This is a genomic window from Nocardia sp. NPDC003183, from assembly GCF_053590715.1.
Genome location: NZ_JBSFTG010000015.1, coordinates 114,031 through 155,452, shown reverse-complemented (window position 1 = coordinate 155,452; position 41,422 = coordinate 114,031). Strand labels below are relative to the sequence as shown.

Below are 41,422 nucleotides of genomic sequence, written 5' to 3'. Positions count from 1 at the left end.
GCCCTGCAGACCCGCCAGCGCATCGCCGGGGTCGTGGCGACGAAGGAGCAAGCAACGGTGCCTGATCGACGGGACACACGGGGCCGCGAACTCGAGCGCGCCAGCGCTCCAAGAACTCAGCGCAGCATTTCCGCGACCAGGAACGACAGTTCCAGGGATTGCTGGGTGTTCAGGCGGGGATCGCAGGCCGTTTCGTAGCGGCCGCCCAGGTCGAGATCGGAGATGTCCTGGGCGCCGCCGAGGCACTCGGTGACGTTCTCGCCGGTCAGCTCGATGTGCAGGCCGCCGGGGTGGGTGCCGAGGGCGTGGTGCACCTCGAAGAAGCCCTGGACCTCGTCGACGATGCGGTCGAAGTGGCGGGTCTTGAAACCGGTGGACGACTCATGGGTGTTGCCGTGCATGGGGTCGCACTGCCAGATGACCTGGTGGCCGGTGGCCTGCACCTTCTCGATGATCGGGGGCAGCACATCACGCACCTTGCCGTTGCCCATGCGGGCGACCAGGGTGAGCCGGCCGGGCTCGTTGTTCGGGTCGAGCCGCTCGACGTATTCCACGGCCAGTTCCGGCGTGGTGGTGGGCCCGATCTTGAGCCCGATCGGGTTCGCGAGGAGTTCGGCCAGCGCGATGTGGGCGCCGTCGAGCTGACGGGTGCGCTCGCCGATCCACAGGAAGTGCGCGGACAGGTCGTAGAGCAGCGGTTCGCCGGTCTCGGACTCGCTCAGCCGCAGCATCGCGCGCTCGTAGTCGAGGACGAGCGCCTCGTGCGAGGCGTAGATACGCGCGGTCTTCAGGCTCGGGTCGTTGACCTGACAGGCGGCCATGAAGCGCAGACCGCGGTCGATCTCCTCGGCGAGGGTCTCGTAGCGCGCGCCCGCGGGCGACTGGGCGACGAAGTCACGGTTCCAGTCGTGCAGGCGGTGCAGGTCGGCGGTGCCCGCGCTGGTCAGGGCGCGAACCAGGTTCATCGCGGCGCTGGCGTTGGCGTAGGCACGGACCAGACGCGACGGGTCGTGACGACGCAGGGCCTCGTCGGCGACGAGCGAGTTCACCATGTCGCCGCGGTAGGACTTCAGACCCAGCGCGTCGGTGTCGGACGAACGCGGCTTGGCGTACTGGCCCGCGATCCGTGCCACCTTCACCACCGGCATACTCGCGCCGTAGGTGAGTACCACGGCCATCTGCAGCAGCGTGCGGATATTGCCGCGGATGTGGGGCTCGGTGTTGTCGGCGAAGGTCTCCGCGCAGTCACCGCCCTGCATGAGGAACGCCTCACCGCGCGCGACAGCGGCCAGCTGCGCCTTGAGGTCCTCCACCTCGGCGGGCAGGCAGATCGGTGGCACGCTCTCCAGCACGGTGCGCATGGTGGCGGCCTCGTCGGCGTCCCAGGACGGCTGCTGCAGAGCGGGCCGGGCCAGCGCGGCATCGAGGCGACCACGCAGCTCTTCGGGCAGCGGCGGCAGTTCCGGCAAACGGTCAATGGGTACGTCGACGGTCCAGGTCACCAGATCAGAATACGACCCGCGCGCACGGGCGACTATCCGGCGTACCCGCGAAGCCACCGCCGACCCGTGCGAAACACGCACAGGGCGCCCACATAGGGTTTCGTCGACCCGTCGTGGGGTCCATCGCCCGGCGCGCCGGAGCCCCACGAGCAACCCACCGGCACGAAGAGGCGATCTCCCTGCGATATTTCTACGATTCGGAATTCATCGAGGATGGGGTGACGATCGACCTGATCTCGATCGGCGTCGTCTGTGAGGACGGGCGCGAGTACTACGCGGTCTCCACCGAATTCGATGCGAAGCGGGCCGGGCCGTGGGTGCGCAAGCATGTGCTGCCGAAGCTGCCTGTCGCCGGGTCGCCGCTGTATCGCACCAGGGAACAGATCCGCGACGACCTGTTCAAGTTCTTCCTGCCGCGCCCGAGCGTGCAGCCGGAGCTGTGGGCGTGGGTGTCCGCCTACGACCATGTGGCGCTGTGCCAGCTGTGGGGTGACATGACGGCGCTGCCCAAGGGCATGCCCCGCTACACCAACGAACTGCGCCAGCACTGGGCCGCGCACGGCAGCCCCGACCTGCCGCCGATCCCGGACGACGCGCACGACGCACTCGCCGACGCCCGCCACAACCTGGCCAAGTTCGAGGCCATCGAGACACATCGGCGCACCCCGCGCCTGTAGAACACAGCGCCGGTAGGACAAAAGCGAAGGCCCCGAGTCGAATTCGACTCGGGGCCTTCGTTGTTCGCGATGTTCGATCAGTGACCGAACGGCTCGCTGTTGTTCGCGATCGCCTGCTGTTCGGCGAGAACGGTGAGCATCCGGTGCTCCTCGTTCTCCTCGATCTCCGCCCAGGACTCGCCCTCGGCCTTGGGATCGGCCTTGAGGAAGCTACCGGTGCCGGGCTTGCCCGCCGAACCGAGCTTGTTCATCTTCTTGGGCACCGGGGCGCCCTGGTATTCCAGCGGGATGGCGTGGCCGTGTGCGTCGACCCCGCCCAGCGGCTGGTGCACCTCGATGTACTCGCCGTGCGGCAGACGCTTGATCACACCGGTCTCGATACCGTGCTCGAGCACCGCCCGGTCACTGCGCTGCAGACCGATGCAGAACCGGTAGGTCACGAAGTACGCGATCGGCGGCAGCAGCAGCACGCCGATACGACCGATCCAGGTGGTCGCGTTCAGCGAGATGTCGAACTTCAGCGCGATGATGTCGTTGACACACGAGAGCGTGAGCACCACGTAGAACGCGATCGCCATGGCACCGATCGCGGTACGCACCGGCACGTCGCGCGGACGCTGGAGCAGGTTGTGATGCGCCGAGTGGTCGTTGGTGAGGCGCTTCTCGATCCACGGGTAGGCGATCAGCAGCGTGAACACCAGGCCCATGATGAGCGCGACCCAGACCACGGCCGGGACCGTGTAGCGACCGAGGTAGAGCTCCCACGGCGGCATCAGACGCGCCAAACCGTCGGTCCACATCATGTAGAAGTCGGGCTGTGAACCCGCCGAGACCTGAGAGGGGTTGTACGGGCCCAGGTTCCAGATCGGGTTGATCTGCAGGACACCGCCCATGATGCCGACGATGCCGAGGGTGAACGCGAAGAACGCACCCTGGTCGGCGGCGAACACCGGGATGATGCGCGCGCCGACGACGTTGTGCTCGGTGCGGGCCGGTCCGGGGAACTGGGTGTGCTTCTGGTACCAGACCAGCGCGACGTGCGCGCCGATCAACGCCAGGATGATGCCGGGCAGCAGCAGCACGTGCGCGATGTAGAGGCGCGGGATGATGATGTCGCCGGGGAAGTCGCCGCCGAACATCAGCCAGTGCATCCAGGTACCGATGACCGGCAGGCTCATGGTGATACCGCCGAATGCGGCACGCAGGCCGGTGCCCGAGAGCAGATCGTCGGGCAGCGAGTAGCCGAAGAAGCCCTCGAACATCGCCAGGATCAGCAGCAGCGAGCCGATCACCCAGTTCGCCTCACGCGGCTTGCGGAACGCGCCGGTGAAGAAGATGCGGAACAGGTGGATGATGATCGACGCCGCGAACAGCAGGGCCGCCCAGTGGTGGATCTGCCGGACGAACAGACCGCCGCGCACCTCGAAGGAGATGTTCAGCGCGGTCTCGTAGGCCCGCGACATGCCGACGCCGCGCAGCGGCTGGTAGGCGCCGTCGTAGACCACGTGGGTCATCGACGGGTCGAAGAACAGCGTCAGGTACACACCCGACAGCAGCAGGATGATGAACGCGTAGAGCGCGATCTCACCCAGCAGGAACGACCAGTGGGTCGGGAAGACCTTGTTGATCGAACGCTTCATGAACGCGGCGGCGCGGTACCGCTCGTCCATCTCATTTGCCTGATTGGCCACAACGCTCATGAACGACGCTCCCAGAAGGCCGGGCCGAGCGGCTCGATGAAGTCGCCCGCGGCGACCAAATAGCCCTCGGAGTTGACGGTGATCGGCAGCTGAGGCAGTGCGCGGGCGGCAGGACCGAAGACCGGCTTTGCCCACTCGGTCGCGAGGAACTGCGACTGGTGGCAGGGGCACAGGATCCGGTTGGTCTGCTGCTCGAACAGCGAGGTGGGGCAGCCGAGGTGGGTGCAGATCTTCGAGTAGGCGAAGTAGTCGCCGAAGTTGAAGCTCTCCTGGCCCTTGCGCTTGATCGCCTTCTCGGCGTCTTCGGTGCGCAAGCGGATCATCATGACCGCGTTGCGGATACCGCGCAGCGACTCGAGCGTGGCGTGCTCATCGCCGCGCCACTTCTCTTTCCACGGGAACACGGTTTCCATCGAGCCGGCGTCCAGGTCTTCGGGACGCACCAGCACGATGTCGCCGGGGCGACCGGTGTCGCGGCGGATGTAGACGGTCTCGCCCGGGTAGTCCGGGGTCCAGCCCGAGACCCACAGCGGCGACTTGTCGCCCTTGGCCCACGGGTTCTTCACCATGCCGCCGACGAACACCAGCAGTGCGCCGATACCGAGCACACCGACACCGGCGCCCGCGGTACCGAGCATCATCTTGCGACGACCGAGGGTGGAGGTGTCGAGCGCGTCCTGCAGCTCGGCCGCCAGGGTGCGCCGCTCGACCTCGTCGGAGGGGCCGTCGTGGCGCTGCTGGATCGAGATCTCGGCGGGGATGAACCGCTTGCGGATCAGTACCACGGCGACACCGATGACCAGCACCGAGATGCCGAAGGTCAGGCCGACGAGCGGGGTGAACAGCGAGTAGGCGCTGTGGCCCTCGTCGCCGTAGCCCTTCCACTCCCACGGCCAGAACAGGAAGACACCGATGAGCGCGGCGGCGGCGAGGCCGGAGATGGCGAACCAGAACGTGACCGCACGTTCGGCGCGCTTCTCGGCCTTGGTGCCCGGCACCGGCCACCGCTCGTTGCGGTAGACGACATCGACGTCGTCGCGATTGGTGCCGAGCTCGACCAGCTCGTCACGCGACATCGCGTCCAGTTCGTCTTCGGTGGGTTCGCGACCCATGTCGCTGTGCTCCTGTCCACTCATGGCTGCATCCAATTCGTCATGCTCGGGCACGCTGCGTGGTTACGCTGCGCTGCCGCCTCCGCGCACTGACCGATCATGACCGCGATCCGATCCACATCGCGGCGCCGACCACGGCGGTGATGCCGATGACCCAGATCGCCAAACCTTCGGTCGCCGGACCGAACCCGCCGAGATCCCAGCCGCCGGGCGACTTCTCCTCGGCGGAGTTCTTGACGTAGGCGACGATGTCGCGCTTCTCCTCCGACGTCAGCTGCCGGTCGGAGAACTTGGGCATGTTCTGCGGGCCGGTGACCATCGCCTGGTAGATCTGCTGCTCACTGGCCTCGGCCAGCGGCGGCGCGAACTTACCGCCGGAGAGCGCGCCACCGCGACCGGTGAAGTTGTGGCAGGAGGCGCAGTTCATGCGGAACAGCTCCGAGCCACGGGCGATGTCGTCGCCGCGCAGCGACTCCTGGGCGATCTCACCGTTGGCGTCGCGGATCACCGAGGGGCCACCGCCGTTGGCGGCGACGTACGCGCCGAGCGCGTCGGTCTGGTGCGCGTCGAACTTCTCCGGCTTGCGCAGCGCCTGGGCGCCGTTGGCGGCCATCGGCATGCGGCCGGAGGAGACCTGGAAGTAGACCGCGGCCTCGCCGACGCCGATCAGGCTCGGACCACGGTCGGCGACACCCTGCAGGTTCGCGCCGTGGCACGTGATGCAGGAGGTGTCGTAGAGCTGCTTGCCCTCGCGGATGAGCGCGGACTGGTCCTCGTGCGCGGTCGCGACCTGCGCCTGCGGGGTGAGCGCGGTCGCCAGGAAGCCGGCTCCGACCAAGCCGATCATCAGCGCGAGAGCACCCGCGATACGACGACGGGCGCGGCGCTGCTTACGCGCCTTGGCGGCCTGTGCGTCCTGCCCGGCGCCGGGGCCGGCGGGCTCTGGGGCCGACGGGGGAGATGAACTCATCTGTGTCCCTTTGGAGTAGACGGAACCGACTTGTGCAAATGCTGTGCGCGCCGCGCGCTATCGGACGAAGTAGATCGTGGCGAACAGCCCGATCCAGACGATGTCGACGAAGTGCCAGTAGTAGGACACCACGATCGCGGCGGTGGCCTGGGCGGGGGTGAACTTGCTCAGCGTGGTGCGGACGAGCAGGAACACGAACGCGATCAGACCGCCGATCACGTGCAGACCGTGGAAGCCGGTGGTGATGTAGAAAACCGAGCCGTACGAGCTGCCGGCGATCGAAGTTCCCTCCTCCACCAGGTGGTAGTACTCGTAGCCCTGCCCGGCGACGAAGAACGCGCCCATCAGCAGGGTGATGCTGTACCAGCGACGAAGGCCGAACACGTCGCCCTTCTCCGCCGCGAACACACCCATCTGGCAGGTGAACGAGGACGCGATCAGCACGGCCGTCACCGGAATCGCGAGCTTCATGTTCAGCTCGGTCGGCTCCGGGGGCCAGTTCCCGTGCGCCTGCGCGCGAGCAACGAAGTACATGGCGAACAGTCCGGCGAAGAACATCAGCTCGCTCGACAGCCAGATGATGGTTCCGACGCTGACCATGTTGGGCCGGTTCAGCGAATGCACACGCTGAGTAATGGCCGATCCTGGGGTGCCTACTGCGGTCGTCACGGGGTAAGTATGACTCTTCGTAGTACGACACATGTACCCGGGTACGAAAGTTTGTGGCGCCAGTCGGAAAACCCACGCACAGAGGGGGTCTACGACTTCCGTCGGCGTGTTGGCGACGACCGCGCGACAACTCATTGTGACAGCGTTGGATGTGGATAGGCTGAGACGAGGAGGCGGCGATGGTCGTGGTGCGGATGTGGCGGCGGCTGTTCGGTGGGTCGGCGCGGGAGTTGGACCCGGGGCGCGACGATCTTGTCGTGGTCGCGTCGAGTTTCGACGATGTCGAGGCTTGTTCGACCGCGCTGGATCGGGCGAGCGAGCTGGATCGGGAGGCCGATGCGGTGTTGCGCCACCATCTGCGGCTGCCCGCCGGGCAGATCGAGGCCGCGTGCGAGATCGCCGGGTATGACGGATACGAACGCGCCGAGCCCGCCGCGCCGGCCGAGGACCTGGTCCCGATCATCCTGCAGCGGGTGCAACGGCTCGATCCGCTGACCTGCTCGCAGGAACGCTCGCGGATGGCCGGGCTCGCCCAGCGCCACGACGGCGTCGCCGACGGCTGGGACGCGCTGCAACCCCCGCGCACCGCCCCGTAAACTTTGCCCGACGGCGCAAAAGACCTTGCGCCACCTCCGCGCGCCCGATCTACAGTGGCGCAACGGTGTCGTCGAAGGAGAAGCAGAGCAGATGAGCGTGCGCAGCTGGGCCCAGGTGCTCGGAACCCTCGCCGACGGTGGCGACCTGGCCGCGGACGACACCACCTGGGTGATCGACGAGATCTTCACCGACAACGCCACCGCCGCCCAGATCGCGGCGTTCGGCGTCGCCATGAAGATCAAGGGCCCCACGCCGACCGAACTGGCGGGCATGGTGGCCGGGATGCTCGGGCACGCCCGGCTGGTTCACGTCGACGGCGACGCGGTCGATGTCGTCGGCACCGGCGGCGATCGTTCGGGGTCGGTGAACATCTCGACCATGTCCGCGGTGGTCGTGGCCGCGGCCGGGGTCCCCGTGGTCAAGCACGGGAACCGGGCGGCGTCGTCGAAGTCCGGTGGTGCCGATGTGCTCGAAGCGCTGGGTGTGAAGCTCGCGCTCGGACCCGGGTCGGTGGCGCGATCGGTGCGCGAGGCGGGGATCGGGTTCTGTTTCGCGCCGCTGTTCCACTCCGGGCTGCGTTTCGCCGGGGCGGCGCGCAAGGAGATCGGCATTCCGACCGTGTTCAACGTGTTGGGCCCGCTGACCAATCCGGCCCAGCCGCGCGCCGGGCTGATCGGGTGCGCGTTCGCCGATCTCGCGCCCGTGATCGCCGGGGTGTTCGAGGCGCGTGGGTCGAGTGCGCTGGTCGTGCGTGGGCGTGACGGGCTCGACGAGATCACCACTTCGGATCTGACCGACGTGTGGGTGGTCAGTGGCGGGCGGATCCGTCGAACGCTGATCGATCCGACGCGGCTCGGCATCGCGAGGGTGGATCTGGACGATCTGCGTGGCGGGGATGCCGAGGTCAACGCCCAGGTCGCGCGCGATGTCTTCGCGGGGACGGCCGGACCTGTCCGTGACGCGGTGCTGTTGAACTCGGCCGCGGCGATCGTGGCTTACGACCTCTCGCGCGGGGTCGGCGATGTCGATCTCGACCTGGACGCGGCACTGACCGACGGGCTCGAGCGCGCCGCCGCCGCGGTGGACAGCGGGGCGGCGGCGAAGCTGCTGCAGAGCTGGGCCGAACTCACCAGGACGCTCGACGAGAACTGACCCCGAAGGCTCACTCCCCCAGCGAGAATCCGGCTTCCACGTCGGCGCTGGAATAGGACTTGAACGCGATGTGGGTGGTGGTGCGGACCACGCCGTCCACCTTGTCGATGCCCGCGGTGACCACTTCGGCGATGCGCGCGTGGTCGCGCACGCGCACGATCGCGATCAGGTCCACGTCACCGGCGCAGGAGTACACCTCGGCGACTCCTTCGGTGTCGGCGAGGGCCTGCGCGGTCTCGGGGATGCGAGAGTTCTGCGCCTGGATCATCACGATCGCGGTAATCATGGGATCACTCTAGAACTTCGGGCCGCTCGGTGGCCGCTTTGAACCGACGCATCAGGTCATAGCTCTTCACCCCGGGCGCCGTTTCCACCGAACTGGACACGTCCACGCCATAGGGACGGTGCCGGGCGATCACATCGGCGACGTTGCCGGGGTCCAGGCCGCCCGCCAGCACCACCCGGCCCGGTTGCGCGCGGACCCAATCGGGGAATTCCTCGAACACACCGGAGCCCGCGCTGGCGTCGTAGAAGAAGTATTCGCTGGTCTGACCCGGTTCCGGCGGGTTCGAGGAGCAGAAGGCCAGGTTCGGCAGGTCGGTCCACTCATAGAGCTGCACGACGTCGAACGCCTCCGCTACCTCGGCGACCTCGCGCGCCTCGAGGGCGACGGCGAAGGTGGTGATGCGACCACGCGCGTAGCCGGCGAGCGCGCGTGCCTGTTCGGGGGTGCGGTAGCGCTTGCTCTTCGTCGTCACCATGACGCCGATCGCGGAGTACCCGAGCTCGATCGCCCAGTCGATCTGTTCCTCGGTGGTCAGACCGCACACCTTCACGAACATTCGCCGCTGCTCCTTCTCCTCGGGCCCCGCCACCGTGCGCGGAGTCGTCGTCCATGATCCAGGACGGGTTGTTCTCGCCTGCCTCGGCCGCCCCGGTGTGGCTCGTCAGCGTTCGGCCAGATACTCCTCCTGTTCGCTCCTGGTGGTCGCGGCCGTGCGCGCGAGCTGCGCCCAGCCCACCCAGCGCGCCGCACCGTGCAGCGGTTCGTGGTACCCGTCGCTGGTCCGCACGATCCGCGCGCCGGGTTTGGCAAGCCAGCGAGCGATGACGCCGACTTCCTCCGGTGGAGCTCCGCGCAGGGGTGGGATGCGGTCGCCGAGGTCGACGACCGCACCGTCGAGGAAGAACGCCACTTCCGGCGCATTCACCCGATCGGACTCAGCTGCCGAACGCTGGGTCCCGCTACCCGGCGACGCGATGCCCAGGTCGGGGATCACTGTTTCGGCGGCGGCGACGATCTGATCGACAACGGCCATCGGTGGGGTGCCGCGCGCAGCGGTGCCCGCGGCGGCGAGGCGGCCGTAGCGGATGACAGAGAATTCCCAGCCGCCCGCACCGTCGGGGAGAGCGATGATCAGTTCCGCGAGGCGAGCGAGGGCGGCGAGACGCTGGATGCGGTGCAGTTTCGTGACCACGGTGGCGGTGCGGTCGCGCAAGCGCGCCGCTGCCTCGAAATGCTCTGCGGTGGAATATGTTTCGATTCGATCGATCATCGCGCGGAGCAGGGTGTCGGCGCGGCCGGTGAACAGGTCGCGGACCGCGTCGACGGCCGGAGCGTAGCTCGCGGCGTCGTAGTCACCGTCGTGGCGTGCGGCGGGACAGCCGCCGACCACCGCGGGCGGGCAGGTGTGTTTCGCCGTGCGGGTGAGGCGGGTGGCGCAGGTTCGGATTCCGGCGAATTCGGCGATCGTGGACGCCACGTCGACGGCGTCGGTCCGGGAATTGAACGGCCCCACCGCGGTTCGGGTCGGGGTGCGCACCGCGGTCAACCGGGGGAACGCCTCCTCGCTCAGGGTGAGCCACCACCCACGCTTGGGGAATTTGGAGCGGCGGTTGTACGGCGGCGCGTGCGCGGCGAGCAACCGCAGCTCGCGCACCCCGGCTTCGAGGCCGTGCGCGCACACCACATGGTCGACCCGAATCGCCAGTGCCACCATCTCTTTCATCCGGCCGCGGGTCTCCGAACCGGTGAAGTAGTTGCGGACGCGACGGCGCAGATTCACCGCAGTCCCTATATAGAGGACTTCGTCCGACGGTCCGCGGAAGAGATAGACGCCGGGCGCGGCAGGCAGATCGGTCGCGAAAGTGCGCTTGGCGCGCTGGGTTCCGGTGACGCCGGGCAGGTAGTCGAGCAGCTCGGTCAGGCTGTGTACGCCCTGATTGCCGACCCGGCCGATCAACGCGTGCAGCACGTCGACGGTGGCGCGGGCGTCGTCGAGCGCGCGGTGCGTCGGTGTCGTCGACGCACCGAGGAGCTGTGCCAGCACCCCGAGTCGTGCCGACGGGGCCTCGTCACGCGTGAGCACCCGCCGCGCCAGCTTCACGGTGCACAACACCTGCGGATTGGGCCACGCGATGTCCTGACGCGCCGCGGCCGCTTTGAGAAACGCGGTGTCGAACCGCGCGTTGTGCGCCACCAGCACTGCCCCGGCGGCGAACTCGAAGAACCCCGGCAGCACCCCCTCGATCCGCGGCGCCTCGTACACCATCGCCGTGGTGATCCCGGTGATCTGCACGATGGCGGGCGGAATCGCGTACCCCGGATTCACCAGGGTCGCGAACTCCCCCAGCACCTCACCGCCGCGCACCTTCACCGCCCCGATCTCGGTGATCGCGTCCCGATCAGCGCTGGTCCCGGTCGTTTCGAGGTCGACGACGACGAAAGTGGTGGCATACAGCGGAGTATCGAGCTCGTCGAAGGCCAACTGCCGGGCGGCAGCCGGGAGCGGAACGGGATCGGGCACGGCGAGCAGCGTAGGACGGGGGTCCGACAAGCTCGGCCCGAACTCGATGACCGCCCAGCCGCTCGGGCGCACCTCCTCCGAGCGCATCGAGTCGGCCATGGCCAGTAGATGTCGGAGAGAACCACCCGGCGACCCGTCCCGCGACCCGGCACAACCCGGGGCCGTGATCTTCGGAGCCGACAATTCGGCGCGAGACTTTCGTTCTGATGCGAACAAAATGCCCAAGATCAAACTGATTTGTGACCGGGCTCACATTCTTATCGAATTCACATGAGTTCATCAGATTTCAATGGGTAATCGGCCTTACCGATCTGCGCGCGCCGCAGCTTACGGCGCGCCGCCCGTGAGGCGAACCGTCCGACACGCAGGCAAACCATGCTCCAAGCCTGCGCGACCTGCGGATTTACCGATTCTGGGCACGAAAATCGCCGCGCGAGCCCTATTGGCGACGCGCCGGTAGCACCCGGAAATCTCGATCGCCGCGACCTGGCGTTATCGTTTCGTGATCGGGTGTGACTCAGCTCGCACACATTCTTCGGTGACATCAGCCGAAACCCCCCTTGGACCGATGTCCGACTTTACAAACCCCCGTGATGTCTTCGTAACCTTTTTGAGACCTCACGGAGTCCCGCCGATCGGAAACGGTCAGCGAGACGAAGCCCGCCGCGTCAAACGGACACGGCGTCGTGGGGCAGATTGGAAGTTCCGCATCATGGCGAACAACACCGTCAAGCGTCAGGCGCAGCGTGCCGTTGCCGTCGGAGCCGTCGGCGCTGCCACCATCGGCGCGTTCCTCCTGCCGGCCGCCCCGGCATCGGCCACCCCGGTGACCGTGCCCGGCATCGGCACTTTCGAGGTTCCGAACGAGATTCCGCTGCCCCAGGGCGTCCCCGGCATCGAGATCCCGGCCGCGCCGCAGGTTTTCACCGCACCGCGCGCCACCGCCGCCGACATCGCCCTCGATGCCGCGCTGAGCAAGATCGGCTCGCCCTACGTCTACGGCGCCGCGGGCCCGAACGCCTTCGACTGCTCGGGTCTGGTCCAGTGGGCCTACGCCCAGGCCGGCATGGACATTCCGCGCACCAGCGACGCCCAGCTGGGCGCCGGCACCCCGGTCTCCATCGATGCCCTGCAGCCCGGCGACATGGTGTCGTTCTACGGCGGCGGCCACTCCGGCCTGTACGCCGGTGACGGCAATGTCGTGCACGCCTCCACCGCGGGCACCCCCGTTCAGATCGCGTCGCTGTCGTCGATGCCGTTCGCGGGTGCTCGACGCTTCTGATCGAATGCCGCATGATGCGCAGTTCGCGGGGAAGTGCGCACCGTCACGGCACTGATCGTCCGGGTACGTGCGCCGTCCACTGGGTTGGACGGCGCACGTACCTTTACTGGACACGACTGCATACAGTTCCGTAACCTGATCGAGACCTTCTCGGCTGACGAGGAGATCGCGCTCAGGTAGTGCGCTGTATCGGCGGACAACGAGAGAACGGGGCACGGGCCACTGTGACTGCACACCACCGGAATTCGCACGCCACGCGTGGTTTCGCCGGAGCCCTTTCCGCCGCGATCCTGGTGTGCGCGATCTACACCGCCGGCCCCTCCGGTGCCGACCCCGTGGCCATGCCGACCACCGCGACCGACGCGATCTCCCGCATGGTCGACCTCTCTCGCCAGTCCGAGCAGCTCAACCAGCTCGCGCTCACCGCGCAAGGCGATCTCGACGCCAAGCTCGCGCTGCAACGCGAAGCCGACGACAAGGTCGCCGCCACCTCCGCGGTCGTCGAGGCCGCCCGCGCCGAAGTGCGCAGGTTCCAGCCGATGATCGACCGCACCGCCGTGGCCGCCTATACCGGCGTACGCACCAACAGCATGTTCGCCGTGCTGTCGAGCGGTTCACCGCAGCAGTTGCTGGACAAGATGTCGACGCTGGACGTGCTCGCCCAGCAGACCACCGACACGGTCCGCCAGTTCAAGCAGGCCGCCGACGCCGCCACCGCGGCCGACGCCGTCGCCCGCACCGCCGCCGAGGCGGCGCACGCCGCGACCACCGCCGCCGACGCGGTGCGCGCCGATGTCGAACGCAAACGCCAGGACCTCGCCGCCTCGACCACCTCGGTGGTCGAGGCGTGGAGCCAGCTCTCGGCGCGCGACAAGTCGACGCTGGCCGGTTCACCGTTCCCCCCTGGCTTCGACCGTGATTCGCTGCTCGCGGGCCTGGTCCCCGGCAGCGGCACCAGCGCGCTGGCCGCCGCCCTCACCCGCGTCGGCGATCCGTATGTCTGGGGCGCCACCGGGCCCGATCAGTTCGACTGCTCCGGTCTCGTGCAGTGGGCGTTCAAGCAGGTCGGCAAGAACGTGCCGCGCACCAGTTCCCAGCAGGCGGGCTACGGCACGCCGGTATCCAAGGACGAACTGCTGCCCGGCGACGTGATCCTGTTCTATCCCGACATCACCCACGTCGGCATCTACGCGGGCAACGGAATGATGGTGCACGCCTCCACGTTCGGCGTGCCGGTCGCTGTCGCGCCGATCAACACCACCCCGTACCACTCGGCCCGGCGATACTGAGCAAGACCGGTGACCGATCCGTCCCCCCGCTCGGGCCTGCGTTCGTGGTTCTCGTCGAACGGCCGCCTGGAATTCTGCATCACGCTCGCCTCGGTCACACTGCTGACCGGGGCGTGCGTGGCACTGATCCTGGTGCCGCGCAACGCGGGTCCGTTGCAGCTGGCCACCGACGAGGCCGAAGTCCTCGACACCTCCGAGGGCATCGACAATCCGCGCTTGAGTCCGGTGCGACGCGAGCTGCAACCCTACGGCCCGATCCTGGTGCGTGAAGTCGCCGACGGTGCCGCGGCCCCGGCGCTGCTGGTGGCCCACCCCAGCCATCGCGCCGATCTCGATGTCCTCGAACAACAGCTGGGCCGGGCCATTTCGGATGTGAGCGCGGTGTGGGGCACCGAGTGGAATCGCGCGCCCGTGGTGGTCGTGGCGAGCACTCCCGCCGAATTCACCGCGCTGACCAGGTCCGCGGGCGCCACCGGCGCCGACGTGGCCGCCGTGTCGCTCACCGGGTCCTACACCCCGGGCACCCAGCCCACCGACCAGCGCATCGTGTTCAACCCCGACGCCCGCAGGCGGGTCGGCAACGAGGGCATGGCCACGCTGCTGCGCCACGAACTCACCCACCTCGCCACCCGAGCCGACACCACCGACGGCGCACCACTGTGGATGCTGGAGGGCTTCGCGGAGTACGTCGCTCAGCGCGATCAGCAGACCACCTTCTCCCAGATCGCGCCCACGCTGACCACCCGGTTGCGCGGCGGCGCCCTGCCCACCGAACTCGTCGCCGATACCGATTTCACCGGTGTCGACGCGGCCTACGCCTACGAAAGCGCGTGGAGCACCTGTGCCTTCCTCGCCGACCGCTACGGCACCGCCGCCCTCACCACCTTGTACAAGCGCCTGGCCACCGGCCCGCAGTCCCCCGCGGCCCAGGATGCGGCGTTCACCGCCGTGCTCGGGGCCTCGCGCGCTGAGTTGCTGGACGGGTGGCGGGCCTGGTTGCGCGGCCGCGCCGCATGACGGGCAGGCGCGGGTACGCCCGACCACGTCCGCCCACCCGTCAGCCGACCGATTAGGTTGTTCTCTTATGGCCCGAACTCTGCTGGTTACCAACGATTTCCCGCCTCGGCCGGGCGGAATCCAGTCGTATCTGCAGGCGCTGTCGAATCAGCTGCCGCCCGAGGACCTGGTGGTGTACGCCCCGCGCTGGCGCGGTGACAGCCACGAGAAGTTCGACGCCGCGCAGAAGTTCCAGGTGGTGCGTCATCCGACGACATTGATGTTGCCGACCCCCGCGGTCATCAAGCGGGCGAGTGCGCTGCTGCGCGAACACGGCTGCGACACCGTGTGGTTCGGCGCGGCCGCTCCCCTGGCGGCGATGGCGCCGATGCTGCGGCGCGCGGGAGCGGAGCGCATCCTGGCCAGTACCCACGGTCACGAGGTCGGCTGGTCGATGCTGCCCGGTTCGCGCCAGGTGCTGCGGTCGATCGGCGAGCACACCGATGTGGTGACCTACGTCAGCAAGTACACCCGCGGCCGTTTCGCCTCGGCCTTCGGTCCGCGCGCGGCACTCGAGCATCTGCCGCCGGGCGTCGACCCCACCGAGTTCCGGCCCGACCCGGCCGCCCGGGAGGAGCTGCGCGCCCGCTACGGCCTCGGCGAGCGCCCGACGGTGCTGTGCCTGTCGCGGCTGGTCCCGCGCAAGGGTCAGGACATGCTGATCGTGGCGATGAGCGAGATCCGCGAGCGCGTCGACGGCGCGGTGCTGGTGATCGCCGGCGGTGGACCGTACGAGACGCGCCTGCGCGCGCTGGCCGAGGCGCTCGGCGTGCAGGACAGTGTGGTGTTCACCGGGCGGGTGCCCTCCGGCGAGCTGGCCGCCCATCACACGATCGCCGATGTGTTCGCGATGCCGTGCCGTACACGCGGGGCGGGCCTGGACGTCGAGGGGCTCGGGATCGTCTTCCTCGAGGCGTCGGCGACCGGGGTCCCGGTCGTGGCGGGTGACTCCGGCGGCGCCCCCGAGACGGTGCGCGAGGGCGAGACCGGCATCGTGGTGCACGGCCGGTCGGTCCCGCAGATCAGCGATGCCATCGTCGAGCTGCTCACCGACCGGGACAAGGCGGCCGAGATGGGCGCCGCGGGCCGGGCCTGGGTGGAGCGGAACTGGCATTGGGACCGTCAGGGCGCCCGGTTGCGGGAACTGCTGCGGTGACACCTTGGCCGGGCCCGATGTGGCGTCCACTACGCTCAGCCGGGTGAGCAGTATCCAGGTCGCAGATCAGACCTTCCTCGCCGCACCCGGCACCGCGATCGCCGAGGTGCTCAGCGCCGCGAACAACTGGCGCCGCTGGTGGCCCGACCTGCGCCTCGATGTGCGCGAGGATCGCGGCGACAAAGGCATCCGCTGGACGGTGGCAGGCGCGCTGACCGGCACCATGGAGGTATGGCTCGAGGCCGTCCCCGAGGGCGCCGTCCTGCACTACTTCCTACACGCCGAGCCCACCACGGCCGCGTCGAAGCCGCCGCGCGCGCTCGCCGCGGCCAATCGCGCCCGCCGGGTCGCGGGCCGCAACATGGCCTTCGAACTCAAAGCACGACTAGAAGCCGGTCGCCCCGCGGGCGTCGCGCCCGCGATCCCCGCCGCCCCCTGACAGGCATCGTTCCCAGACAGAAATGAGGGCTTGGCTGCCATGGCCGACCGGACTCAGAGATCGATTCTCATCGACGCACCGTCGCAGCAGGTGATGGCCGTTATCGCGGATCTGGAGTCCTATCCGGAGTGGGTGGCCGCCGCGAAGTCGGTCGAAGTCGTCGATCGCGATGCCGAAGGGCGTGCGGCCACCGCACGGTTCGTGCTCGACGCCGGCGTCGTCAAGGACACCTACGTGCTGTCCTACACCTGGCGCGCCGACGGCAAAGCGGTGAGCTGGCGGCTGCTCGAAGGTGACCTGCAGAAGGCCCAGGACGGCAGCTACGAACTCCGGGACCGGCCGGGGGGTGGCACCGAGGTGGTCTACGAACTCACCGTCGACCTGAACATCCCGATGATCGGCATGTTCAAACGTAAAGCCGAGAAGGTCATCACCGACACCGCGCTCAACGAGCTCAAGAAGCGGGTCGAAGGCTGAGCGCCCCGGGCGGTACCCGCGTCGAACTGTTCGTCGGCAAGGGTGGTGTCGGGAAGACGACGCTGGCCTGCGCGACGAGCATGACCTATGCCCGCTCGGGTCAGCGTGTGCTGATCGCCTCGCTGGATCAGGCCCATTCGCTCGGCGACGCGCTCGGTTTCCGTTTCCCGCACGATCCGGGCACCGTCGCCGGGGTGGCCCGGGTGGCGCCCGGCATCGAGGTGATCGAGATCGATTCCCTCGCCCTGCTCGAGGACCGTTTCCGCGATGTGGTGACGATGCTCGCCACAGGCGGCGGCCACGATCACGGCTTCGACCTCGCCGCGCTGGACCCGGCCGAGCTGACCGGGCTGCCCGGTGTGCAGGAACTGTTGATGCTGGTCGAGATCGCCCAGTACGCCGAGGAGAACGACTGGGACGTCATCGTCGTCGATTGCCCGCCCTCGGCCGACATGCTGCGCATCGTCACCGCCCCCGACACCATGCTCAACTATCTCGAACGCCTCTGGCCCCGGCATGCGCGCACGATGAGCGCGATCGGACTGGATCTCCGCAAGGCGGTGCTCGCGGCCGCGGTCGAACGGGTCGTGGTCGCGGTGACCCAGGTCCGCGATCTCCTCGCCGACCGCACCCGCACCAGCGCCCGCCTGATCACCGGGCCCGAACAGGTCGCCGTCGCCGAGGCGCGGCGGGTGCGTTCGGCGGCCGCGTTGCTGGGCCTGCGGATGGACGCGGTGGTGGTGAACAAGGTGCTGGCCCCGGTGCCACCGCCCGGCGACAATGCCCACCCGGCCGTGCACTGGTATCTGAACCGCCGAGCCGAGCAACTCGAGGTGGTGGCCCGGCTGCACGAGCAACTCACCGATGTCCCGATCCTGATCGCCCAGCACGCCGGCGCCGAGCCGGTGGGGGTGAATTCGCTGGCGGCCTTCTCCCGTTCGGTCGACACGCTGCCCGCCCAACACGCTCAGGGCGCGGATTCGGGCGAACCGATGGTTCGATGGGAGTCCGGCTCCGGTGTCGACTCCGTGTACGCGATGCGGATGCGGCTGCCGGTAGTCGATCCCGGCACCTTGCGGCTGGGCCGAGTGGAGGACGATCTGATCGTGGGAGCCGACGGGGTACGCACACGCGTACGCCTCGCGCCGGTGCTGCGACGCTGCACAGTGGCGGGCGCCGAACTCGACACCGGTCACCTCGTGGTCCGCTTCCGGCCCGATCCGCGGGTGTGGCCCGCCGATCCGAACTACACGAAGGCCACCGCAGATGAGCACTGACTCCCAGTCCGAGCGCCACGGCCACGACGGCTTCGCCGAGTTCACCGAGGAGCTGCGCCTACTCTCCGAAGTTCTCCTCGCCCGGGTCGAACCCGTGCTACGCCGCACCGCCGCCGACGGTCGGGCCGACCTGGGCGGTTGCGCCTGGTGCCCGGTCTGCGCGGCCGCGGCCCTGCTGCGCGGCGACCACCACGACGTCGTCGCGGCCCTCGCCGACCACGGCACCTCCATGGTGACGGTCCTGCGCGAAGCCCTCGCGGGCATTCCCGTCGAACCGGTCCTCCCGCCGGAATGGGCCGAGCACGCTGCGGGACACCCGAATTCGGCCGACGACCATGCCACCGCACACGAGCCCACAGGTCAGCCCCCACGCCCCAGCGGTGCCACGGGTCTGCAGGATCCGGGTTCCAGCCCGCGCTCGCGAGCCCCGCGCCCGGACCAGTCCAGCGCCCCTCGCCCGCGCCGGGTCGACGAGTACAACGCGCCGCGGACCACGCGCACACCGCACATCACCCCCGAACCCGACCGCGCCGACGCGACCGCGCCGGACGCTGCCGCTTTCGCCACCACCGCGCCGCCGACGGCCGCCGACCCGAACCAGCGCCCCAGGCCCACCGCCGAGGATCGGTCGGCCGCCGCCCGCGCGCCGCGCTCGCAATATGTCGACATTCCGGTGACGATCCGGGGATGACCAGCAGGATCGACCCTCAACACCTGCTCACCGTCGGCATCGATGTGGGTGGCACCAACATTCGTGCCTCGGTGGTCGACGTCGACGGTGAGGTGCTCGACACTGTGCAGGCGCCGACCCCGCATTCGGCGCGCGCCCTCGAGGACGCGATCGACCGCTCGGTGCGCGAGCTGGCCCGGCGGCATCCGATCGCGGCGGTGGGGCTGGCCGTCGCCGGTTTCATCTCGACCGATCAATCGACGGTCCTGTTCGCCCCGCACCTGCCGTGGCAGAACGCCCCGGTCGCCCAACGGCTCACCGCGCGGCTGGGCCTGCCGGTGATCCTCGAACACGACGCGAACGCCGCGGGTTGGGCCGAGTACCGCTTCGGTGCGGCGGCGGGCGGGCAGACGGTGGTGCTCGTCGCGATCGGCACCGGCATCGGCGCCGCGCTGCTCATCGACGGTCAGCTCTATCGCGGCAGCCACGGCATCGCCCCCGAACTCGGCCATCTCCAGGTCGTGCCCGAGGGCCGTGCCTGTCCCTGCGGCAAACACGGCTGCTGGGAGCGCTACTGCAGCGGAACGGCGCTGGCCGACACCGCCATCGAGATGCTCGCCACCGACCCTGTGCGTTCGGTGCTGGCGCGCGATGTGCTGCGCGACCCCGGCTCGCTCACCGGCCGCCGGGTCGCGGGCGCCGCACAGGACGGCGATCCGCTCGCGGTCCGGGTGATGGCCGACTTCGCGCGGTGGCTCGGACTCGGCCTCGCCTTCGTCAGCGATCTGTTCGATCCCGACCTCGTGGTGATCGCGGGTGGGGTGAGCAGTTCGGCGCCGCTGTTCCTCGACGAGGCTCGCGAACACTACGCGAGGGCGGTCACCGGAGCCGGGCATCGGCCGCTGGCGCGTCTGCGCACCACGCAGCTCGGGGAGGCCGCGGGCATGATCGGCGCCGCGGAATTGGCCAGGGCGGCGGTCGATGCGCCGGTGGCCGGTCGCGCGGCGAGATAAGGGTCACAGCCATGTGCTCCAGCTACCAGCTCGGGTTGGTTGTGACCTGCGACCAGCGGTAAAGTCGTTGTCCGAAGCCGCACACCACGATCCCGGTCCGAAGAAAGGACGCCATGTTCTATTGGCTGCTCAAGTACGTCTTCCCGGGACCGTTCATGCATCTGTACAACCGGCCCGTTGTCGAGGGCCTCGAGAACGTCCCGGCTGATGGACCGGCGATCATGGCGGGTAACCATCTGTCGTTCTCCGATTGGCTGTTCGCACCGCTGCTGAGCCCGCGGCGGATCAACTACCTCGCCAAGGCGGAGTACTTCACCACCCCCGGCTTCAAGGGGCGCCTGCAGAAGTTCTTCTTCAGCGGCACCGGCCAGTACCCGATCGATCGCAGTGGCGCCTCGGCTGCCGACGACGCACTCATCGCCGCCACCAAACTCCTCGACGAAGGTCGCCTCGTCGGCCTGTACCCCGAGGGCACCCGCTCCCCCGACGGCCGCCTCTACAAGGGCAAGACCGGCATGGCGCGCCTCGCGCTGGAGACCGGCGTCCCGGTGATCCCGGTCGCGGTGATCGGCACCGACAAGGTGAGCCCGCCCGGACCGTTCAAGTGGCGTCGCCAGAAGGTCACGCTGAAGTTCGGTGCGCCTCTTGATTTCTCGCGCTACGAGGGTATGAGCGGTAACCGCTTCGTCGAACGCGCTGTCACCGACGAGGTGATGTACGAGCTGATGCGGCTCACCGGCCAGGAATATGTCGACGTGTACGCGCACAGCCTCAAGAAGGGCGTCGCGCCCACCGACAACCAGATCGACGCCACCCGCATCCCCGAGACCAAGGCCGGCTGAGCCGAACCCTGGTGCGCCACACGATGAACCGGCGTACGTCGTCGTTACCCGGATCGTTTCTCCGCGCACGCGTCCGCCGTTGCCCGGACACCTTCGCGCCCGATTGGTAACCTTTGCCAGGCACGGGCGGGCGGCCACCACAGGTGGCGGGCGTCGGGACAGCGAGGTAGACGATGGCCGGAGGCGAATCCGACGAGGGTCGCGTCATGCCGTTCGCCCGGCGGACGACCCCGCGTGACGGCAATCCGCCCACCGGCCGGGTAGTGCGCAGCGCGCGCTTGGCCGCGGTACCGGTGGCCTACGCGGGCCGCCGCATCGCGGGCTTCGGCAAACGCGCCGCGGGTCGCGACCCCGCCGCCGTCGACCGCGACATCCGCGTTCGCACCGCCGAACACCTCTTCCAGGTACTCGGCGAGCTCAAGGGCTGTGTCGCGAAACTGGGCCAGCTCCTCGGCCTGCTCGAACTCGGCCTGGCCCCCGACCTGGCCGAACCGTATCGCCAAGCCCTTGCCCGACTGCACGATTCGGCGCCCGCCATGCTTCCGGGCGCGGTCCACGCCGAGCTCGCCACCCATCTCGGCCCGGACTGGCGCTCGCTGTTCCTCGAATTCGACGACCGCGCCTCCGCCGCCGCCTCGGTCGGCCAGGTCCATCGGGCCCGCTGGCACGACGGCACGCAGGTCGCGGTCAAGGTCATGTACCCCGGCTCCCGCCGCGCGGTGCTGGCCGACCTGCAAGCTCTGCGACGCGCCACACCGTTGTTCACCGCACTGCTGCCCGGCGCCGACACCCGCCCGGTGGTGGAGGCGCTGTGCAACGAGATCCGCGACGAACTCGACTACGCCCGCGAGGCCGTCAACCAGCGCGCCTTCGCCACCGCCTTCGCCGACGACCCCGATGTCGTGGTGAGCCGGGTGATCGCCCAGCACGGTGACGTACTGGTCACCGAATGGCTCGACGGTGTTCCCCTGTCCCGGTTGATCATTCGCGGCAATGCGAACGAACTCGACCGGCTCGGCGTGCTGATCATGCGTTTCCTGTTCTCCGCTCCCGCCCGCGCCGCCCTCGTCTACGGCGACCCGCACCCCGGTAATTTCCTTCGCATGCCCGACGGCCGGCTCGGCGTGGTCGACTTCGGCGCCTGCACACCGTGGCCCGGCACCTTCCTCGACGTCGCGAGCGATGTCGGCGCCGCCGTCATCGCCGACTCCCCCGCCGACCTCGAGGCCGCCATGCGCCGCCACGGCTTCGTCGCCCCCGACCGCGACCTCGACATCGCCACCGTCGCCGCCCGCCTGCAACCGGTCCGCGAAGCCCTCCTCGCCCCCACCTACCCGCTCTCGGCCGACTGGCTCCGCGAACAGGTCCGCCTCGCCACCGACCTGCGCCTGACGAACATCCTGCGCCAGCTCACCATGCCCCCCGCCCACACCCCGATCCTGCGCTCCTTCCTCGGCGGTCTGGCAGTCCTGTGCCAACTCCACACCGCCGTCCCCCTCCGCGCCGAATGCACCCGCTGGTACCCCGAAACCGCCGCCGCCGCGGGGCTGTAGACGCCTCACCCGAGTTCGGTCTGCCGTACGGCATCGTTCATGTTCCGTTGCCTTGCTAACGACCGGGTGTTCCGACCGGTGGCGCACCGTGACGTTCATGGCTGTTTCGGATTTCGCGATGTCTCGGCGCACGCTGCTGCGCGCAACCGCCCTCGGTGTGGTGACCGCTCCCGCCCTGGTGGCCTGCGGTGACGACGGGCCCGCACTGGTGCGAGCCAGGCCTTCGCTCACGCACGGGGTGGCGGTCGGGGATCCGCGTAGTGATGGCGCCTTGATCTGGGCTCGCTCGGATACGCCCGCGACGCTGGTGGTGGAGACGTCGGCGAGCGCGAAGTTCACCGACGTCAAGCGATTCACGGGGCCGCTGCTCACCCCGGCTACCGACGGCACCGGACGGGTGCGGGTGAACGGTCTGCCCGCCGGGCAGCTCGTGCACTACCGGGTACGCCTCGACGGGGAGGGCGGCGCCAGCTCGGAAACGCTCACCGGCGTGTTCCGCACGGCGCCGACCGCGCCCGCCGACATCTCGCTGCTGTGGTCCGGTGACGTCGCCGGCCAGGGTTTCGGGATCAACCCGGACCTGGGCGGCATGAAGGTGTTCTCCGCCATGGCCGCTCGCGACCCGCACCTGTTCCTGCATTCCGGCGACTGCATCTACGCCGACAACGCGCTGAAGGAATCGGTGACGCTGCCCGACGGGCGGATCTGGCGCAACATCACCGCCGAAGCGAAGAACGCCCCGGCGGAAACCCTCGACCAGTTCCGCGGCAACTACGCCTACAACCTCACCGACGACAACTACCGCCGGTTCAACGCCGCCGTCGCCCAGATCGTCCAGTGGGACGACCACGAGACCACCAACAACTGGTCCCCCGGCGGCACGGTCGCCGCCGACAAGGGCTACACCGAGCGCAGCATGGACACCCTCGCTACGCGTTCCTGGCAGGCCTTCCACGAGTGGATGCCGTTGGAGCCCAAGGAAGCCGTCGACGGCCGCCTCTACCGCAAGATCTCCTACGGCCCGCTGCTGGACGTGTTCGTCCTGGACATGCGCGCCTACAAGGACGCCAACACCGCCAATACCGCGCCCCAGGGCCAGATCCTCGGCGCCGCCCAGATCGCCTGGCTCACCGAGGGGTTGAAGAACTCCAAGGCCACCTGGAAGATCGTCGCCGCCGACCTGCCGCTGGGTGTGGTCGTCCCCGACGGCAAGACCGCCTTCGAAGGCCCCGCCAACGCCGCCCCCGGCGCACCGTCGGGCCGCGAGACCGAGATCGCCCAGGTGCTCTCGGCGATCAAGGCGAACAAGGTCGGCGATGTCGTCTGGCTCACCGCGGATGTCCACTACACCGCCGCGCACCACTACTCCCCCGCCCGCGCCGCCTTCACCGATTTCGACGAGTTCTGGGAGTTCGTCTCGGGCCCGCTCAACGCGGGCGCGTTCGGCCCCAACCCCCTCGATCCCACCTTCGGGCCCGAGGCGGTCTACGTCCACGCGCCGCCCACCGCGAACACCTCCCCGATGGATCCGGAGTACCAGCACTTCGGCGAGGTGAAAATCGACGGCCGCACCGGAGAAATGACCGTCAACTTGTGCGACGCGACCGGAAAAGTCCTGTTCACCAAGCAACTCGCGCCCACGCGGAAATAGGTGCGAAGTACCCTGCGCAAGAACCGCGCACCTATGGTTAGCTATGCGGTCATGGGCACGCCGCATACCGTCATCTCCGAAGAATATCTCCCCACCGATACGGCGGATGTCGTTCGCACTGTGCGTGATTCGCGCGGTCGGTCGGAACGGTTGACGGTGCGCGGCGGTGAACAGACCGAAGAGTCCTATGGCCTGACCGATCAGCGCGGGGCGCTCTCGCTGCGCAAGATGAACTCGGTGCTCGACATCAACCTGGGCCGGCGCACCGTGCGCGTGCAGGCGGGCGCGAAGCTGTCCGAGATCGACCGCAGGCTCGGCGCGCACGGCCTCGGCCTGCCGGTGGTCGGCGATCATCGCGACATCACCGCGGGCGGCTTCGCCTCCGTCGGCGGGGTGAGCACCGCCTCACACCGCTACGGCATGTTCATCGACCAGATCGTCGACCTCGAGTACGTCGACCCCGACGGCCGGATCGGCACCTGCGGGCGCGGCCACCACACCGAGCGGTTCCACCGCATCCTCGGCGCGGGCGGTCGCGCGGGCATCATCACCGCCCTCACCCTGGACGTGGTCGAGGTCGACAAAGACCACACCATGCTCACCACCGACGCCGACCGGTTCCTCGACTTCGACTCCTTCGTCGAGCACGCGACCAACGAGATCACCAACCCCGGCAGCGCGGCGCTGCAGGTCGGTCGCTGGGTCGACACCGCCCCGCTGAAGGTGGCGCGCCCGGTCGGCACCGGCCAGGTGACCCTCGGCGCCGTCCGTTTCGGTCAGTGGTCGAGCCTGTACCCCACCGCCCCCACGCGCGGCCTGCGGGCCCGGCGTGAGGTCGGCACGCGGACCCGGAAGTCGCTGGGCGCCATCGCTTCCGCCGCGGGCGGCCGCGCGGGCATGCCGGTCCGCAACGCGGCGGCGGGCGCGCTGATGTTCGCGCCGAAGGTCCTCACCATGCGCGACGCCGAGTACCTGGCCGACACCGTCATCAACTCCTCCGAGCGCGGCCCCGCCTACCGCGTCGGCGTGTTCGCCCCGCTGGCCAACTACGGTTCGGTCTTCTACGGCCTGCACGATCTGTTCTCGGCGCACCGCGAGCGCTCGGGCTGCTTCACCGTCATCTCCGCGATGACCTACGGCGTGCGCTCGGAGTATCTGCGCGCCGAAGCCGCCGCCCGCGGCCTCACGCCCGCCGACTACGGCCTGATCACCTTCACCTGCCGCCTGCGTCCCTCGGCCCTGCCCTCGGAGCAGCTGCGCGAGATCGTCTCGGGCATCGACGACATCTGCCGCTCGGAGCAGGGCCTGCGCTACAGCGTCTGAGGACGGACCCGGCGGGTTAGGCGTTTCGCCCGGCTGCGCGTATTCGCGCACTGTGTTACCCGCCGAACCCGCTGGTCACGTCGGGTCCGACGGTGGCTATCTGACTATCAGTCATATCTATCTCCCAGTGGATGGGATAGTCGGCTCTACGGATCACGCGGAGAAAGTGTGATGTCGGTTACGCATTTCGATCGTTCGTCGAATGCGGGCCCCATCCTCGAAAGGACCTCTGATGGTCGCTCCCACTCCGACACCCGCCGTGGACCGCTGGACCCCACGCCTGATCTTCTCGCTCGCCTCGATCGTGCTCCTGCTGGAGATGCTCGCGGTGAGCTACATGATGATCTCGACGGCGCTACCGTCGATCGCCGCGCACTACCAGACCACCCAGGGCGCCTGGTTGCTGACGTCGTTCCTGCTGGTCGGCGCCGTCACCGCGCCGCTGATCGGCAAGCTGGCGGACATGTACGGCAAGCGCAAAGCCCTGCTCGGGTGCGTGACCGTGGCAGCGGCGGGATCGCTGCTGTCGGCGATCGCGGGCAGCTACGCCCTCCTGATCGCGGGCCGTGCGCTGACCGGCCTGCTCATCCCCTGCCTGTTCCTGAGCTACTCGCTGATCCGGGACGTGTTCCCGGCGAAGACGATCGCGCTGGCGGTGAGCATCGCGACCAGCGGCATGGGGTTGATCGCGATTCCCGCGCCGTTCCTCACCGGGTGGCTGATCGACAACCACGGATTCCGCAGCATCTTCTGGTTCTTCGTCATCGGTCTCGCCGTGCTGGGCGCGCTGATCTTCTTCACGACGGCCGAGTCGTCGGTGCGGCTGCGCTCACGGATCGACCCGCTCGGAGCGATTCTGCTCGGCGGCGGCATCGCCGGCATCCTCATCGCGGTCAGCTTCGGACCGACCTGGGGCTGGCGTGACAGTACGACCATGGCGTACCTCTTCGGTGGCGTGGTGCTGCTGCTGGCCTGGCTGGCGAGCGCGCGAATGATCCGGGAACCGCTGATCGACCTCGATGTGCTCGGCCGTCGTTCGGTGCTGCTCACCACGATCGGCGCCGGACTCTGCTACGGCGCCAGCGGGCTGTTCACCATCCTGCTGCCGATGATGGCCATGACGCCCGCCGTGTTCGGGCTCGACTACGGATTCGGCGTCACCGCGGAGGGTTTCGCGATCTTCCAGGCGCCGGTGGGGCTGATGGTGGTGGTCGGCGGCGTGCTCGTGGGTGTGCTCGTCGGCCGCCGCGACGTCCGCCCCCGCATCCTGATGACCTGCGGCATGCTGCTGATGGCCGTCGGATTCGTGCTGACCGCCGCCGTGCACGACAGCAAGCCCCTGCTGATCGTCTTCGCGGGCATCTTCGGCACGGGCATGGGTATGGCCTACGCCGCGATCCCGAATCTGCTGATCGAGGCCGTGCCGCCGCAGTTGCAGGCAGGCACCGCCAGCATCGTCGGCGTCTCGCAGAGCGTGTTCCCCGCCGTCCTGCCGGTTATCGCGTTCACGATCATGAACAACTCCTACATCGCGCCGATCCCGCCGGAGATGACGCAGGGCGCGGTGTTCTATCTGGACCGCGGCTTCACGATCGCCTTCCTGATCGGTGGTGCGACCGCGCTCATCGGCGCGGTGGTCGCGGCGGCGCTGCCCCGCCGGATCGTGCAGCTGTCCGCTCCGCGCACGGTGGAAGGGCCGGAGGAAGGACTGGTGTTCGCGCACTGAGGCATTCGATGCCCAGAGCCGGTCGTGCGCTCGCACGACCGGCTCTGCCGTTCTCGGGAGACATCCTCCGACAACGAAAACGGTCGCCGTGACTCCCTCGGCTCGAGGGCGTCGCGGCGACCGTTTCCTGATGGATCAGTGCTTCTCGGCACCCAGGTAGTACTCGAAGACCAGGCCGGCGGCGGCGGCGAGCACGAGCACCACGCCGAGGCCGATCAGCCAGAACTGGAAGAACGCCAGACCCAGCGCGGTCACCGAACCGGCGCCCGCGAGGAGGATGGGCCAGAAGCTACCGGGCGAGAAGAAGCCCAGGTCACCGGCGCCGTCGACGATCTCGGCCTCTTCGTAGTCCTCGGGACGCAGGTCGATGCGACGCGCGACGAACCGGAAGTAGGTGCCGATGATCAGCGACAGACCCGCGGTCAGCACGATCGCGGTAGTGCCTGCCCACTCGATGCCGGTGCGCGACTGGGCGGTGAAGAAGCCGTAGACGATGCCCACCAGGATGAAGAACGCCGTGAGCAGTTCGAAGATCCGCGCTTCGATCCTCATATCAGAATCCTCACTTGCTCTCGTTCACCGAAGCGCTCTTGGCATCACGCTTGGTGTTGAAGGGGTACGTGGAGGTGGCCACCGGCGACTCGCCGATCGATGCCAGCGCCTCACCGTTGGTCTTGCCCTCGATGCGCGCCTGCATGTACTTGGCGTACTTCTCCGGCGAGACCGCGCGGACCTCGAAGTTCATCATCGAGTGGTAGGTGCCGCACATCTCGGCGCAGCGGCCGACGAACGCGCCTTCCTTCTCGATCTCGGAGATCTGGAAGACGTTGTCGGACTGGTTTTCCTTCGGGTTCGGCATCACGTCGCGCTTGAACATGAACTCCGGCACCCAGAAGGCGTGGATCACGTCGGCGGCGGCGAGCTGGAACTCGATGCGCTTACCGGTCGGCAGCACCAGGACCGGAATCTCTTCGCTGGAGCCGAAGGTCTCGACCTTGTCGTAGTGCAGGTACGAGAGGATGTCGTTGGCCGGCTTGCCGTGCAGGGGGCCCGGCTGCGGGTGACCCTTGTCGTTCTTCAGCTCACGGTATTCGGCGAGCTGCTCTTCGTTCAGCAGCTCCTTCTCCGTGTCGATGCCGTTCCAGGTGAGACCGCCGACGTTGTTGATGTTGCGGTAGCCGAACTTCCAGTTCCACTGGAAGGCGGTCACGTCGACGGTGACATCCGGGTTGTCGGTCTTCTCGTGCACATAGTTCTGCACGACCACGGTGAAGTAGAACAGCACCGCGATGATCACGAACGGGATCGCCGTGTAGGTCAGCTCCAGCGACACGTTGTAGCCGGTCTGGCGCGGGAACTCCGGGGAGTTCTTGCGCTTGCGGTGGAAGATGACCGTCCAGAAGGTCAGACCCCAGACCAGCACGCCCATGGCGAGCGCGGCCAGCACCGACCAGGTCCACAGCTCGCGCATCCGGGTGGCCTGCGGGGTGATACCCGACGGCCAGCCGAACCGGAGCCAAACATTGTCGATCGAGCAGCCCGAGACGAGCATCGCGGTGATCCCCAAGGACACCGCCAGCCCGGCCCGCCGAAGGATCCGGCCCTGCCGACCCTTCTCGGGTCGTGCCCCGATCTCTTCGCTCGCCTTGTGCGCCACGCTCACGCCTTCCTGGTCGCCACACATTCCGACACATTGCGTCGTCCGGGCGGCGATTCGCCCGTTCCGACACCTCTTCAAAGCAGTTTCAGGCCTCTCGAAGTATTGCCGCTGTGACGCCTGCACACCTGAGAAGGACCTGAGTACTACGCAGCGTAGACCAAAGCGGGCACTGTCTTGTCGCGGGGTCACTTTCGACACTCCGCCGTGACCGCGCCGAACATCGCGACCTGCGGTTTGGCCCTCGTCTGGTGGCTGCGCACCCCGCGGGAGCGGGCGAGCGCGGCGTGTCGGGCAGGCGTGCGGCATACTCGGACACAGCGTTTCGGCCCGTTGTGGCCACCCATCATCGAACGAGAGAAGGTTGGGCGACACCGTGTGCGGACTGCTCGGATTCCTGACAGCTGATTCCGCGACGACCGCGGTGGTCGATCAGGTGTACGACGCGCTGCACTGCCAGCGGCATCGTGGCCCGGACGAGAAGGGCACCTGGCACGACGATCACATGATCTTCGGGTTCAACCGCCTGTCCATCATCGATATCGAGCACTCGCACCAGCCGCTGCGCTGGGGCCCCGCGGACAACCCGCAGCGCTACGCGATGACCTTCAACGGCGAGATCTACAACTACCTCGAACTGCGTGAGCAGCTGGCCACCGAGCACGGCGCCGCATTCCCCGATGGCAAGATCTTCGCCACCGACGGTGACGGCGAGGCCATCGTGGCCGCCTTCCACTTCTGGGGTCCCGAGGCCGTGCGCAAGCTGCGCGGCATGTTCGCCTTCGCGATCTGGGACACCGAGACCTCGCAACTGTTCCTCGCGCGCGATCCGTTCGGTATCAAGCCGCTGTTCATCGCGACCGGCCCCGGCGGCACCGCCTTCGCCAGCGAGAAGAAGAGCCTGCTCGAACTGCTGAGCCCGCTGGAACTGTCCGACGAGCTGGACCCGCGCGCGCTCGAGCACTACACGGTGCTGCAGTACGTGCCCGAGCCCGAGTCGCTGCACCGCAACATCCGTCGCCTCGAGTCCGGCAACTACGCCACGGTGAAGGTCGGCCAGGAACCCGTTGTCACCCGCTATTTCCGCCCCGACTTCCGGGTCCGCCCGTTCGTGGCGGGGTCGGAGAAGGCACGCTACGCCGAGATCGCCGCGGCGCTCGAGGACTCGGTCGCCAAGCACATGCGCGCCGATGTGACCGTCGGTTCGTTCCTGTCGGGCGGCATCGACTCCACCGCCATCGCCGCGCTGGCCATGCGCCACAACCCGAAGCTGATCACCTTCACCACCGGGTTCGAGCGCGAGGGCTACTCCGAGGTCGACGTGGCCGCCGAGAGCGCCGAGCTGATCGGCGCCCGCCACATCGTCAAGGTGGTCTCCCCCGCCGAGTTCGCCGCCGCGATCCCCGAGATCGTCTGGTACCTCGACGATCCGGTCGCCGACCCGGCCCTGGTGCCGCTGTACTTCGTGGCCAAGGAAGCCCGCAAGCACGTCAAGGTGGTGCTCTCCGGCGAGGGCGCCGACGAACTGTTCGGCGGCTACACGATCTATCGGGAACCGTTGTCGCTCAAGCCCTTCGAGTATCTGCCCGCCGGTGCGCGCAAACTGCTCGGCAAGCTCGGTGACAAGATCCCCGACGGCAAGCGCGGCAAGTCGCTGCTGCAGCGCGGCTCGCTCAGCCTCGAAGACCGCTACTACGGCAACGCCCGCAGCTTCAACGACGCCCAGCTGCGCGCGGTCCTGCGCGACTTCCGCCCCGAGTGGACCCACCAGGACGTCACCGCGCCGATCTACGCCCAGTCCGCGGGCTGGGACCCGGTCGCGCGCATGCAGCACCTGGACCTGTTCACCTGGCTGCGCGGCGACATCCTGGTCAAGGCCGACAAGATGACCATGGCCAACTCCCTGGAACTGCGCGTGCCGTTCCTGGACAACGAGGTCATGCGCGTCGCCGAGGGCATCCCGTTCGATCAGAAGATCACCAAGGAAACCTCGAAGTACGCGCTGCGCCAGGCCCTGGACGGCATCGTCCCCGACCACGTCCTGCACCGCGCCAAGCTCGGCTTCCCGGTCCCGCTGCGCCACTGGCTGCGCGGCACCGAACTCTACGACTGGGCCGAAACCCAGATCGCCGAGTCCCAGACCGACCACCTGCTGCACAAGCCGGCCGTCCTCCAGATGCTCCGCGACCACAAAGCGGGCATCTCCGACCACAGCCGCCGCCTCTGGACCGTCCTGGTCTTCATGGTCTGGCACGGCATCTTCGTCGAGGACCGCATCAAGCCCGAAATCCAGGAACCGGTCTACCCGGTCTCGCTGTAGACGCACAGAAGAACGCCCCCTGGATCGAAAGATCCAGGGGGCGTTCGCGTTCTGTAGTCAGAGCAGGAAGGCCAGTTCGTCGGCGGCATCCGAGCCGTAGGCCTTGGTGAGGCGCTCGAGGGCGTCGTCGGTGTTGAGGGTCCACTCCTGGGTGCCGGTGGTCTCCAGGATCAGGACGGCGATCAGAGAGCCGAGCTGGGCGGCCCGTTCCAGGGTCAGGCCGGCGCGGTGGGCGGTGAGGAAGCCGGCGCGGAAACCGTCGCCGACGCCGGTCGGGTCGACCTTGGCCACCTCGGGCACCACACCGACGCGGATCTCGGTGCCGTCGGCGTCGACGACGAGCACACCTTCGGAACCCAGCGTGGTGACCCGGATGCCGACCTTGGCGGTGATGTCGGCTTCGCTGAGGCCGGTCTTCTGCTGCAGCAGGGCCCACTCGTACTTGTTGGTGAACAGGTAGGCGGCGCCGTCGACCAGTTCGGTCGCCTGCTCGCCGTCGAGACGGGCCAGCTGCTGGGACGGGTCGGCGGCATAGGCGATGCCCTGCGCCTTGGCCTGGCGGGTGTGCGCGACCATCGCGTCGGGGTCGTTCGCCCCGACCAGCACCAGGTCGACATCGTGGGCGGCGGTGATCGCGGCGATATCGATATCGCGCGCCTCGCTCATCGCCCCCGGGTAGAACGACGCGATCTGCGCCATCGTCTCGTCGGTGGTGCACACGAACCGGGCGGTGTGCGATGTCGCGGACACGTGCACGGCCGAGCAGTCGACGCCGCTGGCCTCCAGCCACTGGCGGTACTCGGCGAAGTCGGCGCCGACGGCACCGACGAGCACCGGACGCTGCTTCAGCAGGCCCATCGCGTAGGCGATGTTGCCCGCCACTCCGCCGCGGCGGATCTGCAGATCGTCGACGAGGAAGCTCAAGGACACATGATCGAGTTGATCGGCGAGCAGCGCATCGGCGAACCGGCCGGGGAAGCGCATGAGGTGGTCGGTGGCGATGGATGCGGACACGGCAACAGACACGAGGCAGGGCCCCTTCGACGCTAGACGAGGAAAACAGAAAGTCCGGGATCACCCGATCCCGGACTTCAACGTTAGCAAGCGCTACCGCCTGTGGTTCACCTGTTCGCTACCTCGCCACGCAACCACAATGATCCCGGGCGCGCCCTCGAAGGCGAGGTTACGGCGCCGCTAACCCGCGGCGCCGAACATCAGTTGAACGAATCGCCGCAGGCGCAGGAGCCGGTGGCGTTCGGGTTGTCGATGGTGAAGCCCTGCTTCTCGATGGTGTCGACGAAGTCGATCGAGGCGCCGTCGATGTACGGGGCGCTCATGCGATCGACGGCCAGCTTCACGCCGGAGAACTCCACGACGATGTCACCGTCGAGGATGCGATCGTCGAAGAACAGCTGGTAACGCAGACCGGCACAGCCACCGGGCTGCACGGCGATCCGCAGGGCCAGATCGTCGCGGCCCTCCTGGTCGAGCAGCGCCTTCGCCTTGATGGCGGCAGCGTCGGTCAGCGTCGCACCGTGGGTCTCGGTGGCGGTCTCGTTCTGCACAGTCATGGACACTCCTAGTTCGACTCAGCCCGTCAACGGACCTCAGGTGCACAGCGCACGACTGTCTTCAACGCTGTCGCAGCAACTGCTATTCCTATTTTGCCACCCTCGGCGCAGCCAGTGGACGCCACCTGGGTGCTTGTGCCCACAGTACGCCCTGTGACGGCGTGATCTGCGTCGCAGCCCGGCCGCGGATGAGACCGGGCCCACCGCTGAGCGGACCGCATTTCCCGATGGTCGGCATCATCGAATAGCCTGGTGAACGTGAAATTGTTTCGTCGCGACGAGTCCAGCACCATCGACGAGTCCGTCGACCCGTCGGTGTCCGACTCCGAACAGGCCGCCGCCACGGCGTCGACCACTCCCGGTAAGGGCAGGCCGACGCCGAAAAGGCGTGAGGCAGAAGGCAAGCGGCGCGGTCCGATCGCGCCCGCCCCGCTGACCGCCAAGGAAGCCCGCGCGCGCCGCAAGGCTGTCAAGGGCACCAAACAGGACCGCAAGGCCGCCGCCGCCGACCGTCGCGCCGCCGTGCAGGACCGCCGCGCCCGCATGCTCGCCGGCGAGGACAAGTATCTGCTGCCCCGCGATCAGGGCCCGGTCCGCGCGTATGTGCGCGACCTGGTGGACGCCCGCCGCAACCTCGTCGGCCTGTTCATGCCGATGGCGCTGGTGCTGATCCTGTCGATGTTCGTCGCCCCCGGCCTGCAGACCATCGTCACCCTGGCCATGCTGGTGATGATGGTCTTCATGATCATCGAGGGCTTCGTCCTGGGCAAGATCGTGAGCAACCGGGTGATCGAACGGTTCCCCGACACCACCGACACCGGCTTCAAGCTCGGCTGGTACGCCTTCGTCCGCGCCTCGCAGATCCGCAAGATGCGCGCTCCGAAGCCGCGGGTCGGCCCCGGCGACGCCGTCTGAGTTCGACCGGACTTGCGCATGCCGTCTCATCCCTGCGGATGGGGCGGCATTCGTCTTTTCAGTGATGGCTCGGGCGGATGTAGTCGGCGTAGCCCGCGATGGCTTTGAGCTCGGTGTCCATGCGCTGAGCGTCGCGGTCGACGATCCCGGTGGAGCCGGCGGTGCCGCGACCGATCAGTACGGCGAGTCCGATGACGGCGGTGAGGACGATCAGAAAAGTAAGCATGGCAGTAATTTTGCGCTCGATGATTTTCAGCCGAAAGTGGCTGTTCTGCCATTGTGCGTAAAGATTCAGCCAGCTACGATGAGGCATGCTCTCGAAGGTTGCCGTGGTGCTCAGCGACCGGCTCGCGATGTTCGAATTCGGTGTCGTCTGTGAGGTTTTCGGCCTCGACCGCACGGCCGACGGCCTGCCCGGCTTCGACTTCCGGGTCTGCGGCGCCGACCCGGGCACGCCACTGCGTTCCACCACCCCCGGCATCGCCGTCACCCCGGAATTCGGCCTCGACCAACTCGCGAAGGCCGACTTGGTCGCCATCCCCGCCTCCCCGATCGACCAGTACGACGACCGGGTACTCGAGGCGGTGCGCGGGGCGGCCGACGCGGGCGCGACCGTCCTCACCGTCTGCTCGGGCGCCTTCCTGGCCGGCGCGGCCGGCCTGCTCGACGGCCGCAAGTGCACCACCCACTGGCGGTATGTCGACAGACTCGCCGCGATGTTCCCCGAGGCGACCGTCGACCCCGACGTCCTGTTCGTCGACGAAGGCAACCTGATCACCAGCGCGGGCACCGCCGCGGGTATCGACGCCTGCCTGCACCTGGTCCGCCGCGAGATCGGTACCGCCGCCGCCAACGGCATCGCGCGGCGCATGGTCGTGCCGCCGCAGCGCGACGGCGGCCAGCGCCAGTTCATCGAGCAGCCGGTCCCCGAGTGCAGTTCGATCGGCCTGTCCACCACCCTGGCCTGGCTCACCGAGAACCTCGCCCACCCACACACCGTCGACGAGCTCGCGGCCCGCTCCAGCATGTCCACCCGCACCTTCGCCCGCCGCTTCGCCGCCGAAACCGGCACCACCCCGGTCAAATGGCTCACCACTCAGCGCGTCCTGTTCGCCAAGCACCTGCTCGAAACCACCGACATGGCCCTGGAACGGATCGCCGACGAGTCCGGCTTCGGCTCCGGCGCCCTGTTGCGCCACCACTTCCAGCGCCAGGTCGGCATCGCCCCCACCGAATACCGCCGCCGCTTCGGCGCGGCAGGCTGAGCAACCGTCCGTTATTGTGCGTGGAATACCGATCCGGACGCTTTTCCGCAAAAAGGCGACTAACTCCACAGTGCACGAATGAAATGAGTCGGCTACGCTGATACTGACCGGTGAAATCCCGACCGCCCGTAGCAGTGTGGTCGTCAGCGCGGCATTTCGATGCCCAGGACGGTAGGGTATTCGAGCCATGCGTAGCAGCGAACTCAAGGAAACCGACACCGAGCTCGCCCCGAATTTCCCCGAGCCTCGCCTCGTCGCCGTGGAACGGTCATGGCGCATTCTTATCGCGGCGGGTTCGGATGCTGTCGGATCGCTCGACAGCGAACTCCCCCGATATGGCCACCAGGTTGCCACCGTCGATACCGGAAGAATGGCACTGAAGCTGTTCGGCCGTGCCGATCTGGTGCTGCTCGATCCTGATCTCCCCGATTTCGACGGATTCGAGGTATGCCGTTCCATCCGTGCGCGCCATACGGTTCCGATCATCGTTGTCACCGATCGCGATTCCGAATTGGACTGCGTACTCGGCCTGCGCTCCGGCGCCGACGACTATGTCACCCGACCGTTCGGCATCAGGGAACTGGTCGCCCGCATCGACTCGCTCATGCGGCGGGTCAGCCCACAGACCGAGAACGGTGCGTCCCCCTCGGGATGCGGCGCGCTGCGCGTCGACGAGTGGGCCCGCGAGGCCACCCTGCGCGGACGCCCGCTCGCACTCACCAGAAAAGAGTTCGACCTGCTGCTGATGCTGTCACGCCGCCCGGGAATCGTGGTGGCGCGCAAGCAGATCCTGGGCGAGATCTGGGACGGTTCCTGGTCGCAACACACGGTGGACACGCACGTCAGCAGCCTGCGGGCGAAGCTGGGCGCCAGCAATTGGATCGTCGCCGTTCGCGGAATCGGCTTCAAGTTGATGCCGCGCGACTGAGGGGCGACGACGAAGCCGCCGACTCCGAGGAGTCGGCGGCTTCGCTGTCTCAGCTACCGACCGCGACCACGTTCAGGTTCTCGTCGAACGCGAATCCGGGCGGCGCCTCGCCGGTGCGCAGCACCTTGATGAACTTCATCCGAGCGATCCGCCACCCCGCGGCGGTGCGCGCGACATCAGCGTCGAGGTAGCCCCAGACCAGCAGCGGCGCCTCGCCCGGCACCACGTGCTTGTGGGTCGCGGTGAGATTGAGCCGCACCGCGGCGGTGTCGCCGTCGATATCGGCATGACAATCGGTGGTGGTGTGATGGGTCGGACCGAACAGGTTGACCACATAGGTCATATGCGCGGCGATTCCCTCGATACCGCGATAATCCTCGGGCGGCAATTCGAGAAGTACATCGTCGGTGAAAATGGCTTGCGCCCACGCGTCGTCCATCGATTTGCGATCCTCGAAAAAGAAGAAGGTATCGAAGAGTGCCGCGATCTCACGATGGTCGCGCAATTCACGGACTTCCGCGCGAAGCGATTCGAGCTCAGCACGGAGAATGGTCTCGTTCATCATTTATCCCTGAGATTCCTCGCTACCGATGGTAGCGGTTCGATTTTCCGATTTCGACTTGTCGAAACGGCCGGTGATGCGGAAGCCGTCGCGAATATTGAGTGACATGAGCACGATATTTGTAGCACCGGCGACGAGTTCGAGCGCTTGCACGCCGTAGAACAACGGCCCGAACTCGTCGCGGCCCGCGAGGACGGAAAGGGTGATCGCCGAGGGAATCAGCACGAGCAACCCGTTACCCGCGATGAACGGCATCCGGCGCTTCTTCGCGAGGATCGGGGGCATCGTGGAGTCCCCGGCCAGCCGGAAGCCGGTGCCGCCGGTGGCGGCGAGGGCGAGCACCAGGATCGGCAACGCCCACGGGATGGTCTGCTTCACCGCGATGATCGCGTCCTTGGAACCGCTGAGCTCACTCACCACAGTCGAGGTCCAGAAGGTGAGAATCGTGAGCAATCCGATCGTGCCCGCGACGGGATGGATGCGCGAGAGCATGGTTTACCTCTCTTCGATGGTCATGTGGACCGATCGGCCTCGAGGTTGCCGATCGCCTGTCGAACCATGCGGATGAAGTCGTCGCCGCGGACCTCGGGGAACCCCGCGGTCGCGATGTCGTTCACCTCCCCGGCCGCGGCGATCAGCGCGGTGCGCAATCGCCGGGACCGGTCGGTGAGGTAGATCAGCGCTCGCCGGCCGTCCTGCGGGTCGGCGGTGCGCTGGATGAGGCCGTCGCGCTCCATCCGCTTGAGCGTGTGGGCCATCGTCGACTGGTCGATCCGGACCTTCTCGCAGAGTTGCAGCTGCGAGATCCCCTCCTCCTCGTACAGCGCGAGCAGTTGTGCGAACTGCCCGGGCACCACACCGTGCCCGGCGATTCGGTCGCGCAGTGCCTGTTCCATGAGCCGCGCCAGATGGTTGATCACGTACCCCAGGGAGTTGCTCCGATCCATCGGTAGCGTCTCGAGCGGTTCCATACCCACCTTCCATCGTCGTTGATCTGCGGCTCCCCTCAGATTACATGGCAAGCCATGTAATTGCGACCGGTAGCGGACACCCGGTCGACGCGGAGCCGGCGCGTGATGCTAGGGCCGACGCACACCGTCGGCAACCGGGCGGAGCGAAACCTGAACCAGCCCGGATGAATTGGACGAACTCCACAGACTGCGGCGCCCGGCGCGCGCAGCTCCTGAAGATTTCCGGAGGTTCCGTTCACCATATGGTGATCTCCGTTACGCACGATTAGTGAAGCGTCCCAACGACTTTCAGGAGGCATCGTGCGAAAAGTGCTGATCGCCAACCGCGGTGAGATCGCCGTCAGAATCGCACGAGCCTGCCGTGACGCGGGCATCACCGCGGTGGCGGTGTACGCCGATCCCGACCGCGACGCACTGCATGTGCGCACCGCCGACGAAGCCTACGCACTGGGCGGCGACACGGCGCAGTCCAGTTATCTCGATGTCGAGGCGGTACTCGCCGCAGCGCGAGCCGCGGGTGCCGACGCGGTCCATCCCGGCTACGGCTTCCTGTCGGAGAACGCGGATTTCGCCGCCGCGGTCCTGGCGGCGGGACTGATCTGGATCGGCCCGCCGCCCTCGGTGATCCGCGATCTCGGCGACAAGGTCACCGCCCGCACGATCGCGGTCGCGGCGGGCGCGCCGATCGTGGCGGGTACCCCGGGCCCGGTATCGGATCCGGACGAGGTCGTGGCGTTCGCCCGGGCCCACGGCTTGCCGGTCGCCATCAAGGCGGCATACGGCGGCGGCGGTCGCGGGCTCAAGGTGGCGCGCACCCTCGCCGAGATCCCGGAGTGCTTCGCCTCGGCGGTCCGCGAGGCGACGGCCGCGTTCGGTCGAGGCGAATGCTTCGTGGAACGCTATCTGGATTCCCCGCGGCACGTGGAGACGCAGTGCCTCGCCGACACGGCAGGCACCGTGGTCGTGGTCTCGACCAGGGATTGTTCGCTGCAGCGCCGTCATCAGAAGCTCGTGGAGGAGGCGCCTGCGCCGTTCCTCACGCCCGCGCAGCACAGCGCGCTGGTCGAATCCTCCAAGGCCATCCTGCGTGCCGCGGGCTACGTGGGTGCGGGCACCTGTGAGTTCCTGATCGGCGCCGACGGCACGCTGTCCTTTCTCGAGGTCAACACCCGGCTCCAGGTGGAACACCCGGTCTCGGAGGAGGTCACGGGCATCGACCTGGTCCGCGAGCAACTGCGCATCGCCGCGGGCGGACTCCTCGACTATCCCGATCCCCCGACGCGTGGGCACTCGATCGAGTTCCGCGTCAATTGCGAGGACGCCGGGCGCAACTTCGCGCCGATGCCCGGCACGATCACCGGCTACCGGACCCCGAGCGGTCCGGGCGTGCGGGTCGACTCCGGGGTCGAGGCGGGCACCGAGATCGGCGCGAACTGGGATTCACTGCTGGCCAAGCTCATCGTCACCGGCGAGAACCGGACCCAGGCACTGCAACGGGCGGCGCGCGCGCTCAGCGAGTTCGCGATCGACGGCATCGCGACCGTGCTGCCGCTGCACCGCGCGGTGGTCGCCGACCCCGCCTTCACCGACGCGCCGTTCCGCGTACACACCCGCTGGATCGAGACCGAGTTCGACAACACCATCGAGCCCTACCCCGATACCGCCGCACCGCCCGGTGCCACGGCGCCGCGCGAGACCGTGGTGCTCGAAGTGCGCGGTAAACGAGTGGAGGTGACCCTGCCCGCGCGCGGCACCAAACCGGCCTCCCGACCCTCGCCTCGCCCCCTGCGCGTGAGCGCCGCCGCTACCCCCAGCGGCGACTCACTGACCGCCCCGATGGCCGGAACTCTGGTGAAACTCGCTGCCGCCGAAGGTGATTCGGTGGCATCCGGGCAGCTCATCGCGGTGATCGAGGCGATGAAGATGGAACAACCGGTCACCGCCCACAAGGCGGGCATCGTCGTCGGCCTGATCACCGACATCGGCACCAGTATCGGCAGCGGCGCCGTGCTGTGCCGGATCCAGAACTGAACCGCAGAGGAGCCGACACCGGATGCATACGACAGTCACGGTCGCCAGGACGACCACTATCGCGGCCCGCGCACGCGTGGCGGGCAGGTTCGCCGAGCACGATGCCACGGCGGCCCCGACGGACGCGAAAATCGTTCGCCGCCAACTGTTCCACTATCACGACGACCTGCTCATCCACATCGTCGACAGCGACACACCGCTGCCCGGCGAGCCCGAGGGCCCCGACCTCGGCGCCGATATCGCGCCCTTCGACACCACCGTGCTCGCCGAGCGCTACTACCACTGGCTGCCCGGCCCGGTGGACCCCGCCATGTTCAGCACCCTCGTCGTCAATCGCCTTGTCCCCGAACGCCGCCCGCAGGTCGCGCAGCTGTTCGCCGATTTCGACACCACCGACGTCCCCCACCGGATGGGCACCCGGCGCAGGCAGCTCTTCGCCCTCGGCGGCGTCTATTTCCACCTGCAGGACTTCGAAACCCCCGACGGCGGTGCGGTGATCGCCCAGGCGTGGAAGCAAGCCGACCCGCGCTTCATCCAGATCTGCGACGACCTCGACCCCTTGATCGACAAGTACGACTCGTCGACCTGGCGCAAGCCGGCCGACGCGGTCGCACACCGCTTCTACCACTGGGAGGCACAGTGAACACCCGGCGCGTCGTCATCACCGGAATGGAGGTGATCGCCCCCGGCGGAGTCGGCACCAAGCAGTTCTGGGAACTGCTCACCGCCGGCCGCACCGCCACCCGGCGGATCAGCTTCTTCGATCCCGAGCAGTTCCGGTCCAAGGTCGCGGCCGAGGTCGACTTCGACCCCGAACTGCACGGCCTCACTCCCCACGAGATCCAGCGACTCGACCGCGCGGCGCAGTTCGCCGTCGTCGGCGCGCGCAGCGCGGTGGCCGACAGCGGGCTCGAGTTCGACACCATCGACCCGTACTCGATCGGGGTGGCACTGGGCAGCGCGGTCGGCGCGACGATGCGCCTGGAGCAGGACTACCGCGTGATCAGCAATGGCGGACGCCTGGAACTGGTCGACCAGAAGTACGCCGACCAGCACCTCTACCACCATCTGTCGCCCGGCTCGTTCGCCGCCGAGGTGGCCTTCGCGGTCGGCGCGCAAGGGCCGGCGACCGTGGTGTCCTCGGGCTGCACGTCCGGTCTCGACTCGGTCGGGTACGCCGCCCAGCTCATCGCCGAGGGCTCGGTGGACATCATGGTCACCGGCGCCTCGGACGCGCCGATCTCGCCGATCACGATGGCCTGCTTCGACGCGATCAAGGCGACCACCCCGCGCCACGACTCCCCCGAAACCGCCTCCCGGCCGTTCGATGCCTCCCGCACCGGCTTCGTCCTGGGTGAGGGCGCGGCCCTGTTCGTCCTCGAGGAACTGTCCGCGGCCCGGCGGCGCGGTGCGCACATCTACGCCGAGATCGCCGGCTACGCCACCCGCGCGAACGCCTATCACATGACCGGGTTGCGCCCCGACGGCGTCGAGATGGCCGAGGCCATCCGGGTGGCGCTGCACGAGGCCCGGCTGCCCGGCGACTCGATCGACTACATCAACGCGCACGGCTCGGGCACCAAGCAGAACGACCGGCACGAAACCGCCGCGTTCAAGCGCAGTTTGGGTTCACACGCCTACGACACCCCGGTGAGCTCGATCAAGTCGATGGTCGGGCATTCGCTCGGCGCGATCGGCTCGATCGAGATCGCGGCCTCGGTCCTGGCGATCGGCGCCGACGTGGTGCCGCCGACGGCGAACCTGCACACCGCCGACCCCGAATGCGACCTCGACTACGTGCCGCTCACCGCCCGTGAGCACCGCACCGACACCGTACTCACGGTGGGCAGCGGCTTCGGCGGCTTCCAGAGCGCGATGGTCCTCACCACGGCGAAGGGAGTCGCGGCATGACCGCGGTACTCGACGACACCCGCGCGGTGGTCACCGGCATCGGCATCACCGCGCCGAACGGCCTCGGTACTCAGCCCTATTGGGATGCGGTGCGCGGGGGCCGCAGCGGCATCGGCCGACTCACCCGCTTCGATCCGGCGGGCTACCCGGCCACGCTGGCCGGCGAGATCGACGACTTCGATCCCCAGCAACACCTGCCCAATCGCCTTCTGCCTCAGACAGATCAGGTGACCCGCCTCGCTCTCGTCGCGGCCGAATGGGCACTGGCCGATGCCGGCATCGACACCGGCGAGCTCGACGACTTCGACATGGGCGTGCTCACCGCCTCGTCCTCGGGCGGTTTCGAGTTCG

General features: G+C 68.1%; 41 protein-coding genes (1 of these 41 cut by a window edge). 25 read left to right on the top strand and 16 right to left on the bottom strand.

Going from position 1 to position 41,422, the window contains the following annotated elements:
• Positions 1-116: 116 nt before the first annotated feature.
• Positions 117-1,502 carry a class II 3-deoxy-7-phosphoheptulonate synthase gene (locus ACWDXS_RS30095; RefSeq protein WP_378636602.1) on the bottom strand — a complete coding sequence of 462 codons (1,386 nt, stop codon included), beginning with the start codon at positions 1,500-1,502 and terminating at the stop codon, positions 117-119.
• Between the two features lie 179 nt (positions 1,503-1,681).
• Here ACWDXS_RS30095 and ACWDXS_RS30090 point away from each other — a divergent pair, with 179 nt between their 5' ends.
• Complete coding sequence (locus tag ACWDXS_RS30090) at positions 1,682-2,179, top strand: polyadenylate-specific 3'-exoribonuclease AS (protein WP_449970883.1); 498 nt, start codon at positions 1,682-1,684, stop codon at positions 2,177-2,179.
• A 77-nt stretch (positions 2,180-2,256) separates the two neighbouring features.
• On the opposite strand, the gene qcrB is transcribed toward ACWDXS_RS30090, so the two are convergent.
• The 4 genes from qcrB to ctaE form a co-directional block, all read right to left on the bottom strand.
• Positions 2,257-3,879 carry a cytochrome bc1 complex cytochrome b subunit gene (gene qcrB, locus ACWDXS_RS30085; RefSeq protein WP_378992549.1) on the bottom strand — a complete coding sequence of 541 codons (1,623 nt, stop codon included), beginning with the start codon at positions 3,877-3,879 and terminating at the stop codon, positions 2,257-2,259.
• Positions 3,876-5,015 carry a cytochrome bc1 complex Rieske iron-sulfur subunit gene (gene qcrA, locus ACWDXS_RS30080; RefSeq protein WP_378992547.1) on the bottom strand — a complete coding sequence of 380 codons (1,140 nt, stop codon included), beginning with the start codon at positions 5,013-5,015 and terminating at the stop codon, positions 3,876-3,878. Before qcrA ends, qcrB begins: the two co-directional genes overlap by 4 nt.
• A gap of 73 nt (positions 5,016-5,088) precedes the next feature.
• Positions 5,089-5,961 carry a cytochrome bc1 complex diheme cytochrome c subunit gene (qcrC, locus tag ACWDXS_RS30075; protein ID WP_378992546.1) on the bottom strand — a complete coding sequence of 291 codons (873 nt, stop codon included), beginning with the start codon at positions 5,959-5,961 and terminating at the stop codon, positions 5,089-5,091.
• Between the two features lie 57 nt (positions 5,962-6,018).
• On the bottom strand, positions 6,019-6,630 hold the full coding sequence (ctaE, locus tag ACWDXS_RS30070) for an aa3-type cytochrome oxidase subunit III (protein WP_378712418.1): 612 nt from the start codon (positions 6,628-6,630) through the stop codon (positions 6,019-6,021).
• 179 nt (positions 6,631-6,809) lie between these two features.
• Between ctaE and ACWDXS_RS30065 the strand changes: the two genes are divergently transcribed.
• Positions 6,810-7,226, top strand: a complete 417-nt coding sequence (locus ACWDXS_RS30065; RefSeq protein WP_449970862.1) for a hypothetical protein — start codon at positions 6,810-6,812, stop codon at positions 7,224-7,226.
• Positions 7,227-7,317: 91 nt separating this feature from the next.
• Positions 7,318-8,379 (top strand): anthranilate phosphoribosyltransferase, encoded by a 1,062-nt coding sequence (trpD, locus tag ACWDXS_RS30060; RefSeq protein ID WP_378992544.1) that lies wholly within the window; start codon positions 7,318-7,320, stop codon positions 8,377-8,379.
• A 10-nt stretch (positions 8,380-8,389) separates the two neighbouring features.
• Here the strand turns inward: trpD and ACWDXS_RS30055 are convergent, their stop codons facing one another.
• The 3 genes from ACWDXS_RS30055 to ACWDXS_RS30045 form a co-directional block, all read right to left on the bottom strand.
• Complete coding sequence (locus ACWDXS_RS30055) at positions 8,390-8,665, bottom strand: Lrp/AsnC family transcriptional regulator (RefSeq protein ID WP_101463603.1); 276 nt, start codon at positions 8,663-8,665, stop codon at positions 8,390-8,392.
• A gap of 4 nt (positions 8,666-8,669) precedes the next feature.
• A complete protein-coding gene (gene trpF / locus ACWDXS_RS30050; RefSeq protein ID WP_449970857.1) occupies positions 8,670-9,221 on the bottom strand; it encodes a phosphoribosylanthranilate isomerase in 552 nt (183 codons plus the stop codon).
• Positions 9,222-9,326: 105 nt separating this feature from the next.
• Positions 9,327-11,186: a DEDD exonuclease domain-containing protein gene (locus tag ACWDXS_RS30045; protein WP_449970880.1), complete on the bottom strand. Its 1,860-nt coding sequence runs from the start codon at positions 11,184-11,186 to the stop codon at positions 9,327-9,329.
• Positions 11,187-11,898: 712 nt separating this feature from the next.
• Between ACWDXS_RS30045 and ACWDXS_RS30040 the strand changes: the two genes are divergently transcribed.
• The 14 genes from ACWDXS_RS30040 to ACWDXS_RS29975 all read left to right on the top strand — a co-directional run bounded on the left by ACWDXS_RS30040 (position 11,899) and on the right by ACWDXS_RS29975 (position 26,940).
• Positions 11,899-12,468, top strand: coding sequence for a C40 family peptidase (locus ACWDXS_RS30040; protein WP_378636581.1), 570 nt, complete (start codon positions 11,899-11,901; stop codon positions 12,466-12,468).
• Positions 12,469-12,692: 224 nt separating this feature from the next.
• On the top strand, positions 12,693-13,757 hold the full coding sequence (locus ACWDXS_RS30035) for an NlpC/P60 family protein (RefSeq protein ID WP_378992541.1): 1,065 nt from the start codon (positions 12,693-12,695) through the stop codon (positions 13,755-13,757).
• Between the two features lie 9 nt (positions 13,758-13,766).
• A complete protein-coding gene (locus tag ACWDXS_RS30030) occupies positions 13,767-14,774 on the top strand; it encodes a peptidase MA family metallohydrolase (RefSeq protein ID WP_387447634.1) in 1,008 nt (335 codons plus the stop codon).
• Positions 14,775-14,841: 67 nt separating this feature from the next.
• Entirely contained in the window at positions 14,842-15,969 is a 1,128-nt protein-coding gene (locus ACWDXS_RS30025) for a glycosyltransferase family 4 protein (RefSeq protein WP_378992538.1), read from the top strand.
• A gap of 43 nt (positions 15,970-16,012) precedes the next feature.
• Positions 16,013-16,408: a polyketide cyclase / dehydrase and lipid transport gene (locus tag ACWDXS_RS30020; protein WP_449970851.1), complete on the top strand. Its 396-nt coding sequence runs from the start codon at positions 16,013-16,015 to the stop codon at positions 16,406-16,408.
• A 39-nt stretch (positions 16,409-16,447) separates the two neighbouring features.
• A complete protein-coding gene (locus ACWDXS_RS30015; RefSeq protein ID WP_378992534.1) occupies positions 16,448-16,885 on the top strand; it encodes an SRPBCC family protein in 438 nt (145 codons plus the stop codon).
• Positions 16,882-18,162 (top strand): ArsA family ATPase, encoded by a 1,281-nt coding sequence (locus ACWDXS_RS30010; RefSeq protein ID WP_449970877.1) that lies wholly within the window; start codon positions 16,882-16,884, stop codon positions 18,160-18,162. The genes ACWDXS_RS30015 and ACWDXS_RS30010 overlap by 4 nt, the downstream gene beginning before the upstream one ends.
• Positions 18,152-18,853 carry a hypothetical protein gene (locus tag ACWDXS_RS30005; RefSeq protein WP_387447635.1) on the top strand — a complete coding sequence of 234 codons (702 nt, stop codon included), beginning with the start codon at positions 18,152-18,154 and terminating at the stop codon, positions 18,851-18,853. The genes ACWDXS_RS30010 and ACWDXS_RS30005 overlap by 11 nt, the downstream gene beginning before the upstream one ends.
• A complete protein-coding gene (locus tag ACWDXS_RS30000; RefSeq protein WP_449970846.1) occupies positions 18,850-19,845 on the top strand; it encodes an ROK family protein in 996 nt (331 codons plus the stop codon). The genes ACWDXS_RS30005 and ACWDXS_RS30000 overlap by 4 nt, the downstream gene beginning before the upstream one ends.
• A 113-nt stretch (positions 19,846-19,958) precedes the next feature.
• On the top strand, positions 19,959-20,687 hold the full coding sequence (locus tag ACWDXS_RS29995; RefSeq protein ID WP_378992532.1) for a lysophospholipid acyltransferase family protein: 729 nt from the start codon (positions 19,959-19,961) through the stop codon (positions 20,685-20,687).
• Positions 20,688-20,860: 173 nt separating this feature from the next.
• Positions 20,861-22,240: an ABC1 kinase family protein gene (locus ACWDXS_RS29990; protein ID WP_379313483.1), complete on the top strand. Its 1,380-nt coding sequence runs from the start codon at positions 20,861-20,863 to the stop codon at positions 22,238-22,240.
• Between the two features lie 97 nt (positions 22,241-22,337).
• Positions 22,338-23,891: an alkaline phosphatase D family protein gene (locus tag ACWDXS_RS29985; RefSeq protein WP_449970842.1), complete on the top strand. Its 1,554-nt coding sequence runs from the start codon at positions 22,338-22,340 to the stop codon at positions 23,889-23,891.
• Between the two features lie 51 nt (positions 23,892-23,942).
• Positions 23,943-25,214, top strand: coding sequence for an FAD-binding oxidoreductase (locus tag ACWDXS_RS29980; RefSeq protein ID WP_378660387.1), 1,272 nt, complete (start codon positions 23,943-23,945; stop codon positions 25,212-25,214).
• A gap of 232 nt (positions 25,215-25,446) precedes the next feature.
• A complete protein-coding gene (locus ACWDXS_RS29975) occupies positions 25,447-26,940 on the top strand; it encodes an MFS transporter (RefSeq protein ID WP_449970838.1) in 1,494 nt (497 codons plus the stop codon).
• 135 nt (positions 26,941-27,075) lie between these two features.
• Here the strand turns inward: ACWDXS_RS29975 and ACWDXS_RS29970 are convergent, their stop codons facing one another.
• Both ACWDXS_RS29970 and ctaC read right to left on the bottom strand, forming a co-directional pair.
• The gene (locus tag ACWDXS_RS29970; RefSeq protein ID WP_056816603.1) at positions 27,076-27,492 is read right to left on the bottom strand and encodes a cytochrome c oxidase subunit 4; all 417 of its coding nucleotides are present in this window, start codon (positions 27,490-27,492) and stop codon (positions 27,076-27,078) included.
• A gap of 10 nt (positions 27,493-27,502) precedes the next feature.
• The gene (gene ctaC, locus ACWDXS_RS29965; protein ID WP_378992675.1) at positions 27,503-28,492 is read right to left on the bottom strand and encodes an aa3-type cytochrome oxidase subunit II; all 990 of its coding nucleotides are present in this window, start codon (positions 28,490-28,492) and stop codon (positions 27,503-27,505) included.
• 481 nt (positions 28,493-28,973) lie between these two features.
• On the opposite strand from ctaC, the gene asnB reads away from it, so the two are divergent.
• Positions 28,974-30,917 (top strand): asparagine synthase (glutamine-hydrolyzing), encoded by a 1,944-nt coding sequence (gene asnB / locus ACWDXS_RS29960; RefSeq protein ID WP_449970874.1) that lies wholly within the window; start codon positions 28,974-28,976, stop codon positions 30,915-30,917.
• A gap of 57 nt (positions 30,918-30,974) precedes the next feature.
• On the opposite strand, the gene ACWDXS_RS29955 is transcribed toward asnB, so the two are convergent.
• Together ACWDXS_RS29955 and ACWDXS_RS29950 are read right to left on the bottom strand one after the other, a co-directional pair.
• Complete coding sequence (locus ACWDXS_RS29955; RefSeq protein ID WP_378992673.1) at positions 30,975-31,901, bottom strand: carbohydrate kinase family protein; 927 nt, start codon at positions 31,899-31,901, stop codon at positions 30,975-30,977.
• A gap of 230 nt (positions 31,902-32,131) precedes the next feature.
• On the bottom strand, positions 32,132-32,488 hold the full coding sequence (locus tag ACWDXS_RS29950) for a HesB/IscA family protein (protein ID WP_067459056.1): 357 nt from the start codon (positions 32,486-32,488) through the stop codon (positions 32,132-32,134).
• Between the two features lie 315 nt (positions 32,489-32,803).
• Between ACWDXS_RS29950 and ACWDXS_RS29945 the strand changes: the two genes are divergently transcribed.
• Complete coding sequence (locus ACWDXS_RS29945; RefSeq protein ID WP_378636811.1) at positions 32,804-33,403, top strand: DUF3043 domain-containing protein; 600 nt, start codon at positions 32,804-32,806, stop codon at positions 33,401-33,403.
• Positions 33,404-33,461: 58 nt separating this feature from the next.
• Here the strand turns inward: ACWDXS_RS29945 and ACWDXS_RS29940 are convergent, their stop codons facing one another.
• Positions 33,462-33,629 carry a hypothetical protein gene (locus tag ACWDXS_RS29940; protein WP_378992528.1) on the bottom strand — a complete coding sequence of 56 codons (168 nt, stop codon included), beginning with the start codon at positions 33,627-33,629 and terminating at the stop codon, positions 33,462-33,464.
• 85 nt (positions 33,630-33,714) lie between these two features.
• Here ACWDXS_RS29940 and ACWDXS_RS29935 point away from each other — a divergent pair, with 85 nt between their 5' ends.
• Both ACWDXS_RS29935 and ACWDXS_RS29930 read left to right on the top strand, forming a co-directional pair.
• A complete protein-coding gene (locus tag ACWDXS_RS29935; protein WP_449970833.1) occupies positions 33,715-34,668 on the top strand; it encodes a helix-turn-helix domain-containing protein in 954 nt (317 codons plus the stop codon).
• Positions 34,669-34,855: 187 nt separating this feature from the next.
• The gene (locus ACWDXS_RS29930; RefSeq protein WP_378992524.1) at positions 34,856-35,596 is read left to right on the top strand and encodes a response regulator transcription factor; all 741 of its coding nucleotides are present in this window, start codon (positions 34,856-34,858) and stop codon (positions 35,594-35,596) included.
• A gap of 49 nt (positions 35,597-35,645) precedes the next feature.
• On the opposite strand, the gene ACWDXS_RS29925 is transcribed toward ACWDXS_RS29930, so the two are convergent.
• From ACWDXS_RS29925 to ACWDXS_RS29915, 3 genes are read right to left on the bottom strand one after another with little or no spacing between them, the layout of a single operon-like run.
• Entirely contained in the window at positions 35,646-36,158 is a 513-nt protein-coding gene (locus ACWDXS_RS29925; protein WP_378992522.1) for a nuclear transport factor 2 family protein, read from the bottom strand.
• Positions 36,159-36,161: 3 nt separating this feature from the next.
• A complete protein-coding gene (locus ACWDXS_RS29920) occupies positions 36,162-36,650 on the bottom strand; it encodes a hypothetical protein (protein WP_378992520.1) in 489 nt (162 codons plus the stop codon).
• 20 nt (positions 36,651-36,670) lie between these two features.
• Positions 36,671-37,129 (bottom strand): MarR family winged helix-turn-helix transcriptional regulator, encoded by a 459-nt coding sequence (locus tag ACWDXS_RS29915; protein WP_378992519.1) that lies wholly within the window; start codon positions 37,127-37,129, stop codon positions 36,671-36,673.
• 300 nt (positions 37,130-37,429) lie between these two features.
• Between ACWDXS_RS29915 and ACWDXS_RS29910 the strand changes: the two genes are divergently transcribed.
• The 4 genes in view from ACWDXS_RS29910 to ACWDXS_RS29895 are tightly spaced (at most 22 nt apart) and all read left to right on the top strand, a layout consistent with a single transcriptional unit that may run on beyond the window.
• Positions 37,430-39,160: an ATP-binding protein gene (locus ACWDXS_RS29910; protein ID WP_449970827.1), complete on the top strand. Its 1,731-nt coding sequence runs from the start codon at positions 37,430-37,432 to the stop codon at positions 39,158-39,160.
• Between the two features lie 22 nt (positions 39,161-39,182).
• Positions 39,183-39,803, top strand: a complete 621-nt coding sequence (locus ACWDXS_RS29905) for a TcmI family type II polyketide cyclase (protein ID WP_378992517.1) — start codon at positions 39,183-39,185, stop codon at positions 39,801-39,803.
• Positions 39,800-41,071, top strand: coding sequence for a beta-ketoacyl-[acyl-carrier-protein] synthase family protein (locus ACWDXS_RS29900; protein WP_387447639.1), 1,272 nt, complete (start codon positions 39,800-39,802; stop codon positions 41,069-41,071). The genes ACWDXS_RS29905 and ACWDXS_RS29900 overlap by 4 nt, the downstream gene beginning before the upstream one ends.
• Positions 41,068-41,422, top strand: partial view of a ketosynthase chain-length factor gene (locus ACWDXS_RS29895; protein WP_449970822.1) — the 5' end (the start) only. 890 nt of this gene lie beyond the right edge of the window; the window shows 355 of its 1,245 coding nt (coding positions 1-355); it begins with the start codon at positions 41,068-41,070; the stop codon falls past the right edge of the window. The genes ACWDXS_RS29900 and ACWDXS_RS29895 overlap by 4 nt, the downstream gene beginning before the upstream one ends.

Excerpts from the sequence above, each read along its gene's own strand:
- qcrB (WP_378992549.1), bottom strand. The coding sequence starts at position 3,879 with ATGAGCGTTGTGGCCAATCAGGCAAATGAGATGGACGAGCGGTACCGC.
- qcrA (WP_378992547.1), bottom strand. The coding sequence starts at position 5,015 with ATGAGTGGACAGGAGCACAGCGACATGGGTCGCGAACCCACCGAAGAC.
- qcrC (WP_378992546.1), bottom strand. The coding sequence starts at position 5,961 with ATGAGTTCATCTCCCCCGTCGGCCCCAGAGCCCGCCGGCCCCGGCGCC.
- ACWDXS_RS30065 (WP_449970862.1), top strand. The coding sequence starts at position 6,810 with ATGGTCGTGGTGCGGATGTGGCGGCGGCTGTTCGGTGGGTCGGCGCGG.
- trpD (WP_378992544.1), top strand. The coding sequence starts at position 7,318 with ATGAGCGTGCGCAGCTGGGCCCAGGTGCTCGGAACCCTCGCCGACGGT.
- ACWDXS_RS30055 (WP_101463603.1), bottom strand. The coding sequence starts at position 8,665 with ATGATTACCGCGATCGTGATGATCCAGGCGCAGAACTCTCGCATCCCC.
- trpF (WP_449970857.1), bottom strand. The coding sequence starts at position 9,221 with ATGTTCGTGAAGGTGTGCGGTCTGACCACCGAGGAACAGATCGACTGG.
- ACWDXS_RS30040 (WP_378636581.1), top strand. The coding sequence starts at position 11,899 with ATGGCGAACAACACCGTCAAGCGTCAGGCGCAGCGTGCCGTTGCCGTC.
- ACWDXS_RS30025 (WP_378992538.1), top strand. The coding sequence starts at position 14,842 with ATGGCCCGAACTCTGCTGGTTACCAACGATTTCCCGCCTCGGCCGGGC.
- ACWDXS_RS30015 (WP_378992534.1), top strand. The coding sequence starts at position 16,448 with ATGGCCGACCGGACTCAGAGATCGATTCTCATCGACGCACCGTCGCAG.
- ACWDXS_RS30005 (WP_387447635.1), top strand. The coding sequence starts at position 18,152 with ATGAGCACTGACTCCCAGTCCGAGCGCCACGGCCACGACGGCTTCGCC.
- ACWDXS_RS30000 (WP_449970846.1), top strand. The coding sequence starts at position 18,850 with ATGACCAGCAGGATCGACCCTCAACACCTGCTCACCGTCGGCATCGAT.
- ACWDXS_RS29995 (WP_378992532.1), top strand. The coding sequence starts at position 19,959 with ATGTTCTATTGGCTGCTCAAGTACGTCTTCCCGGGACCGTTCATGCAT.
- ACWDXS_RS29990 (WP_379313483.1), top strand. The coding sequence starts at position 20,861 with ATGGCCGGAGGCGAATCCGACGAGGGTCGCGTCATGCCGTTCGCCCGG.
- ACWDXS_RS29985 (WP_449970842.1), top strand. The coding sequence starts at position 22,338 with ATGGCTGTTTCGGATTTCGCGATGTCTCGGCGCACGCTGCTGCGCGCA.
- ACWDXS_RS29980 (WP_378660387.1), top strand. The coding sequence starts at position 23,943 with ATGGGCACGCCGCATACCGTCATCTCCGAAGAATATCTCCCCACCGAT.
- ACWDXS_RS29975 (WP_449970838.1), top strand. The coding sequence starts at position 25,447 with ATGGTCGCTCCCACTCCGACACCCGCCGTGGACCGCTGGACCCCACGC.
- ACWDXS_RS29970 (WP_056816603.1), bottom strand. The coding sequence starts at position 27,492 with ATGAGGATCGAAGCGCGGATCTTCGAACTGCTCACGGCGTTCTTCATC.
- ctaC (WP_378992675.1), bottom strand. The coding sequence starts at position 28,492 with ATGCTCGTCTCGGGCTGCTCGATCGACAATGTTTGGCTCCGGTTCGGC.
- ACWDXS_RS29955 (WP_378992673.1), bottom strand. The coding sequence starts at position 31,901 with ATGCGCTTCCCCGGCCGGTTCGCCGATGCGCTGCTCGCCGATCAACTC.
- ACWDXS_RS29950 (WP_067459056.1), bottom strand. The coding sequence starts at position 32,488 with ATGACTGTGCAGAACGAGACCGCCACCGAGACCCACGGTGCGACGCTG.
- ACWDXS_RS29940 (WP_378992528.1), bottom strand. The coding sequence starts at position 33,629 with ATGCTTACTTTTCTGATCGTCCTCACCGCCGTCATCGGACTCGCCGTA.
- ACWDXS_RS29935 (WP_449970833.1), top strand. The coding sequence starts at position 33,715 with ATGCTCTCGAAGGTTGCCGTGGTGCTCAGCGACCGGCTCGCGATGTTC.
- ACWDXS_RS29930 (WP_378992524.1), top strand. The coding sequence starts at position 34,856 with ATGCGTAGCAGCGAACTCAAGGAAACCGACACCGAGCTCGCCCCGAAT.
- ACWDXS_RS29925 (WP_378992522.1), bottom strand. The coding sequence starts at position 36,158 with ATGAACGAGACCATTCTCCGTGCTGAGCTCGAATCGCTTCGCGCGGAA.
- ACWDXS_RS29920 (WP_378992520.1), bottom strand. The coding sequence starts at position 36,650 with ATGCTCTCGCGCATCCATCCCGTCGCGGGCACGATCGGATTGCTCACG.
- ACWDXS_RS29915 (WP_378992519.1), bottom strand. The coding sequence starts at position 37,129 with ATGGAACCGCTCGAGACGCTACCGATGGATCGGAGCAACTCCCTGGGG.
- ACWDXS_RS29905 (WP_378992517.1), top strand. The coding sequence starts at position 39,183 with ATGCATACGACAGTCACGGTCGCCAGGACGACCACTATCGCGGCCCGC.